This window comes from Leptolyngbya subtilissima AS-A7, assembly GCF_039962255.1.
GTDB lineage: Bacteria > Cyanobacteriota > Cyanobacteriia > Phormidesmidales > Phormidesmidaceae > Nodosilinea.
The window spans coordinates 288358-346028 of the sequence record NZ_JAMPKY010000007.1; the positions used below are offsets into that span (position 1 = coordinate 288358).

The 57671-nt window shown below is 56.8% G+C and carries 43 protein-coding genes and 1 other RNA gene (1 of these 44 running past the window's edge); 28 read left to right on the plus strand and 16 right to left on the minus strand.

The genetic code is table 11. The features are described 5' to 3' along the window. The 6 genes from urtA to NC979_RS16780 form a co-directional block, all read right to left on the minus strand. Positions 1-588, minus strand: partial view of an urea ABC transporter substrate-binding protein gene (gene urtA / locus NC979_RS16755; RefSeq protein WP_190517659.1) — the 5' portion only. The gene continues 717 nt to the left of window position 1, outside the view; only the first 588 of its 1305 coding nucleotides appear in the window; its start codon is at positions 586-588; the stop codon falls past the left edge of the window. Between the two features lie 267 nt (positions 589-855). After that, complete coding sequence (gene ureG / locus NC979_RS16760; protein WP_190517661.1) at positions 856-1479, minus strand: urease accessory protein UreG; 624 nt, start codon at positions 1477-1479, stop codon at positions 856-858. A 134-nt stretch (positions 1480-1613) separates the two neighbouring features. Continuing rightward, positions 1614-2906, minus strand: a complete 1293-nt coding sequence (locus NC979_RS16765) for a glutamyl-tRNA reductase (RefSeq protein WP_190517665.1) — start codon at positions 2904-2906, stop codon at positions 1614-1616. Positions 2907-3291: 385 nt separating this feature from the next. Further along, positions 3292-4329 carry a class II fructose-bisphosphatase gene (gene glpX, locus NC979_RS16770; RefSeq protein WP_073607804.1) on the minus strand — a complete coding sequence of 346 codons (1038 nt, stop codon included), beginning with the start codon at positions 4327-4329 and terminating at the stop codon, positions 3292-3294. Between the two features lie 220 nt (positions 4330-4549). Beyond that, positions 4550-5587 carry an S-layer homology domain-containing protein gene (locus NC979_RS16775; RefSeq protein ID WP_190517667.1) on the minus strand — a complete coding sequence of 346 codons (1038 nt, stop codon included), beginning with the start codon at positions 5585-5587 and terminating at the stop codon, positions 4550-4552. Positions 5588-5617: 30 nt separating this feature from the next. Beyond that, positions 5618-8095: an ATP-dependent Clp protease ATP-binding subunit gene (locus NC979_RS16780; protein WP_190517670.1), complete on the minus strand. Its 2478-nt coding sequence runs from the start codon at positions 8093-8095 to the stop codon at positions 5618-5620. 503 nt (positions 8096-8598) lie between these two features. Here NC979_RS16780 and NC979_RS16785 point away from each other — a divergent pair. From NC979_RS16785 to NC979_RS16815, 7 genes are all read left to right on the plus strand, one after another. Then, entirely contained in the window at positions 8599-9375 is a 777-nt protein-coding gene (locus tag NC979_RS16785) for a hypothetical protein (RefSeq protein ID WP_190517672.1), read from the plus strand. 331 nt (positions 9376-9706) lie between these two features. Continuing rightward, positions 9707-10732, plus strand: a complete 1026-nt coding sequence (locus NC979_RS16790) for a chlorophyll a/b binding light-harvesting protein (RefSeq protein ID WP_190517674.1) — start codon at positions 9707-9709, stop codon at positions 10730-10732. Between the two features lie 102 nt (positions 10733-10834). Continuing rightward, positions 10835-11347 carry a flavodoxin FldA gene (gene fldA / locus NC979_RS16795; protein ID WP_190517677.1) on the plus strand — a complete coding sequence of 171 codons (513 nt, stop codon included), beginning with the start codon at positions 10835-10837 and terminating at the stop codon, positions 11345-11347. 97 nt (positions 11348-11444) lie between these two features. Continuing rightward, entirely contained in the window at positions 11445-12191 is a 747-nt protein-coding gene (locus tag NC979_RS16800; protein WP_190517678.1) for an alpha/beta fold hydrolase, read from the plus strand. 28 nt (positions 12192-12219) lie between these two features. Beyond that, positions 12220-12543 (plus strand): hypothetical protein, encoded by a 324-nt coding sequence (locus NC979_RS16805; protein ID WP_190517681.1) that lies wholly within the window; start codon positions 12220-12222, stop codon positions 12541-12543. A 120-nt stretch (positions 12544-12663) separates the two neighbouring features. Further along, positions 12664-13440 carry a MinD/ParA family ATP-binding protein gene (locus NC979_RS16810; RefSeq protein WP_190517683.1) on the plus strand — a complete coding sequence of 259 codons (777 nt, stop codon included), beginning with the start codon at positions 12664-12666 and terminating at the stop codon, positions 13438-13440. A gap of 5 nt (positions 13441-13445) precedes the next feature. Next, a complete protein-coding gene (locus tag NC979_RS16815; protein ID WP_190517685.1) occupies positions 13446-13775 on the plus strand; it encodes a hypothetical protein in 330 nt (109 codons plus the stop codon). A gap of 78 nt (positions 13776-13853) precedes the next feature. Here the strand turns inward: NC979_RS16815 and NC979_RS16820 are convergent, their stop codons facing one another. Both NC979_RS16820 and NC979_RS16825 read right to left on the minus strand, forming a co-directional pair. Next, positions 13854-15482, minus strand: a complete 1629-nt coding sequence (locus NC979_RS16820; RefSeq protein WP_190517687.1) for a DUF3370 domain-containing protein — start codon at positions 15480-15482, stop codon at positions 13854-13856. 279 nt (positions 15483-15761) lie between these two features. Continuing rightward, positions 15762-18602, minus strand: coding sequence for a zinc-dependent metalloprotease (locus NC979_RS16825; RefSeq protein WP_190517689.1), 2841 nt, complete (start codon positions 18600-18602; stop codon positions 15762-15764). 83 nt (positions 18603-18685) lie between these two features. Between NC979_RS16825 and purN the strand changes: the two genes are divergently transcribed. From purN to NC979_RS16840, 3 genes are all read left to right on the plus strand, one after another. After that, the gene (purN, locus tag NC979_RS16830; RefSeq protein WP_199308752.1) at positions 18686-19333 is read left to right on the plus strand and encodes a phosphoribosylglycinamide formyltransferase; all 648 of its coding nucleotides are present in this window, start codon (positions 18686-18688) and stop codon (positions 19331-19333) included. Between the two features lie 151 nt (positions 19334-19484). Continuing rightward, complete coding sequence (locus tag NC979_RS16835) at positions 19485-20315, plus strand: hypothetical protein (protein ID WP_190517693.1); 831 nt, start codon at positions 19485-19487, stop codon at positions 20313-20315. 62 nt (positions 20316-20377) lie between these two features. Beyond that, positions 20378-21361: a DUF1350 family protein gene (locus tag NC979_RS16840; protein WP_190517696.1), complete on the plus strand. Its 984-nt coding sequence runs from the start codon at positions 20378-20380 to the stop codon at positions 21359-21361. Between the two features lie 23 nt (positions 21362-21384). On the opposite strand, the gene NC979_RS16845 is transcribed toward NC979_RS16840, so the two are convergent. After that, positions 21385-22071, minus strand: coding sequence for a Crp/Fnr family transcriptional regulator (locus tag NC979_RS16845; protein WP_347403914.1), 687 nt, complete (start codon positions 22069-22071; stop codon positions 21385-21387). A 296-nt stretch (positions 22072-22367) separates the two neighbouring features. Then, positions 22368-23780 carry a 3-isopropylmalate dehydratase large subunit gene (gene leuC, locus NC979_RS16850; protein WP_190517698.1) on the minus strand — a complete coding sequence of 471 codons (1413 nt, stop codon included), beginning with the start codon at positions 23778-23780 and terminating at the stop codon, positions 22368-22370. A gap of 289 nt (positions 23781-24069) precedes the next feature. Between leuC and NC979_RS16855 the strand changes: the two genes are divergently transcribed. Further along, complete coding sequence (locus tag NC979_RS16855; protein WP_190517701.1) at positions 24070-24405, plus strand: SMP-30/gluconolactonase/LRE family protein; 336 nt, start codon at positions 24070-24072, stop codon at positions 24403-24405. A gap of 105 nt (positions 24406-24510) precedes the next feature. Here NC979_RS16855 and mnmH read toward each other — a convergent pair whose 3' ends face one another. From mnmH to NC979_RS16870, 3 genes are read right to left on the minus strand one after another with little or no spacing between them, the layout of a single operon-like run. Further along, positions 24511-25584 (minus strand): tRNA 2-selenouridine(34) synthase MnmH, encoded by a 1074-nt coding sequence (gene mnmH, locus NC979_RS16860; RefSeq protein ID WP_190517703.1) that lies wholly within the window; start codon positions 25582-25584, stop codon positions 24511-24513. A 27-nt stretch (positions 25585-25611) separates the two neighbouring features. Continuing rightward, the gene (locus NC979_RS16865; protein ID WP_190517704.1) at positions 25612-26439 is read right to left on the minus strand and encodes a DUF429 domain-containing protein; all 828 of its coding nucleotides are present in this window, start codon (positions 26437-26439) and stop codon (positions 25612-25614) included. Continuing rightward, a complete protein-coding gene (locus NC979_RS16870) occupies positions 26436-26891 on the minus strand; it encodes a cupin domain-containing protein (RefSeq protein ID WP_190517705.1) in 456 nt (151 codons plus the stop codon). The genes NC979_RS16865 and NC979_RS16870 overlap by 4 nt, the downstream gene beginning before the upstream one ends. A 53-nt stretch (positions 26892-26944) precedes the next feature. On the opposite strand from NC979_RS16870, the gene argS reads away from it, so the two are divergent. From argS to NC979_RS16885, 3 genes are all read left to right on the plus strand, one after another. Beyond that, on the plus strand, positions 26945-28702 hold the full coding sequence (gene argS, locus NC979_RS16875; RefSeq protein ID WP_190517708.1) for an arginine--tRNA ligase: 1758 nt from the start codon (positions 26945-26947) through the stop codon (positions 28700-28702). 367 nt (positions 28703-29069) lie between these two features. After that, positions 29070-32363: an MHYT domain-containing protein gene (locus tag NC979_RS16880; RefSeq protein ID WP_190517710.1), complete on the plus strand. Its 3294-nt coding sequence runs from the start codon at positions 29070-29072 to the stop codon at positions 32361-32363. A gap of 9 nt (positions 32364-32372) precedes the next feature. Then, positions 32373-33557: an adenylate/guanylate cyclase domain-containing protein gene (locus tag NC979_RS16885; RefSeq protein WP_190517712.1), complete on the plus strand. Its 1185-nt coding sequence runs from the start codon at positions 32373-32375 to the stop codon at positions 33555-33557. A gap of 202 nt (positions 33558-33759) precedes the next feature. Here the strand turns inward: NC979_RS16885 and pyrG are convergent, their stop codons facing one another. After that, on the minus strand, positions 33760-35406 hold the full coding sequence (gene pyrG / locus NC979_RS16890; RefSeq protein ID WP_190517714.1) for a CTP synthase: 1647 nt from the start codon (positions 35404-35406) through the stop codon (positions 33760-33762). Between the two features lie 97 nt (positions 35407-35503). Then, complete coding sequence (gene hisD / locus NC979_RS16895) at positions 35504-36826, minus strand: histidinol dehydrogenase (protein WP_190517716.1); 1323 nt, start codon at positions 36824-36826, stop codon at positions 35504-35506. A gap of 222 nt (positions 36827-37048) precedes the next feature. On the opposite strand from hisD, the gene rpsT reads away from it, so the two are divergent. From rpsT to NC979_RS16960, 13 genes are all read left to right on the plus strand, one after another. Next, positions 37049-37351, plus strand: a complete 303-nt coding sequence (gene rpsT, locus NC979_RS16900; protein ID WP_190517718.1) for a 30S ribosomal protein S20 — start codon at positions 37049-37051, stop codon at positions 37349-37351. Between the two features lie 51 nt (positions 37352-37402). Then, entirely contained in the window at positions 37403-38245 is an 843-nt protein-coding gene (locus tag NC979_RS16905) for a TatD family hydrolase (protein ID WP_190517721.1), read from the plus strand. A gap of 106 nt (positions 38246-38351) precedes the next feature. Continuing rightward, positions 38352-41660: a DNA-directed RNA polymerase subunit beta gene (gene rpoB / locus NC979_RS16910; RefSeq protein ID WP_073607786.1), complete on the plus strand. Its 3309-nt coding sequence runs from the start codon at positions 38352-38354 to the stop codon at positions 41658-41660. A gap of 101 nt (positions 41661-41761) precedes the next feature. Continuing rightward, positions 41762-43636, plus strand: a complete 1875-nt coding sequence (locus NC979_RS16915; protein WP_190517723.1) for a DNA-directed RNA polymerase subunit gamma — start codon at positions 41762-41764, stop codon at positions 43634-43636. A gap of 55 nt (positions 43637-43691) precedes the next feature. Further along, positions 43692-47681, plus strand: a complete 3990-nt coding sequence (locus tag NC979_RS16920; protein ID WP_190517725.1) for a DNA-directed RNA polymerase subunit beta' — start codon at positions 43692-43694, stop codon at positions 47679-47681. 182 nt (positions 47682-47863) lie between these two features. Beyond that, an RNA gene (gene rnpB, locus NC979_RS16925) (RNase P RNA component class A) lies at positions 47864-48236 on the plus strand. 33 nt (positions 48237-48269) lie between these two features. After that, entirely contained in the window at positions 48270-48998 is a 729-nt protein-coding gene (gene rnc, locus NC979_RS16930) for a ribonuclease III (protein WP_347403915.1), read from the plus strand. Continuing rightward, the gene (locus tag NC979_RS16935; protein ID WP_190517727.1) at positions 48973-50007 is read left to right on the plus strand and encodes a Gfo/Idh/MocA family protein; all 1035 of its coding nucleotides are present in this window, start codon (positions 48973-48975) and stop codon (positions 50005-50007) included. The genes rnc and NC979_RS16935 overlap by 26 nt, the downstream gene beginning before the upstream one ends. A gap of 407 nt (positions 50008-50414) precedes the next feature. Further along, a complete protein-coding gene (locus NC979_RS16940; protein ID WP_190517730.1) occupies positions 50415-50654 on the plus strand; it encodes a hypothetical protein in 240 nt (79 codons plus the stop codon). Positions 50655-50747: 93 nt separating this feature from the next. Beyond that, entirely contained in the window at positions 50748-51389 is a 642-nt protein-coding gene (gene ccmP / locus NC979_RS16945) for a beta-carboxysome protein CcmP (RefSeq protein WP_190517814.1), read from the plus strand. 565 nt (positions 51390-51954) lie between these two features. Then, positions 51955-52716: a fasciclin domain-containing protein gene (locus tag NC979_RS16950; protein WP_190517732.1), complete on the plus strand. Its 762-nt coding sequence runs from the start codon at positions 51955-51957 to the stop codon at positions 52714-52716. A gap of 354 nt (positions 52717-53070) precedes the next feature. Continuing rightward, a complete protein-coding gene (locus NC979_RS16955; protein ID WP_190517735.1) occupies positions 53071-53715 on the plus strand; it encodes a response regulator transcription factor in 645 nt (214 codons plus the stop codon). 122 nt (positions 53716-53837) lie between these two features. Continuing rightward, complete coding sequence (locus NC979_RS16960; protein WP_190517737.1) at positions 53838-55040, plus strand: glutathione S-transferase family protein; 1203 nt, start codon at positions 53838-53840, stop codon at positions 55038-55040. Between the two features lie 91 nt (positions 55041-55131). On the opposite strand, the gene mutL is transcribed toward NC979_RS16960, so the two are convergent. Continuing rightward, positions 55132-56874, minus strand: a complete 1743-nt coding sequence (mutL, locus tag NC979_RS16965) for a DNA mismatch repair endonuclease MutL (protein ID WP_242023952.1) — start codon at positions 56872-56874, stop codon at positions 55132-55134. Positions 56875-57198: 324 nt separating this feature from the next. Between mutL and NC979_RS16970 the strand changes: the two genes are divergently transcribed. Continuing rightward, a complete protein-coding gene (locus tag NC979_RS16970) occupies positions 57199-57576 on the plus strand; it encodes a rhodanese-like domain-containing protein (protein ID WP_190517739.1) in 378 nt (125 codons plus the stop codon). Positions 57577-57671 lie beyond the last annotated feature (95 nt).

Here is a 57671-nt window from a genome sequence, read left to right on the forward strand (position 1 = left end):
AAACACGTAGTCAGAACCCACCAGGAAGAAGTCTTTGCCCTTGTTCTCGAGCAACCAATCTACCGCCGGTTCAATCTGCTGGTTGGGAGCAGCCCCGGTGTAGAAGATATTCTTAGAGCACTCTTGGCCCTCGTACTGCACGGGGTACCACAGCATGTGGTCTTTTGACTCGAATACGGGCAGCACGGCCTTGCGGCTGGCTGAGGTCCAGCAGCCAAACACAACGGCTACCTGGTCGTCATCGATCAGTTTTTCGGCCTTGGAAGCAAAGGTAGGCCAGTCGGAGGCGCCATCTTCTGTGATGGCTTCAATCTGCTTGCCTAAGACACCGCCAGCCTCGTTGATTTCTTTGATAGCGAGCATCTCAGCATCGACCACCGTGGTTTCGCTGATGGCCATGGTGCCGCTGAGGGAGTGCAGAATGCCCACCTTAATGGTTTCGCCATCGGCGGCGGCAGTATCGGTGCTAGCGTCGGTGGCACCGGTATCAGTGGTGGTGCTGCCGCCACAGGCTTTGAGCAGCATAGAGGTGCCCAGGGTCGCAGACCCATACACCAAAAACTTACGTCGATTAAATCGAGTTACCATTCAACCTCGCTCCTGACTCTTTAATGGAAGACTGTCTGATCGAGAAATTACTTAGACCGTCAGAGTGGATATTAGGAGGTGTGATTGGCAGTAAATGTAGCCTAGAGTACCAAAGGCCTCAACTTCTTTGTAACGTTTCTGAGATGTGTGGGTTAGAGTGACCTCTTTCTAAAGACTGATTTTGGGCGATCGCCACAAATGTATCGGCACTAGGACCTCAACCGGGCTTTGCCAAAACTCTGCACTACGCTCTTAAAACAGGTCTAGTTAAGGAACTAACGCTACGGGTTCAGCCGCTGCGTGGTAGCTAATGAAATCGATAATGGTGGCTAGACCCGCCTGGGTTTTGAGGTTGGTGAAACCAAAGGGGCGATCGCCTCGCATCCTGAGAGCATCCCGCTCCATTACCTCTAAGCTTGCACCGACCATTGGAGCCAGGTCGATTTTGTTGATTACCAAAAAGTCAGATTTAGTAATCCCTGGCCCGCCCTTACGAGGAATTTTGTCCCCAGCGGCCACGTCGATAACATAGAGGGTCAAGTCGACCAGCTCGGGGCTGAAGGTGCTGGCCAGGTTGTCGCCGCCGCTTTCCACAAACACCAAATCGAGGGGATCAAAACGAGCCTCGAGATCCTCGATCGCCACCAAGTTCATTGAGGCATCTTCGCGGATGGCGGTGTGGGGGCAGCCGCCGGTCTCGACCCCAACGATGCGATCGGGGCTGAGCGCCTGACTGCGCACTAAGAACTGAGCGTCTTCCTGAGTGTAGATGTCGTTAGTGACTACGGCAATGGAGTAGCAATCGCGCAGCGCCTTGCACAGGCTATCTACCAAGGCCGTCTTGCCCGAGCCCACCGGGCCTGCCACACCAACGCGAAAGGGAGTTGCCATGTATGCTCAAGCCAACATCAGGATGCTCGATATCTTACACCGCCTACTGAACGTTCTTGTGGCAGGCAGAAGAACCCAGGGTTTTTTAAACCCTGGGTTCTAAGTGAACTAAGCTAGAAATCCGTTTAACGACGCTAGCTGTACTTTTCGTTGGAAGTGGTCTCTAGGTCAAACAACACCTGAAGGGTCTGCATTGCCCGCTTGCGAGCCTCAATGTCGCGCTGGGCACGCAGCTGCACCATGGGGTCGTGAAGAATCTTGTTGACGATGCCCCGAGTCAGCGCCTCAATCACTTCCTGGTGCTTTTCGGCGAACTCGCTGCCCAAGCGCGACAGAGCTTTCTCTAGCTCCTGCTCGCGGATGGTCTCGACCTTGCTGCGCAGGCTGCTGATCGTGCCCACGGTGTCGAGGGAACGCCACCAGTCCATAAAGCTCTCCACCTCTTGGTCGAGCAGCACCTGGGCCTCCATAGCCATGCGGCGACGGCTGGCCTGGTTCTGGGCGACCACGGCCTTCAGGTCATCGACGTTAAAAGCGTGAACGTTGTCCAGCTCGTTGGCGTTGGTGTGAACGTTGAGGGGTACCGAGATGTCAAACACCATCAGGGTGCGGTTGTTGACCAGCGGGGCCAGATTGTCGCGATCCAGAATTGGCTCGGTGGCCGAAGTACAGGTAAACACCACATCACAGGCCTCAACCGTCTCCAGCATGGCAGCGAGGGTACCGGTGCGAATGTTGGCATCGGGGAACTGCTTAGCCAGCTCGTTGGCGCGATCGATGGTGCGGTTGAGAATGGTGATGGTGCAGGCGGAGTCTTTAGAAACTAGGTGCTGCACCAGCAGGCGAGCCATTTTACCCGCGCCCAAAATGCTGATGTGGCAGCTGTTCAGGTGGGGCACCTTCATGCGGGCGAGTTCTACAGCGGCAGAGCTGATAGAGACGGCCCCGGTGCCGATGCTGGTCTCGCTGCGCACGCGCTTACCGGCGGTGAGGGATTGCTTCAGCAGGCGATCTAGCACCCGGCCAATGCTCTTGTGCTGCTGAGCCAGCTGGTGAGCATGCTTCACCTGAGCAAGAATTTGCCCTTCGCCCAGCACTAGACTGTCGAGGCCCGCGGCCACCCGCATTAGGTGGTTGACGGCATCTTGGTGCAGCAGGATGAACAGGTGCTGGCGCAGCTCGTGGAGGGGCAGGCCGCTATGCTCGGAGAGAAACTGGGTTACTTCGCGAATGCCCTGCTCGGTTTCCTCGGTCACGATGTGGATTTCGAGACGGTTGCAGGTGCTGAGGATGGAGACTTCGTCGATGTGGGGGCAATGGGTGAGATGGGCGATCGCGTCACCTGTCTGAGCCGTCGGAATGCTAAGTTTTTCGCGAATTTGCACCGGGGCGGTTTTGTGGCTCAGGCCAATTACGGCGATATTCATTCTTCCTCCACGCGTTTAGTAGTCACCTAATTTTATGGTGTTGACAGATCCTTGGGGGGAGCCTGGTCGCCTAGGAATGGCCGCCCGAAGGTTGCTGTATACACAATTGCCAATATGTTTGAAGTTAGAGATAAACAGGGCCCGACTCAAGGAAACTCAACAAAAGTCCATCAAAAACTGTAACAAGGCCCAAAAAAAGAGATGCGAGGATCCCGCATCTCTAGGCTAACGAATTTAACCCGTACTCTAGGGCGTTTTTACGCCCGTCAGTGTTTATTTGCCAAGACTAGATCCCCCCGAGTCAACGCTGTCCAAGACAGCCTCTTTACCTTCCTTATGGAGGGCAAGGGGGATCAAGTCAGGCATTCACTAGGCCTAAGAGCACCTAGTGCAGTTGGAGAGCCTTGGGCTGGTCAACCATGTGGATGGTGTCCACAAAGCGAGCGGTCTTGGACTGGCTAGAGATTACCAACGACTGGGTTCGCATGCCGCCATGGAAGAAGCGCACCCCTTCCATCAGTTCGCCGGGGGTGATGCCGGTAGCAGCAAACAGCACGGTTTCACCTGAGGCCAGCTCGTGAGCATCGTAGACTTTGTCGATGTCGGTGATGCCCATTTCGTTGAGACGGGCAATATTGGCTTCCTTGCTTTCGCCAATCAAGCCGGTTTTGACTACCGCAGGGTCATAGATTAGCTGGCCTTGGAAGTGGCCACCTAGGCAGCGCATAGCCGCAGCGCTAATTACTCCTTCGGGCGCAGCACCGATGCCCATCAGGGCGTGGGTGTTGGTGCCAGAGAAGGCACAGGAGATAGCCGCACCAACGTCGCCGTCAGCAATCAGCTTGACGCGGGCACCGGCATCGCGGATCTCTTTGATCAGGTCGTTGTGACGATCGCGCTTCATGACCACCACTACCAGCTCGTCGATGCCGCGATCGAGGCATTCGCCCAAAATTTTCAGGTTTTCGGTGGCCGACTTGTTGATGTCAACCTTGCCTTTGGCCTGGGCCGGAGCCGCCAGCTTCTTCATGTAGAAGTCAGGAGCAGCGAACAGACCACCTTTCTCAGAAATTGCCAGGACGGCCATGGAACCGTTTTGGCCATAGGCAACCAGGTTGGTGCCTTCGCAGGGGTCAACGGCAATGTCAATTTCGAGCAGTTCGTCGGGGTTGCAAAAATCGGTAGCGTTGGGCTGGGTGCAAATGCCCACCTCTTCACCGATGTAGAGCATCGGAGCATCGTCCCGCTCGCCCTCTCCGATCACAATGCGACCGCGCATGTGAATTTTGTTCATGCGCTCCCGCATGGCTTCGACTGCCACCTGGTCAGCGATATTTTTTTCGCCCTTGCCCATCCACCGGGCCGATGCGATCGCAGCCTGTTCGACAACCTCAATAATCTCAAGACCGAGGGTACTTTCCACGGGATCAATCCTCCAAACTGCCTATATTTAGTGGGTTTCGCGTTCCCCATCTCGATTTCCCAGTCTATCAGACGGTGGGATCAAGGCATAGGAAATTGTGCTGGGCAGAACAGAGAATAAAGGAATCGTGGAGAAGATCAGGATGTGGAGCGATGAGGAAGGGGAGAATGTATTTGTTCTCCTCACCCCCCCTCATCTTTCTTATTCCCTCGCAGTTTCCCTAGGGCACCGCATACTCCGACTCTACCGCCGGTAGCTTGCCCTGCTGCACCAGAGCCTGGTGAATCATTGCGACAACCTCGGCGCGGGTAGCCGCCTGGGCCGGCTTGAGCTGGTCGCGGTTGGGGTGATTCACCACCAGGGCGTTTTCAGCAGCAGCAGCCACCTTGGGTCGGGCCCAGGTGGGCAACGGACTGAGGTCAACAAAAGCTTGCAGCGTCTGATCTGGGGCAGACGAGTCGGTTAGCCCCAGACCAGAGGCGAGGGAGACTAGCACCTCATAGCGCGGCACCGCCTGGTCGGGGCGAAAGTCGCCTTCGGGGTAGCCGTTCATAAAGCCTTGAGAGACGGCGCTGTCAACCGCTGGGGCGGCCCAGTAGTTGCTGGGCACGTCGACAAAAGCGCGCACCGAGCCCTCCCGGGGGACATCGCCAAAGGCCTCATTGAGAAGAGCCGCTAGCTCAGCCCGGGTCAGGGGTTGATCTGGCTGAAAGCTGCTCTCAGGAAAATTGGGCAGGTAGCCACCATCAAACATAGCCTTGATGAAGGGGTAGGCCCAGTAGGTGGTCGGTACGTCAGAAATATCAAGGGGTTGAGTGGAGTCGACAACCTCGGTTGAAGGGTCGCTCGGCGTCTCATTAGGATTAACTGGAAGCACAACACCCGATGGTGATTCCCTAGTCACCACCGAAGAGCGCTGCTCTTCAGGGCCAAACCTTGGTCCCCCAGCGGCAGGATCCTGTTGAGGGCGATCGCCCCGTTCAAAGGTGCGCGGTTCAAAATCTTCCTCCGCCCCCTCCACTTCTGGCTGGGCAAGGGAAGACGGCTCCTCGACACGGCGCGACAGCAGATCCGGGTCGGCCAGTGGCCCCTGGCTGCGGGTCAGGCCCCACCACAGGATGGAGCCTATACCCAAGAAGGCCAGCACTACTGCCAACAGCTCGTCAGGCTCAAGGGTGCGACGCGTTCGGGGAGCAGTGTCGCCAACGCGGCGACTAGCGTCAGACGGGTTGGGCGGGTCGGGGGGGAGATTCACCATGGTTTGGCAGGCTGGCAGCAACGTCCAGGGTTATCCTACCAGAGCCGGCTCGCGCTGGGGGGTAACAACGGGGTTACCGGCTTCGTCAATGTCGAGGCAGGCGCGGTCACCCTCCTCCAAAGCGCCAGACAGAATGGCCTCGGCCAGGGTGTCTTCGACCAGGCGAGCGATCGCCCGACGCATGGGGCGAGCCCCGTAGCGCTGGTCATAGCCCTCGCCCGCTAGCCTAGTGCGGAAGGCGTCGGACAGGGTAACTGTCATCTGGCGATCGGCGATGCGCTTGTTGACCTGCTCGAGCATCAGATCAGCGATCTGGTTGACCTCGTCGCGGGTGAGCTGACGGAAGACGATGATCTCATCGATTCGGTTCAGCATTTCCGGACGGAAGTACTGCTTCATCTCTTCATTGACCAGGTTGCGGATGTTGTTGTACTGGCTGGTAGCCGCATCGGTGGTAGCGAAGTCAAAGCCCAGACCAGCACCGCCCTTCTCAATGACTTGAGAGCCAATGTTTGAGGTCATGATGATCAGGGTGTTCTTAAAGCTCACCACCCGCCCCTTGGCGTCGGTCAGGCGGCCGTCGTCAAGCACCTGCAAGAGCACGTTAAACACCTCGGGGTGAGCCTTTTCAATCTCATCCATCAAAATGACGCTGTAGGGCTGGCGACGCACTGCCTCAGTCAGCTGACCGCCTTCGTCATAGCCCACAAAGCCCGGAGGCGAACCAATTAGCTTTGATACTGTATGGCTCTCCATAAACTCCGACATATCGAGGCGGATCATCGCCTCTTCGGAGCCAAACAGAGCCACGGCTAGAGCCTTAGACAGCTCGGTTTTGCCGACCCCGGTGGGGCCAGAAAATACGAGGCTGGCAATGGGGCGATCGCCGCTAGCCAAGCCCGAACGCGCCCGACGAATCGCTTTAGCGGCAGCGACCACAGCTTCGTTCTGACCAATCACCCGCTCGTGGAGCACGTCTTCGAGGTGCAGCAGGCGCACGGCCTCGGTTTCGGTCATCCGGTTCACCGGAATGCCCGTCCAGGCGGCAACGATGTCGGCAATGTTGTCTTCATCGACATTGGGCAAGGCTGGCACGCTGTCGGCTACCGCTTCACCGTACTCGGGAATATCAGCCTGGAGCTGCTGAATCAGCGCCTGCCGTTGCTCCCGCAGGGTTTTGGCCTTAGGGAATTCTTGCAGCTGAATGGCTTCATCCAGCTCTTTGTTGACCTGGCGCAGCTGCTGCTTGAGTTCCTTAGAAGGATACTTAGGCATGAACCGCAGCTTCACCTGGGAACCCGCCTCATCGAGCAGGTCGATGGCTTTGTCGGGCAGGTGGCGATCGCTGATGTAGCGATCCGACAGTTTGGCGGCAGCCTCTAGCGCCGCATCGGTAAAGTTCACCTGGTGGAACTGCTCGTAGCGGCTGCGCACCCCCTGGAGAATCTCAATGGTCTCGCTCACCGAGGGCGGGCTGACGGTGACGGGCTGAAAGCGGCGCTCTAGAGCGGCGTCGCGCTCAATATGTTTGCGGAACTCATCGATGGTTGTGGCTCCGATGCACTGCATCTCGCCCCGCGCCAGAGCCGGCTTAAGCATGTTGGCGGCATCGAGCCCACCCTCAAGGGAACCAGCCCCAATCAGGGTATGGATTTCGTCAATCACTAGCACCACATCGGGGTCTTCGCGCACTTCCTGCACGAGCTGGGTGAGGCGCTCTTCAAAGTCGCCACGAAAGCGCGTGCCCGACACCAAAGAACCCATGTCGAGGCTGATGACGCGCTTCGTGATCAGCGCCTCAGGAACATCCTGATTGACGATGCGTTGGGCCAAGCCCTCGGCGATCGCCGTTTTGCCTACCCCTGGCTCGCCCACCAAAATAGGATTGTTCTTGGTGCGACGACCCAGAATTTGCACGACGCGCTCGATTTCTTTGGCGCGACCCACCACAGGGTCAATTTTACCGGCGGCGGCCCTGGCCGTCAGGTCGTGGCCAAACTCGGCCAAAATTTTGCCGGTCTTGCGGGAGCTGTCGCGATCGCTCTCGCGACGGCTGCCAGCAGGCGCAGCAGCTACTTCGCCAATATCTTGGATGATGCGAGTGCGCACCTTGGCTGGGTCAACCCCAAGGTTGGTAAGCACTCGATAGGCTACGCTCTCGGTATTTTGGCAAAGGCTGAGCAGCAGGTGCTCAGGCTCAATGTAGGGTGAGTCCATTTTGCGGGCCTCTTGGAAGGCCTGCTCAAACACCTGCTTAACCTTAGGCGTGAAGGGAATTTCGGGCGGTACGCTGCCGCTGCCGCGGCCGATGATGGCCTCAACTTCGGCGCGGGCATCGTTGATGTTGACGCCAAACTCGCCCAGCACTTTAGCCGATAGAGTCGATTCTTCTTTAATCAGGCCCAGCAGCAGTTGCTCGGTACCAACAAAGTTGTGGCGCAGCCGACGGGCCTCTTCCTGGGCCTTCATGATGACGGCGATCGCGGTGTTAGTGAAATGTTCAAACATGGCAGTTAAATCAGTACCAATGGCGTGAGGAGTGACAGAGGGCCGAAATTGACTGAGCAAGAACGGGCTGCAACTGTAGCGATGTTGGGGCCATGGACCCCCAAAGCATGAATATATGGGCCTACTGAGTTATTAATACTTTACGTAGATGCACGCATACTCCGCAGTGAGGAGAACCGTAGGAAACGGGTCGGGTTTAGCATTTGTCCGCCAGCTCGACCTCAAAGGCGAGATGAACTATCAGCATCAAAAATCACAGGCAATAGTTTTTCCTTAGAGATTATTTACATTACTTAACCTTATCTTATAGCCTAGGGACTGGTTCGGCAAATTGCTGGGGTCAACCAGCAAAATAACGGCACCGCTTTAAAGGAACCGCTCTATCATTACAGAGCTATTGCAGGCCGAACTTGTTAGCTGCTAAGTGTTCTAGCGATTTTGATCCCAATGTCAGATCTCGCTTTAATATTGGTACATAAGAACTATACTTCCCTGGGCCGACCGTGACCGTTGCCATAGAACTTGCCAATGCAGAAGACCTTCGAACGGCGCTAGGGCGCTGGCTAGAAGACTATGGCCACAGCGTTCATCGCCAGGTACCCTGCCCCGAGGAGGGGGTCGTAGACCTGCTCACGCCGGCCTACGCTATTTATTGCCCCCCCACCCTCACACCACCTGACCTGTGGGCAACAGTCGACAAAATTCAGATCCACCAGCCGCACTTCCCGGACCAGCGATCGGTGATTGCTGGACTCACCCCCGAGGCTGATTGGGAGTCTGCCCAGGCCATTGCTGAGCAAATTCAGCCCAAGGGCATTGAGATTTGGTTTCTCGATCAGATGCCTCAGTTTGTGGATTACTACAGGCAGCTCAACGCTGAGCCGCTGCCCCAAACCTCAGGGCGATTGACTCGGCGCAACCCCCTAGCTGGCTGCTTAATTTCTATAGGTATGGCGGCAATTTTGAGCGCAAGCTTTTGGCTGGCCTATCGCATTTTGGATCGCCACCAGCTCAAGACGGCCACTAACAGCCAAGAAAATCGCCTGTGGGAACAGCTGCACAGCTCCGTAGAAGTCTGGGATATGGACACGACCCTGATCCATCTAGAGCGCCTAGGTGCCAGCCGCAACCCCTGTGTTTCGGAGTTTGCCGACCGATTTGAAACTAGCCTTAAGCAGCAGGGGGCTGAAGGATTTAGAGACATCAACCCAATCAAGCGAGCCCTTAACCTTCAGGACGGCTGCCGCTTGGAAATCCGAGAATACGACTTTTCTCAATAGCTAGTTTCGATAGTGAGAGAAGGGGGCGATCGCCTCATCTTGTTCTTTGTGAACGGGATAGGGCGATCGCTCTAGCCAATTTTATTGATACCAGCAATCAATAGTTCCTGACCCTCAAGTTACTACAACCTGCTTGCGGGCCTAACTAGCGACAGCAGTATTCCTGCACCGCTCCTAATGCCAAGTCTTAAAACCTACTCGCTTAACAATCGCAACAAAACTTAATCATTTACTATTGAGAACGATTCCGATCTGTGGTCAAATCTTCTTATTGAGTTTTCTTCTCAATAAGCGCTGTGTTGATTTTGACTTTATTAAGGAGTCATTGGCTATGCAAACCTATGGCAATCCCCAAGTGAGCTATGACTGGTGGGCTGGCAATGCCCGCTTTGCAGATCTGTCGGGATTTTTTATCGCTGCCCATGTGGGTCAAGTGGCGCTCATTGCTCTGTGGGCAGGAGCTTTCACCCTATTTGAGTTGTCTTGGTTTGACCCCACTGTTCCCATGGGTGAGCAGGGGCTCATTTTGCTGCCTCACCTGGCTACCCTAGGTCTGGGCATTGGCGACGGTGGCCAAGTTATTGATACCTATTCCTACTTTGCAGTGGGGGCGGTTCACCTAATTTCTTCCGCTGTGTTGGGGGCCGGGGCACTATTTCACACCTTCAAAGCCCCCGCAGACTTAAAGACAGCCAAAGGGCAGCCCCGCAAGTTTCACTTTGAGTGGGATGACCCAGCTCAGCTAGGGCTGGTTTTGGGCCACCACCTACTGTTTTTGGGGGCTGGGGCGCTGCTGCTAGTGGTCAAAGCCACTGCTTGGGGTGGTCTCTACGATGCCACTACTCAGACCGTACGGTTGGTCCAGCCAACCCTCGACCCGTTGGTGATCTATGGCTACCAGACCCATTTCGCCAGCGTGAATAATCTCGAAGACTTAGTGGGCGGTCACCTGTTTGTCGGGGTGCTGCTGATTGCCGGGGGTGTTTGGCACATTCTGGTGCCGCCTCTGAAGTGGGCTAAGCGGGTGCTGCTGTTTTCGGGTGAAGCAATTTTGTCCTACTGTCTGGGCGGCATTGCCCTGGCGGGGTTTGTGGCGGCTTACTTCTGCGCGGTAAACACCTTGGCCTATCCGGTGGAGTTCTATGGCCCGCTCTTGGTTGTCAAACTCGGCATTATGCCCTACTTCGTTGACACTGTGGTGCTACCGCTGAATGCCCACACCTCGCGTTGCTGGTTAGCCAATGCCCACTTCATTTTGGCGTTCATTTTCTTGCAGGGCCATCTGTGGCATGCTCTGCGCGCCATTGGGTTCGACTTTCGCCGGGTAGAAAAGGCCCTGAGCACCGTCGAACCGTAGCGTTGGGTTAACTTCTCCTCTCTTGGGGGGCACTTAGGGCTCCAACATCCTGCCCCCCTTTTCTCATGTTGCTACTTAAGTTAAATCAGGACGATACTTTCTATGACGAAGATTGGTCTCTTTTTTGGCACTCAAACTGGCAATACCGAAATCTTAGCAGAGGCGATTCAGTCGGAGTTTGGCGGCGACAGCGTAGTTACCCTACACGACATTGCTGACGCTAGCCCCGACGATTTTGCTGACTACGACTGCATTATCATCGGCTGCCCCACTTGGAATATTGGCGAACTGCAGTCGGATTGGGAAGGTTTCTACGAAGACCTCGATGCGATCGACTTTAGCGGCAAGCAGGTGGCTTACTTTGGCGCTGGCGACCAGGTGGGCTATGCCGACAACTTTCAGGATGCCATGGGCATTTTGGCCGAGAAAATCAATGCTTTGGGAGCGACTACCGTTGGCCACTGGCCGACTGATGACTACGACTTTAACGATTCCAAGGCCGTTCAAAATGGCAAGTTCGTGGGTCTGGCCATCGATGAAGACAACCAGGCCGAGCTAACGGGCGATCGCATCAAAACCTGGGTCACCCAACTAAAGTCAGCCTTTGGCGTCTAGCCTGCCTTTTCGGCTATAGAGCATCGCTGGCCCACAGCCCAAGGTGCACTTCCTACTCTCTGCCTGCTTGAAACATTGTCCAGAAATTGTGTATCCAATGACTGTACCTACCTGCCCCGATGCCCTGTGGCTCAACGTCAGCCCCAGCTTTGAACGATTTGACCAAAAGCTGCTGGGCTGCCTAACCCGCCATGTTGAAGTTGCCCACTGGGCCTACCGACAAACCCCCGATGAGCCTAGCTCCCTCGATATTGCTGTCACCCTACTGCACGACTACCTCAAAGGTCACAACCGGCCGGTGCACCTAATGGGCCATGGCCTAAGCGGGCTGGTGGGGCTGCTCTACAGCCGCCAAAATCCCCATCGGGTCAAGTCGCTAACGCTGCTCTCGGTAGGCGTTAACCCTGTGGTCGATTGGCAAGCCCACTACTACGCTCAACTCGAACAATTACCCTGCAAGCGGCGGCAGGTGCTCACCCAAATGGTCTTTAGCCTGTTTGGGCACCAATCACGGCCTTTATTACGGGGCTGGATCAACCTGTTAGAGCAGGATTTGCTGCACTCGGTATCGCCCCACTCGCTGCTAAAGCGAGCTAGCCTTTGCCCTGGCAGCGTAGCAGTGCCCCTGCTCGTCTGTGGTGGCGAAGCAGATTCTATCGTTGACCCGACCCAAATTCAGGGATGGCAGCCCTGGCTCAAGGGGAGCGATCGCATAGTTTCATTTCCAGGCCGCCACTTTTTCCATGCCGTGCATCCCCATCCCGTAGCCAGCCAGATTTTGAGCTTTTGGGGAACGACGGAAAACCTGCTAGTCGCACCTCAGAGTCTCAGAACAGTTCCCTAATCTCTGCCGCTGCTTTTAGCGAGGTTCTATGCTTTCTGCCGCCGTTTTACTGGCGATCGTAGTGCCCCTCGGCATCTGGGCGATGGTGCTGGTCTCTGTACTGGCGATTTTGCTTGCTGTTGACGATGGCATGCAACGGCTGCGGCGCTTGCACCAAGTCCCCTGCTTTCACTGCCAGTACTACACCAACAGTCCATACCTGAAATGCCCTGTGTGTCCCTTCGATGCTGGTTCTGAGGCGGCCCTCTGTTGCACCGACTATCAACCAGCGGCTTGTACACCGGCCCCTCTACTCCTTAGAACTCAATCTAAAGCGTCTCCCTCGCGCTTGAAATTTTTCCAAAATAGGTAGGGCTGCTTTCAGCGCGTTAGTCTCGCAGCAATTATTCCAATACTAGGCACAGTTCCATCGCCCCCAGACTGGGCAGTACAGCTAAGTCCTGATTGTTTATCCGGCAAGAGGCAGACGTTTATGGCGCAGGTTATTTCGATTCATTCCTTTCGTGGAGGCACCGGCAAATCGAACCTGACGGCTAACATTGCTACAGCAGTAGCCAGCCAAGGCAAGCGCGTCGCCATTGTCGATACCGATATTCAGTCCCCTGGTATTCACGTCCTCTTTGGCCTTGACGACGAAGACTTTACCCATTCCCTCAATGACTACCTGTGGGATAAGTGCAGCGCCAAGGATGCTGCCTACGATGTAACGGCCCTGGCCACTGCCGACGGTACCCTTGCTGATATCAGTGGTGCAGTTTACCTGATGCCCTCTAGCCTTAAGGCTGGCGAAATCGCCAAGATTTTGCGGGAAGGCTACGACGTGGGGTTACTCAATGATTGCTTCCACGACCTGATCAATCAGCTCAACCTCGACTACCTGTTCATCGATACTCACCCGGGCCTCAACGAAGAAACCCTGCTCTCCATCGCCATTTCTGACCGCATGGTGATTATTTTGCGCCCCGATCGCCAAGACTTCTTGGGCACCGCCGTCACCCTCGAAGTGGCCCAAAAGCTCGACGTGCCCAACATTACCCTATTGGTCAACAAAGCCCCCAATATTTACTCCCGCGAAACCCTAATTTCTAAGGTGCAGGCTCAGTACGGGGTGCCGGTGGGCGGACTGTTCTACGAGAACGATGAAATGTTGCAGTTGGCCAGCGGCGGCATTTTCTGGCTACACCATCCTGATCACGCCTTTAGCCAAGAGGTGCATGCCGTCGCCCGCCAACTTATCGCGGCGGAGTAGTCTCCATGACTAGTCCCGCTGAGAGGGAGGCCCCTAACTCCCAACACCGGCCCGTCGCTGCGGCTGGGCCGAAGACTATGACTGACCTGCTGGCTTTAGCTGAGCCAGAGCGCACTTTATTGAATTGGCTTCTGCGCCAGCGAGGTGCATCCCTGGCCGAAATTATGGCCCATGCCCAATCAGAGCCTGCCGCTATCCAGGCCATGCTAGACAATCTCACGGCTACGGGGTTTTTAATCCTCTACGACGACGCTGCCCCCCCAGTGTTTAAGCCCAATCTGGTTTCACGCAAGCCTCGCGCTATGCCCGAAGAGCTGTGGGAGTCTGTTGAGTAGGCCCAAGCTATGGCAATGCTCTGATCTACCTGCTACCGTTAGCCCCTACAAAAAGTTTGAGAAGAACGCGGCTTAATTTTAGAGATCGCGGCTGAGGGCAGGGGTGACCGGAGCCTCAATGGTCTCGGCCTCCAACACTGCGGGCACACCCTCATTGAGTACCGTGAGCACTTGGGGCGGAGTGGCATCGGGAGGATAGACCAGATCAACCTCAAGATCTTGGCGGGCTTCGGCGGGAATATTCAGCTTTAGCAGAGCTTCAGCCTCCTGTCCCCGGCGCTGGACTAGGTGAACGTAGTGGGTGCGCTCTAAACCCATCTGATTTCTAAACTTGAGCCGCACAGTACCCCGAAAGAATACTCGGTCTTCGGGGGGACGACGAAAGCGCAGCCCTTGGACCAACTCCTCATCGCGCATAGGAGTTTGAAACTTGAGGGTGATGGCTTGCTCGACACCCCGATTGTTGTAGAAGGGGAGTTTGAGGCTGTAGCGCACGCCGTAGTTGCCGTGGGCACGGAAAGCAGTGTCGGGGTAGCGAGCCACCATGGGAGCGCTCTGAATTTGCCCAGTGCCAAAGGTGTTGCGATCGACGGAGCTAATCACGTAGGAGAAGGCATTGCCGGGGGCCGGAATCGTCAACACGTCGGTGTCGGAGGAGTCGGTGAGAGTGGCTTTCCAGCTGGCACCCTTGGCGACCCCGGCCACTCGACCGTAGTAAAACCGCCCAAACCGATAGGTCGAGGGGTCAGAGGGGGGAATATCGCGGGGGCCGGCGAGGTTGCCCTGCTTGAGCACCTGAAGCCAGTCTTGCAGGGTGGGCACGCGCTCGTTACCGTTGGGCATGACGTCGGCGTAACGGGCTAGGCTAGCTACGTGCACGGGGCCGCTGCTAGAGAGATACATCATGGATGTGCGCCCATTGCTGGGAATCGGGCGCGGTGCTATGGGTCGCAGTGGTGCAACAGTGCCATTCTCGCCAGTTTCAGGGTTAATTTGGGCATCAGCGGCAGTCAAAGTGACGGGGCGTATCGGAGGCTTGGGAATAACGCCTCCCTGGGGATAGCTGCCGTTGATCGGTACGGTGAGCGATCGCAGTGGGATAGGGGTGTTCATCAGCAGTTGCACATGGCCAGGTGGCAGCGTGATGCGCTCGGGCCAGTGGGACTGGTTTGCCCCGCGCAACATGTCGGTGGTGGTGCGGCTGCCGGGACCAGCATAGACACTGCCATTCGAGCTGAGTCGGGCATCGGGCAGATTGATGAAGGGAGCCTCCTGGCTGAGGTAGCTGACTCCCTGGTGGATGGTGATGTCAATGGGTTCGTCGCCGGGGTTGTACACCACAACGCCCATGAATAGGGTGCGGCGATCGTCAGCGTTTACCCCACGGGCGATGTGGTGGGCAAAAAGATCAAAGCGGCCGTTAAAGGCGTAGTTGAGATGAGCATCGGGGGATGCCATGCCGTCTTTAGGAAAGGTGGACAGCAGAATGCCATTCTGCTGCACGACTTCGGGGCTATTGCTGTTGAACACAGGGGTTTCGTCCAGGCCGCCGGGGAGGGGGCGCACTTCCTGGTAACGAATAACCTCGGCGTAGCTGCCATCGCGCGGAATGACAACGGTTTTAGCCTCGGGGGCTGGGGTGGTTTCACCCGGCGGTAGTTGAGCAAACAGCGGGGAAAGAGTGAAAGCGACTAACGCACTCAGCATGGATAACCCGTGGAACGACCAAAATACTAGTGAATTCAGTGTGCCCAGGTAAAACAAGCCTGAAGCAGTAGACGACGACCCTGGCAATGGTCAACATTGGTTGGGGTGGAGGGCGGTGTAACCAGCGCTGAAGCTGCCGGAAGCCTAGGCAAATGACGATGATCTATAGGCAACGGTGGCAGTGGCTATATTGACCCGATCCACAATAGCACCTTGGGGGACGGGGTATTTCGCTAGGGTTTGGGGAAAATCACTGAATCTTCACAGATTGGGACGGGCTTATTGGCCCCGCAGGGGGGCGTCTAACACCTTAACGATGCGATCGCCCGCGTCCTCTAGGTAAGCCAGGGTCGCCAGGTCGAGCCGCTGGCCCTGGCGACTGAGGTGACGGGCGATCGCCTCCTGAAGCTGCCGCAGTTGGTAGCGGGCCAGCACTCGGGCTTCTTCAGGGGCACCAAAGGTAGCCTCTTGGGCAACAAAGCCCAAAAAGTCAGTGACGCCTTCGCCAGAGCCATGGTTGCGCAGCACTAGGCTGGTGAGGGCGTTGAGGTGGTGGCGCTGAAGCCCCTGCCGCAGGCTAGAAATGGGCGTTGCCTCAGCGGGTGGATTGAGCACCTCAGTCCAAAGCGTCTGGCTCAGGGTGTCGAATAGCTCGGCCAAAGTAAAAGAATCTGGCCCTGGCTGTTTGAGTTCGCTGTCGCGCAGGCGCAGCAGCCGATCGCCCTCCATCAGATTGCTGAGGGTCAAGGCCTGGGTTGACACGATGCGATCATAGATGGGGTAGTCGAGGCGATCGCTAAACGGATCTTCTCCCCAGTGCAACCAGCGATCGGGAGCCAGGCGGTTGACCAACTCGGGCGACAGGCTGAGGGCGTTGGGGGCAAAGACCTGCTGGCTAAGGGTGGTTAGGGCGCGCCGCTGCTCGGCTGCCGCCACCGGCTCGAACGGGGATTGCCCCCGCGAACTCCAGGGGTCGGTGCGGGTAAAGCGCTGGCCGCCGATGTAGTTGGCCATGGTATCGGCCTGGCTGCCGTAGTAGAAAAACACCAAATCTACCCGCTGGCGAAGCTGACCGTAGCCCTCGCCCGGGTTCACCGAAAACCAGTCGAGGCGATCCCAAATGGCCTTAGCGATCGCCAACTGCCCCTCGGCGTAGCTTAGAGGGTCGTTGCTCATATCCCAGGCGTTGGCTCTGGGGTCGACCATGGTGTAGGCATCTTCGTCGGTGGCGTAAGCCAGAGCGGGGTCTGTCGCGCGATCGGCAATGGACTGAAGCTCGCGCTGGGCGGTCGCTCGGCTGGTGACCGGGCGGTAGCCATACTCAATAGCCCAGCGATCGTAGGGGCCGAGCTGGGTCGGGAAATAGTCGCCTTGGGGCTGACCAACGGGGGCCAGATTGGGGGGTAGGTAGTCCATGACGGAGCTGGTCATGCCCTGGGCTTGAGTAATGGCCGGGTTGTTGAGGTCGGCGGGAGACAGCAGAGTGCTACCCAAAAAGTTGTGCCGCAGCCCCAGCACGTGGCCCACTTCGTGGGCAGTTAGCACTCGCAGATATTGCTCTAGGTAAGCCGCCTTGGCCTCACGGGTCGAAAACGGTGGCGCTAGGGTAGCGATCGCCAGAGGCCCAAAGGTATTGGTCTGGGCTGCTCGCAGGCTAGCGCAATAGTCTAGGGTGTCGGGCTGGGGTGAAACAGTGCGGCCGGCGGCTGGAGCGGTGAGCCGGGTCATCAGGCGATCGCTGAGGGGGTGTCCGCACAGCGCCATTTCGCCCCTGGCGATCGCCCCCCGCTCGGCTAGCGTGTCGTACTCCAGGGCAAGATCGCGCACCACGCTGGCGTCAAGCACAACGTCAGCATCGAGAATTTCGCCGGTTAGGGGGTTGACCCGCGAAGGCCCAAGCCCGCTGGCCCAAGGGTAAAGCGAGTCTGACCAGCGAATTACGTTGTAGCGCACGTCGGCAGGGTCCCAATCAGCGTTGGCGGGCATTTCGCGCACTTCGATCGCCTGGGTAAAGCCCGCCTGCTCGAAGGCGGCATTCCACCACTCGATGCCGTCGCGAATGGCGGCTCGGTATTCTTGGGGGGTGGTGTTTTCAATCCAAAAAACCAGCGGCGTTTTGGGCGGCGAGAGGGCCGCAGTGGGGTCTTGTTTTTCTAACTGCCAGCGCTGAATGTAGCGGACAAAGGGGTCTGAGCTGCCAGGGCGAGTCGGGGCCCGGTAGGCGGAGATGAAATAACCCACCCGCTCGTCGGCCAGCCTCGGCTGAAAGGCGGGGTGAGCAGGAATGGCCGACAGGCTATAGCGCACCCGGAGGTTGAATCCCCTACCATCAGGAATGCTGCTGAGGGCCAGGGCAAAGGGGTCTGCACCACTGCTGCCGCCCGAAAACCCTAGCACCGTCTCCAGCTCAACGTTTTCGGGAAAGGCTTTGACCGGCCCCAGGTAAGAGGCATCGGCGTTGAGGGCGTAGCTGCCCAGCACCCAGGGAAACTGGTTAGCGAGATTGGCAGGGTCACGGGTGATGAGCCAGTCTTTGAGGTCGATGAGCAGTTCGCCCGTTTCACCATTGATGGCTTGAATCGGTAGCGTTGTCAGCACCGAATCGCTGAAAGATTCTCGCAGTAGCTGCTGGGCCTCGGCTTGGGAATTGCGGAAGAGCGCGTTGGGAATCGCCACCTGCAAGCGGTTGTCGGGAATCTGGCGAAACTGAACCATAAAGTCGTTGACCGGCCAGCCGCGAAACAGCCCAGCCTCACCCACCCCTGATTCTAGGGTGGCGATAAACAATAGGTTTTGGTTGAGCTGGGCGGGCTTGAGCCCGAGAAAGGCTCGATTGCGTTGGAGGTCGTGGTAAACCGTAAACAGCCCCTGGGAAACGGTCAGCCCCTTGACTGTCTCCTCAAAGGACTTGAGGCTGGTAGGTTCTAACCCGGCGCTAGGGTCTGACCCAGTGGGGGCGTCGGGAGTCGGCTCGCTGACTTGGGCAAAAAGACTGCCATGGGTCGGTCCAACCGCTGAGGAAACCTGGGGGGTTGCCCCTTGACTCGGGCTGAGGGAGAGGGTCACCGCGATCGCTAGGCTCAAGAGAAAGACCAGTCCTAGTCGTATGCTCTGCTTCACCAACCGCGCTCCTTCGCCCCTAAGCTAGGGGTGTTTTATGTTGTCATATGATGATAGACCTCATTTCCCCGTTTCTTGAGGCCATGCCAGAGACTGCCCCCGCCATGATTTCACCGCCGCTGCCCAACGCCTGGCCCCAGTTTGAGCAACCCCTCAAATTGGGAGTGATGGCCTCAGGCAACGGCAGCAATCTAGAGGCGATCGCCCAGGCCATCAGTCGGGGCGATCTGCATGCTCAAGTTCAGGTCGTGGTGTACAACAACCCCAAGGCTGGGGTGGCCGAGCGAGCGGCCCGCCTTGGACTGCCCACCGTGCTGTTGAACCACCGCCAGTACCCCGGCCGCGAAGCTTTGGACAAAGATATTGTGGAGACGCTCCGTATCCACGGCGCTGACTGGGTAATTATGGCGGGTTGGATGCGCTGCGTGACGTCGGTATTAATTGACGCATTTCCCCAGCGGGTGCTGAACATTCACCCCAGTCTGCTGCCCAGCTTTCCAGGGCTGCATGCGATAGAGCAAGCGCTGGCGGCAGGGGTAAAGGTGGCGGGCTGCACCGTACACCAGGTTGAGCTAGCAGTAGACAGTGGCCCAATCATTATGCAGGCGGTGGTGCCAGTACAGCCGGGCGATACTTCCGCTATGCTCCAGGCCCGTGTTCAGCAGCAAGAGCACCGCATCTACCCAGCGGCGATCGCCCTAGCTGCCCTAAAAGACAAGGGTCGCGACTAACTCCAATACCGCAACCAAAAGTACCCGCTCGGGTGACGGCGACCTTAGGACGTAAATTCCACAATGGGCCTAACCCCGACAGCCAGAGACACCTCCTTCTACCGGGTGCGTAGGCCACTGGGGCAAGCCGTATTTTTGGTGAAATCAAGCTATGGAAATTACTACCTTTGAGCTGCTGGTCAAGCGCATCGCCCCACCCCCGGCCGACCCCACCGTGGCTCGCCGCGTGGTGCAGGGATATTTTCTGACCATTGCCAACTTAGAAGACCGCGACTTTACCTATCAGCTTGAGTTTCACGTCAGCCGCCCCACGCCGGTAGACCCCGATCGCACTCTGGCAGGCAACGCTGTGGTGGCCTTTGATATTGCCGGAGCCAACACCCCGCTGGCCCTGACTGCGGTCAACCCCAGCCCGGTTACCCCCGTCTTCACCACCCGGTTTAGACTGCCGGCGAAGCAGACCGCCTCGGTGCAACTGCTGCCGGACCTGACTCGACCCGGCCTGCTCGATGAGGCCAATCCCGATGTTGAAATTCGCGGCTTTGTGCGCTTGCGCCTGCCTGCTCTGCGCCAGGGGGTGTTTCTAAGACCCCAGAGCAACACCCCCGTCAAGGTACTGCTCAACCCTGAGGTGCGCGGCACCTTCTTGCCCAACGACCTCGCAGCTCGCAGCGGCGACTTTGACCAGATCAACTATCCGCTAGAACTGGCCAGCGGTAAGGGCCTCAATGAAGTAGAGCCCGATCGCGGCTTCTTCCCCATCGATCCCGTCATCGTGGCTGAGGTGGCTGGCGATCGCCCGGTGCTGCCCGACCTGAATCCCCCCATGATTGACCTATCACTGCTCAGCCCCACAGCTCGGGCCGAGGTTTTGGCCGAAACCCTGGCCCAGGTAGACCCCAGCGCCGAAAACCTGAGCACCGTCAGCGACCTGCTCTCCAAGCTGGAAATTCCTATCCGCATGGAGCCGACCAACCGGTAGGTGCCGCCTAATTCTGACGCCTCAGCCCTGGTAGCTCTGCCTGCCTGAGGCTGAGGGACGCTATGGAAAACCGCCGTAACGCTGAGTATTTAATGAAACCTTTTACCTTTCAGCCGGTTTCCTTTAGCTGGGTGGCGCTGCATCCCCAGCCTAAAGGGGTGATTCAGTTTATTGGTGGAGCATTTTTTGGCTCGTTGCCGACCCTATGCTATCGCCACCTGCTGCGCGAGCTGTATGACGCTGGTTACACCGTGGTGGCCATGCCCTTCCGCTTCAGCTTTCGCCACTGGGGCATTGCCCTCAGCCTGTTAGAAGAACAGCGACGGCTGCAAACCTGTCTGCCGCAGCTCGCTGCCGAGGTTGGGTACGACATTGGGGTATATCACCAGAGCGATCGCTACGCCTGGCTGGGCCACAGCTTGGGCTGCAAATACATTGCCCTGCTAGAACTGCTGTGCGGCGTTGAGCTAGACCCGGCAGACACCACCCTTGATGAAGTGATTGGCGGCAGAAATGCTCAGTGGTTGCGCGATCGCCTAGCGGCTTCTCCTAACATTTGGAACCAGCCCACCCAGCTCTTAGCTCCCGATATTAGCGACACCACCAATGCGGTGCCGCTCAAAACGTTGGCGCACCTGTTCGATCGCTTAGGACTGGGGGTGCAGCCCACCCGCCAGCAAACCCTCGCGCTAATCGATCGCAGCCGCCTCTTTAACTTGACGGCCATGGTTTCCTTCACCCACGACACCGTAGCGGGAAGCATACAAGACCCTTGCCCTGCTACCAGTGATGTCCTCTGGCTTTACCAGCATCTACAGGCCAAACAGCTGATTCATGCCGAACTGAGGGGCAAACACCTCGAACCTCTGGGGGTAAAGGTCGGCTCCTGGCTGGTAGACCTCAACCCGCTCGATAAGTTTGCTAAGCCCCTAGTCTGCTGGGCTACCGGAGAAACCGTGCTGAAGTTTTTTCACCAGCTTCAGCATCGCGAAACTGAGTCAGGGACAGTTTTAGAGGAGCTGAAGCCAGCCCTAATTGAACGTTAAGCAGTGAGCGGAATCAGGACTGTTCAGCGCTGAGCCATCGGGTTTAGGAGTTGATTTGCCGGAAAACGAGGGTCGAGCTGGAGCACGATCTGGCGCTGGTCGATGGTTAGCCAGCCTTCGACTTTAAAGTCTTTCAGAAGGCGAGTCACAGTGACACGAGTGGTGCCGATGGCGGTAGCCAACTGGTGGTGGGTCAACCGCATGGGCACCCGAATGCCGCTGGGTTCGACATGGCCAAAGTCTTTGGCCAGCATCAGCAAAAAGTGCTTGAGGCGATCGGCTACCAAGCGCTTGCCCGAGAGCGCTAGCCAGGCTTCGGCCTGCTGCATTCTCAGGGTCAAATTGCGAAACATGCCCGCCATCAGCACTGACGACCCCTCGATTTCAACCATGGGCAGCGACAGCACATCGACATCGGTGAGGGCGGTGGCCCAGTAGGGGTCAACGGTGGTTAGGGGTAGGCCGATGGGCATCGATGGCCCAGCTAGACCCAGCAGCGTTTCGCTGCCGTCGTGCTGAATGGTAAATAGCTGCACAATGCCCCGACAGATGACCAGCACCTCATCGCTGCGCAGGGGAATGGGTCGCCCTGCCGCAAAGGGTACTAGGGCTCGCTCGCGATAGAGCTGCTCCAAGAGCTGAATGAAGGTTTGATGGTTGCGAATGCCAACAGTGGCATCATGGAGAGCAGAGGTTGCGATTGCAGACACGGGGGTACCTAGAGTTCGCCCGGGTAGGTACTAGCAAGGGTACGGGGGTGAGAACGGCCCTTAGGGGCGATCGCAGCCCTGTCCTCAAGACCAAGGTCTCACAACAGTTGGATCCTGGTCAATGCTATCAACCTGCCCAGCCCCATCTTCGGCGGCTTAAATTAAGGAATTCCCCAGACGAGGTTAAGTTCAGGGAAATAGTTCATTAACGTTTGTGATTTACCGCACCAACCAGGACGAATTTGGCTATCTACAATACCTTGTAGCAGCTATATCCTACTGAGGTAAGGCCAGCTCTAGTGGGTGGGCAAGTAGTCGCGCACGTCCGTCACTTGCCCGGCCAGAGCTGCCGCCGCCACCATCGCCGGGCTCATGAGCAAAGTGCGGCCCGAGGCCGACCCCTGGCGTCCTTTAAAGTTGCGGTTAGAGGATGAGGCGCTAATCTGCCGGCCCTGAAGCTTGTCGGGGTTCATGGCCAGACACATCGAGCAGCCCGCCTCGCGCCACTCAAAGCCCGCTGCAGTGAACACCTGGTCTAGCCCTTCGGCCTCGGCCTGCTGCTTTACCCGCTCAGAGCCAGGTACTACAAAGGCTTTTATCCCCTCAGCCACGGTCCGACCCTGGACCACTTTTGCCGCTTCCCTCAGATCGCTGATGCGCCCATTGGTGCAGCTGCCGATGAAGCACACGTCAATGGCGGTGCCCTTCAGGCTTTGGCCGGGGGTGAAATCCATATAGGCAAAGGCGTCTTGGGCCAGCACCTGCTCTTCATCGGGCAGGCTGTCGGGCCAGGGCAAGGTTTCGTTGATGGCAATGCCCTGGCCAGGGGTAATGCCCCAGGTTACGGTGGGGGCAATGTCGGCGGCGGCGAACACGGCCACATCGTCATACTCGGCGTTGGCATCGCTGCGCAGGGTATTCCACCAGGTAACGGCCTCATCCCAAGCTTTACCCTTGGGAGCAAAGTCGCGCCCATTTAGATAGTCATAGGTGATTTGGTCGGGGTTGACGTAGCCGCAGCGCGCGCCCCCTTCGATCGCCATGTTGCAGAGGGTCATGCGCTCTTCCATGGACATGGCTTCGATCGCACTACCGGCAAACTCGTAGGCATAGCCCACGCCACCCTTCACCCCGAGCTTGCGAATGATGTGCAGCACCACGTCTTTGGCGTACACCCCAGGCAGCAGGTCACCGTTGACCTCCACCCGGCGCACCTTGAGCTTGCCGAGGGCCAGAGTTTGAGAGGCCAGCACGTCGCGCACCTGACTGGTGCCAATGCCGAAAGCGATCGCCCCAAAGGCCCCGTGGGTCGAAGTGTGGCTGTCGCCGCAGGCAATAGTCATCCCCGGCTGGGTCAACCCCTGTTCGGGGGCAATCACATGCACAATGCCCTGACTACCCGAGCCAATGTTGTAAAAGCGAATGCCGTGCTCTTGGCAGTTTTGGTCGAGGGCCTGCATCATCGCCTCGGCTAAGGGGTCAGCGAAGGGGCGGGCCTGGCTCTCGGTGGGCACGATGTGGTCGACGGTGGCGACGGTGCGCTCGGGATACATCACCGTGAGCTGGCGCTCGCGCACCATAGCAAAGGCCTGGGGGCTAGTGACCTCATGCACCAGGTGCAGCCCAATAAACAGCTGGGTCTGCCCCGAGGGCAGGGTACCTACGGTATGCAAATCCCAAACTTTGTCGAACAGCGTACCCTTGCTCATGGCAGACCTGTAGGCAAAAACGATGAAACTAACTGGTGGCGAAAGGGGCGGCAAATGCGTTGCCAGTGTTCTATCTTAGCCCAAAGCCTCTGCCCCACAGTTGAGGGAAATATCTCTGGAGGCCAGTTAACGACTGTACCCAACGGCCCTTGCTGCCCTCTTATCGATTCTTTACGATCACCTGGTAAGTTTCAGCGTGTTGTGGGCTATTGCCCTGGGCGAACCATTGAGCGTTTGACCAGAACTACCCACGCCAGGCAAAAAGGTTCGATTTATTAGGAGATATGTCATGGGTTTTCTAGGCAAATTGTTCGGCAGAAAAGAAGAAGAAAAAGCTAAGTCCTCCCCCAAAGTTAACGTCAAGCAGGCTGCCACTACGGCCAAAATCGACGATGCCAAGGTGGGCATCGATGGCCAATTCGACGAGAGCGGTCTAGCAAAGCGAGTGGCCCTGGCGTTTGATGAAGCCGGCCTGTCTGACAATGTGGGCCTGTGGGTGGCTCAAACCGGCTCCACTGTGGTGCTGAAATATAACCCCGATGCTCAGGGTGTGCTAGAGCAAGCCAAGAAAATTGCTATGACTGTGGATGGCGCGACCAACGTCACGGCTCAGCCCAACTCGTAGGGCCATTCTTAGTTAAACCGTCAACCGGTAACGTTCAATAGTTAACGCCAGCACCAGTGCTAAGTCCTTGGTGCTGGCGTTTTTGATATTCAAGACGAAGTTCACCTAGCGCTGGCTCAATGAGACCGGTTGCGAACCCAGTTGAGGTAACTTTTCTGCTAGCAGCCGAGCGCTGGCGGCGGGGGACAAACCACGGATGTCAACCTGGGGAATGACTCGGTGACGGCGCTCTAGATCGTGGCGGTAGGCGCGATCGTAGTAGTCCAGAATGATGGCGCAAGCGGCGCGCAGGTTCCCTGACTGAATGTGCTGTACGGCAGCCTGGGTGCGATCGCCCCCCAACCGCTTTTGAATTCGCTCCGTCGCCGCCACCAAACCCTCAGTGGAGGCTTCGCCATAGATCTCCACCAGCAGGTCAAGGCGTTCATCAAGCGATCGCACTACCTCCACCCCCGGAGCCGCATCCATCTGCACAAACAGCTCGTCGGGGATGCGGCAGGTGCCCACCCGGCGACTTTCAGCCTCCAGCCAAATAGGGCGTTGGTCCTTTGGGGCCAGTCCTTGACTATCGCTTGGGAATCTTGCCCACTGGTCCGCCAATAAATTCTCGTAGTGCTCCACAGAGGGCTGGGGCGGCAGCAGCAGCGCCCCAAAGCTACTGCCTCGATGGTTGGCCAAACCTTCTAGATCTAATACTGGTTCTCCCAATGCCGCCAGTTCCTGAAGAATCAGCGTCTTGCCGCTGCCCGTCATTCCGCCCAAAATCATGATTGGTTTGGGCGTCGCCAAGGTCTCCCGCACCCAGCGCCGGTAAGCCTTGTAGCCACCATCGAGGAGGTGGACGGTAAATCCCGCTAATTCCAAAATCCAGCCCATGCCGCCGCTGCGCATGCCTCCTCGCCAGCAGTGGATTCGCAGGTGGCGATCTGGGGCCAGCGCCTTGGCCGCGCGCACAAACTCACCGCATTTGGGGCCAGCCATGTCAAAACCCAGTTCTACCGCCGACTCTCGCCCCACCTGCTTATAACAGGTGCCTACCTGGGCGCGCTCTGCATCGGTGAATAAGGGAAAGCTAATCGCGCCAGGGATGTGCCCCTGATGAAATTCCCCTGGGCTACGCACGTCGAGAATCGGGCCAGAGCCTTGCAGAAAATCATCGATATCTAAAGGCTTTGGCATGGGTAAACGGACAAGATTTCAGGGTTGCTAAGGTTTTAGTGTAGCGGTTTGAGCATGAGCGTTAACCGGAGCGGGGACGACGATGTAACCCTCGGTGCGATCGCCCAGCACCCAATTCCTTTCCACCCCCCAATACCACCAGTGGGCGGCCACGTAGGCGCAGGTAAGGCTGTCGAGCTGGTCTTCTACCGCTTTTAGGGCAGCTCCAGTGAACAGAATTTCTGGTAAGTCGGATTCCTTTAGGTCGAGGGCAGGCTCTAGGGTGGGCAGCACGGAGAGCTGATACTGCCGCAGTTTCTCTAGCTCAGGGCGGCGCTGGGCTAAGGTGCCCTTCTTGTACTTGAGAATTTTGCTCAGGCCAAACAGGTGCACCGTCGCCGGGTGAGGGAATACCTCTAGCTGAAACCGGCCCGCTGGCTGTGGCGGGCTGAGGGGCTGGTGTTGAAAGCCCAGGGATTCGAGCGCTAGGCCAAAGGCAACTAATTTTGCGGCAAAGGGTCGGCCCAGGTTGGCGGGGTAGCAGCCCGCGTCGTAGCGGCCGAAGTGCACGTGGGCGAGCCGATCGGGCGATCGCATCCCAGTTTCGTTAGGAATTAAAGTGGGGGCATCCACCGCAACGACAGCGTTGGTCGATCCCTCAGTCCAGTGAGAGATCCAAGCCAAAATTTCGTCTACGGTCTGAAGGCGATCGAGCGCTACCAGCCGCAAGTTACCGTTGTCTACATGCAGACAGCAGAGCCCAGTAGGCCCACTTTGCCAGCCTAGATCAACCCCAAGGAAGCGATGGTAGGGAGGGCAATTCTGGGACGAATTCTCCTTTGAAGTTGGGTCTCCAACACTAGAAGAGCAAATCATTCCGCCAAATCCACATAGTCGCGCTGGTCACCTCGTCGGTACAGGCGGGTGTTCACTTTGGGATAATCGCAAATGTCAAACTCTAGCCGCATGCCCCCAACCAGGTACACTAGGTCTTCCGTAAAAGGATTGCTTAGGCCGTGGGCTAGCCCACCAGCGGCAAAACCCATAAAATCGCCGGGGCCAACCTCCATGGTCTCGTCACCGATTTCCGCCAGCCCTCGCCCCGAGAGAATGTAGATAAATTCCTCTTCGGCCTGGTGGACATGGTACTGGGTTGAGTCGTGACCGGGTTCGACCCGCACCAGGTGAACGCCGATGTGCTCAAACCCGACGGCATCGCCCAGCGACCGGCCATGGCGGATTGCTCTAGGATTGAGGGGATGGACAAAGGTGGATTCGGGCAGGGCAGCGATCGCATCGGCGGTCAGTAACGGGTGAGAACGGTGCATAGGCCAATCAAAATTTAGGGACTATTTGGAGCGCAACGGGGTTAGAACACACCATGAAGTCTACACTTGCACAACTTACCGCCCGGTTTGACCAAGCTTTGGTCATCGCCTTTGGTGCAGATCTGACTGGCACCGACCCGATGCTTGTGCCCACCAGCAACCCTAAGTTTGGCGATTATCAGGCCAATTTGGCCATGTCGCTGGCCAAGCCACTGAAGCTGAAGCCCCGCGACATTGCTACGCAGATCGTCGAGAAACTAGATGTCAGCGACCTCTGCGAACCGCCCGAAATCGCTGGCCCCGGCTTTATCAACCTGCGCTTCAAAACCGCCTATTTAGAAGATCAATTGCGGGCGATGCAGGCCGACCCGCGCCTGGGGGTAGAGCCGGCGAAGCCTCCCCAGAAGGTGATTGTCGATTTCTCTAGCCCCAACATTGCTAAAGAAATGCACGTAGGGCACCTGCGATCGACCATCATCGGCGACTCTATTGCCCGGGTGCAGGAGTTCATGGGCAACGACGTGCTGCGGCTCAACCACGTGGGCGACTGGGGCACCCAGTTTGGCATGCTGATCACCCATCTCAAGGAAGCCTGTCCTGAAGCCCTAGAAGCAGGTTCCGTCGTCGATATTGGCGACTTAGTGACCTTCTACAAGCAGGCTAAACAACGCTTCGATGAGGATGACGACTTCAAAACCCGCTCTCGCGAAGCCGTAGTAGGGTTACAGGCGGGAGATGCGATCGCCACCAAAGCCTGGCAGGCCCTCTGCGACCAGTCTCGCCACGAGTTTCAAAAACTCTACGATCGCCTCGATATCCAAATCCAAGAGCGGGGCGAATCCTTCTACAATCCTTTACTGACCGATGTCGTCCAAGATTTGACCGCCCAAGGACTCCTGGTTGAAGATCAGGGAGCCAAGGTGGTGTTTGTCGATGGTTTTACCAACAAAGACGGCGACCCACTGCCGCTGATCATTCAAAAAACCGACGGCGGCTACAACTATGCCACCACTGACCTAGCCGCCATCCGCTACCGCACCCAGCAGGACGGGGCTGAGCGGGTTCTCTACGTGGTGGATGCCGGCCAGGGCAACCACTTCGCCCAGGTGTTTCAGGTTGCCGCCAAGGCGGGGTGGATTCCCGACGGCGTTGAGCTGACCCACGTGCCCTTTGGAGTGGTGCAGGGCGAAGACGGCAAGAAATTTAAAACCCGAGCGGGCGACACGGTCAAACTCAAGGATCTGCTGGACGAAGCCGTCAGCCGCGCCCGCGCCGATCTAGAGTCTCGCATTCAAACCGAAGAGCGGCAGGAAACGGAGGAATTTATTCAAGACGTGGCCGAGGCGGTGGGCCTTGGTGCCGTTAAATACGCCGATCTGAGCCAGAACCGCACTAGCAACTACATCTTTAGCTTTGACAAAATGCTGGCCCTCCAGGGCAACACTGCCCCCTACATGCTCTACGCCTATGTACGGGTGCAAGGCATTAGCCGCAAGGGCGATATCGACTTCGACCACCTACCCGTTGAGGCCCGCGTTCACTTAGAGGACGACAGCGAGTTTGCCTTAGCTCGCCACCTGCTCCAGCTCGATGAGGTGCTAGGAGAGGTGGCGCAGGATTTATACCCCAACCGCCTCTGCCAATACCTATTCGAGCTGAGCCAAAAGTTTAACCAGTTCTACGATCGCTGCTCAGTGCTCCAGGCCGCAGAACCCCAGCGCACCTCTCGCCTGCTGCTCTGCGATCTAACGGCCAAAACCTTGAAATTGGGCCTGTCTCTGCTGGGCATTCGGGTTCTAGAGCGCATGTAGTTCAAAGCTGGTAGCAGTGCATCTTTCCAAAGAGAGGGGACAAACATTTCAAAAAGTGTTTTCCTCAGAATAGGGGCGCATAGTGAAAAAAACGGCGCATTTATCCTGATACACCCTAGATTGAAACGAATAATCTAATTCTCTATAAACTAGCCGTTGTTTTTCTCTAGAAAAGGCATTACAACCCTTAGATAGGGGAGTTTTAGTGCATTTATCTATTTAGCTAAGGCTCGAATTATCGAAATTTTCTAATCCCGAAAAGATTGTAATCTTCGACACAAACAACTGGTGAAAGCACGGTGGGTTCGGGAAAGCTAGAGGTGCATCTGGGCAATTCTATGTTTAGTCTTCGGTTGAAACTACCACGATGGCCTATACGGTTGTTGGTCATTACAACGCTGGTCTAGTCTGCTTGTCTTTTGGGATTGCGATTCTGGCCTCGTACACCACGTTGAGTTTAGGGCAGCAAATTTTAGCTGCAACAGGATGGCGACAGTGGCCTTGGCTGACAGGTGGTGCTCTAGCGATGGGCACCGGCATTTGGGCTACCCACTTTGTGGCCATGCTGGCCTTGGAGCTACCGCTGCCAGTCAACTACGATCTACTCACTACCGGACTCTCGTTGGTATATGCAGTGCTAGCGGCAGGAATGGCCCTCTGGTTGGTCAGCCGCGCGGGCTTTAGCTGGTTGAGTCTGAGCGCGGCGGGCGTTGTGATGGGGCTGGCGATCGCCTGGATGCATTACACCGGCATGGCCGCCATGGCTATGCCCGCCCGCATTAGCTATCGTTGGCCTTTGGTGGGGCTTTCGGTTGCCATTGCCATAATCGCTTCGACGGTTGCCTTGGGCTTTAGCCTCTGGTCTCGCCGCCACCCTAAGCAGGGCGATCGCTGGCCCGCCCACCTGGCAGTGCTATCTCTAGGCTCGGGGATTGGCGGACTGCACTACACAGGCATGGCGGGAACGGTGTTTTTGGCTAGCCCCAACCGCCTAGAAGCGGCTGGAGTTTGGCCGAATTTAGAAGGACGTTGGCTGGCGTTGGCGGTCGGGTTTGGGGCCGGGCTAATTTTGCTGGGCATCCTCGTCACCCTAAGAGTTAACCAGCGCCTCACTCGACAGCGCCTGCAAAAAGAGGCGTTATCCAACAGCGAACACCGCTTTCGCACCCTGATTCGCGAGATGGGGGTAGGGGCACTGCTGCTCAATCCCAAGGCCGAAATCTTGATCAGCAACCGGGCGGCTCAGCAGTTTTTGCTGCTGCCCGAAGCCAACGGTGTTCCTTTAGTGTTCGGTCAAGCGGGAATAATTTGCCGTGAAGATGGCACCCCCTTTGCACCCGCCGAGTTGCCGGTGCAGCAGGCCATTGCCCAGAAGACCCCAATCGGAGACGTGATTATGGGGGTAAGGGCCGCGATCGCCGACCTACCGCGCTGGCTGCTGGTCAATGTTGACCCTCAGCTCAACGAGGCCGGCGACATCGAACGGGTGGTCTGCACCTGTAGCGACGTCACCATTCAAAAGCAGGCTGAAGACGCCGTGCGGGCGGTGGCCGATCGTGAAAAGGCGGTCATGCGCGTTGTGCAGCGCATGCGCCAAACCCTCGATTTGGAAACTATTTTTGCCACCACCACCCAAGAGCTTCAGCAGGCGATCGGCTGCGATCGCTCCTGGATATACCGTTTCAACGACGACTGGAGCGGTTCTGTCGTGGCCGAAGTCCTCACTGACCCCACGGCTCCCTCAACTATGACCGACTCGGTGCCGGGTCAGTCACTCATTGATCAGGATGACTGTGGTGCCCGCAAGTTGCAAAATAGCGGCTTTGACGAGGGCTACCTGCTGTTAGAGGACACTTACCTACAGGAAACCCAAGCCGAAACTTACCGCCAAGACCGCACCTACCACCGCGTAAACGATATCTACAGCGAAGGGTTTCACAGCTGCTACCTAGAGTTTTTAGAGCGTTGGCAGATTCGGGCCTACGTCATCGTGCCGATTTTCGCCGGCAGCCAGCTTTGGGGGCTGCTAGGTGTCTATGCCCATCACCAGGTCCGCAACTGGACCCGCCACGAGGTGAAAATGGTGCTTCAGGTAGGGGCTCAGTTAGGTACCGCTGTACAGCAGGCCAACCTGCTGCGCAAAACCCAGCAGCAGGCCCAGGCATTAGAAATTGCCAAGCGCGCCGCCGATGCCGCTAGCCAGGCCAAGGGTGATTTCCTGGCCAGCATGAGCCACGAGCTGCGCACGCCCCTCAACGCTATTTTGGGCTTCACCCAAATCTTGCATGACGACAACAGCCTCAACGACGACCACCGCGACTTGATTGCCATTGTCAATCGCAGTGGCAATCATCTGCTGGGGTTAATCAACAATGTGCTGTCTCTGGCAAAAATTGAGGCTAACAAAATCAGCCTCGATGAAACGGCGTTCGATCTGCACTATCTCCTCCAGTCCGTAGACGACATGCTGCAGCTCAAGGCCGAGGCCAAAGGCATTCGCTTGGAAGTAATCCAACCGCCGCCGCTGGCCCATCGGCTGTGGGCTGATGAAGGCAAACTACGGCAAATTCTCATCAACTTAATCAACAACGCTATTAAATTTACGGCTCTGGGCTGCGTCACCGTGCGATCGCGGCTGCGGGGCAGCGCCTTAATGCTCGATAGCGGCGGCAGTAAAACCCACTGGCTTGAAATCACGGTGCAGGACACCGGAGTGGGCATCGACTCCGACGAGCTTGCCTATCTGTTTCAGCCCTTTGAGCAAACTCAATCGGGGCGGCGCTCCGCCGAGGGTACAGGGCTGGGCCTATCCCTCAGCAACAACTTTGCCCAGCTCATGGGCGGCACCATTACCGTAACCAGTTTGCCCGGCAAAGGCTCGACTTTTACCCTCAGCATTCCCGTCGGGGCTATTACTACTACCCTGCTCGAACCCGTCGAGACAGAACGGTCAATTGTGCACCTAGCCCCCGAACAGCCCCGCTACCGCATTCTGGTTGCCGACGATGTAGCCGAAAGCCGCCTACTCATGCGCCATTGGTTAGAGGGGGTTGGGTTCGAGGTCCGCGAAGCCAGCCAAGGGGAAGAAGCAATTGATTTATGGACAAACTGGCAGCCCCATCTGATTTGTCTCGACATGCGTATGCCTGTACTTGACGGCTATGGTGTAGCCCGCCAGGTGCGCCAGCTGCCCGGTGGCAGTGCTACAGTAATTGTCGCCGTTACCGCTAGCGTGTTCGAAGAGCAGCAGTCAGACTGCATCGCGGCGGGCTGTAATGCTGTGTTGCCCAAGCCTCTCCAGCGCGATCAACTGTTAGAACAGGTTGGTTGTAGCCTTGGCCTCATCTACCAGTACGCCGAGGTCGCGCAGACCGACGCCAAAACAGCTGTAGTTGGCCCCCTCAGTGTTGATGGACAGAGTTCAGGCAGAGATCAGCGCCCCCTTACCCAAGCCGACTTCAGTTCGCTGGCTCCCGACTGGCTAGCTCAAATTCATCAGGCGGCTCAGGCTGCTAACGATCGACAGGTTCGCCAGCTGATCGCTCAACTTCCCGCCGAGCAGAAGGTTCTGGCTCAGCGGCTAGACCGCCTGGTTAACGATTTTCGCCTTGACGTCATTATCGACCTGACGGCTGTTCCCACCGCACCGGTTTCCCTGTAGCTTCAACCTATGATTACCGCCGAACCCCACGTCAACAAGGATGTAGACATTCTGTTGGTAGACGATATCCCTGACAATCTGCGGGTGTTGTCAGCCATTCTTGAGATTGAAGGCTACCGCTGTCGCAAGGCCATCAGTGGGGCTTTAGCTCTCAACGCCATTGCCCTGGCTCCTCCCGATCTCATTTTGCTCGACATCACCATGCCCATCATGGATGGCTTTGCTGTGTGTCATCAGCTCAAAGCGGACCCAGCTACCCAGAGCATTCCGGTGATTTTTCTCACGGCTCGCGATGCGGAAGCCGAAAAAGAAAAGGCCTTTCAACTGGGGGCGGCGGATTATATCGTCAAGCCTTTTATGGCCTACGAGGTGTTGCTGCGGGTCAAGCATCAGCTAGCCCTGCGTCGCCAGCAGCTGCAGTTAGAGGCTCAAAATCAGCAGCTCCAGGCCGAAATCAAAGAGCGTCAGCTGGCCGAAGCTGAACTGCGTCGCCAGCGCCAACGCTCTGAAGAACTATTGACCAATGTGCTGCCCTTTCAAATTGCCCAGCGCTTGAAAGAACGGGAACAGGCGATCGCCGACCACTTCGACGGAGTTACTATTCTGTTCGCGGACATCGTGGACTTTAGCACTGTGGCGGCCAAACTCACCCCTTGCGAGCTGGTGCATCTGCTCAATCGCATGTTTTCTCGGTTTGATGAGCTGGCCGCTACCTATAAGCTCGAAAAAATCAAAACCATTGGCGATGCCTACATGGTGGCGGCGGGGGTACCCACATCGCGCCCTGATCATGCCCAGGCGATCGCCTGCATGGCCCTCGAAATGCAGTCGACCATCCGCGACTTTTGCCGTCCCGACGGCCGTCCCTTTGAGCTGCGCATCGGCATCAACTCGGGCAGCGTGGTGGCCGGAGTCATTGGCATTCGCAAATTCATCTACGACCTTTGGGGCGACACCGTCAATATTGCCAGTTTTATGGAAACCACCGGCGAAGCGGGCAAAATTCAGGTGTCGGAGCTAACCTATAGCTATCTCAAAGACCACTTTACCCTAGAGCCCCGGGGCCCAATTTGCTTAAAGAGTGGCGATAGTATGACTACCTACTGGCTGGCTGGACAAGGTCAGAACAGCTCCTGCTGCCTCCCGGATGTCGCCATAGAATATCCAACCAGCCCAGCCCTCTGCTGCGGTTAGGGACTGCCCCGCTCCCACGCTCTCGGTGTTCCCAACCGCCCAGCGACAACTTCGCATCAGAACGGCTACAGACACCTGGCTATTCCGCTATGCAAGCGCCCTGAATTGAAAACCGTGACGATCACCTTGAGGGCATTCACACAAAACCGTGCCAATGCCCACTGGCGAAAGCGAAGGGCTGATTGCGCTAGCTGAGAACGGTTTAGCCGTCCACAGTCGCCCCAACTTCCAACGGTACTGGTATGTGTGACATTGTGGTTTCTAGGGCAGCATTGACCAACCCTAAAAACAGCGGGTGAGGGGCGCTGGGGCGCGACTGAAACTCGGGGTGAAACTGGCTAGCAATAAAGAACGGATGATTAGGCAGCTCAATAATTTCCACTAGACGACCGTCAGGGGAGGTGCCGCTGACCTGATACCCTGATTCCAGGAATAGGTTACGGTAGGCGTTGTTAAACTCGTAGCGGTGGCGATGGCGTTCGTAGATCACCTCTTCGCCATAGAGGCGGCTAGCCAAAGTGTCAGGGGCAAGACGGCAGGGGTATAGCCCTAGGCGCATGGTGCCACCCAAGTCAACCACGTCCTGTTGCTCAGGTAGCAGACTAATCACCGGGTTAGGAGTCTCAGGGGAAAATTCTGAGCTATCGGCACCTTCTAGGTGAGCAACATTGCAGGCCCACTCCACCACTGAGCACTGCATACCCAGGCACAGCCCCAAAAAGGGAATATTCCGCTCTCGAGCATAGCGAATGGCCTGCACCTTGCCGTCAATACCTCGAGATCCAAATCCCCCTGGCACCAAAATGCCGTTGACGCCGCTCAAATGAGCATCTGGGCCGTTGACCTCGATATCTTCGGAGTTGATCCAGCGCACGTTGAGGGCAGCCCGATGGGCGATCGCTGCGTGGCGCAGGGCTTCCACCACCGACAAATAAGCATCGTTGAGGCTGACGTACTTGCCAACAATGGCAATATCAACTGGACGACTGGAACTGTAAAGCCCTTCTACTAAGGTTTCCCACTGACCTAGGTGGGGCTGACGCTGATCGAGGGCAAGAATCTTGATAGCCTGATGGGCCAACCCTTCGTGCTCTAGCTTGAGGGGCACCTCATAAATGCTGCTGGCATCTTGGCAGGTAATGACCGCTTCGGCGGGCACGTCACAGAACTCAGCAATTTTCTCCTTCATCGGCTGAGGCAGGGCGCACTCGCAGCGGCACACCAAGATATCTGGCTGGATGCCAATAGAGCGCAGCTCCTTCACCGAGTGCTGGGTGGGCTTAGTCTTGAGCTCTCCTGCCGAGGCAATGTAAGGCACCAGGGTAACGTGCATGTAAAGCACATCTTGACGGCCCACGTCTTTGCGAAACTGGCGAATTGCCTCTAGAAAGGGCAGGGACTCAATGTCGCCCACAGTGCCGCCAATCTCAGTGATCACCACATCGGGGTTGGTGTTGCGAGCCACCCGATGAATCCGCTCCTTAATTTCGTTGGTGATGTGGGGAATCACCTGCACCGTGCCCCCCTGGTAATCGCCCCGCCGCTCTCGGTTGATCACCGCCTGGTAGATCGATCCTGTGGTGACGCTGTTCAGTCTCGACATGGCAGTGTCGGTAAAGCGTTCGTAGTGGCCTAGGTCGAGATCGGTTTCAGCCCCATCTTCGGTAACGAATACCTCCCCATGCTGAAAGGGGCTCATGGTGCCGGGGTCAACATTGATGTAGGGATCGAGCTTCAGAATGGAAACGGAATAGTCTCGCGACTTGAGCAACCGCCCCAGGCTGGATGCCACAATGCCTTTGCCGATGCTCGACACCACGCCGCCGGTTACAAATACAAACTTCGTCATAGCAGCTCAACCCAGACCCCAGAAGCGTGAACCCGTTAATTGTGCCACAGGCAACAGGCACCCCGCCCATCTTTAATCATTGGGATCGGGTGCGTTATTAGAGGATAGGGGCACCGTCGCTGCTGTCAGGCCGAACTCGCCGCTGCACTGAGTCGCCATGGGAGGGTAGGCCTTCAGTTTCAGTCAGCACAGCGATCGCCTCGGCCACTCCCCGCAGCGCCTCCGGCGAATACTGCATCAGGCTAGAGTGCTTCATGAAAGTTTCAGTAGACAGGGGTGAAGCATAGCGGGCGGCCCCAGAAGTGGGCAGGGTGTGGTTAGGCCCGGCTAGGTAGTCGCCCACCGCTTCCGGGGTCGAGTGCCCTAAAAAGATTGCTCCAGCGTGGCGAACCTGCTCCAGCAAATCCCAGGGTTCGGCGACTTCTAACTGGAGGTGTTCGGGCGCAAAGCCATTGGAAAGGTCGGCGGCTAGCTCTAGACTATCGACAACGACGGCTAAGCCATAGTTTGCGATCGCCTTCTCCGTCAGCGTCTGGCGCGGATGGCCTAGGAGCTGCCGATCTACCTCAGCTGCCACCTGCTCCGCTAGAGAAGCACTGGTGGTAATCAAAATCGCAGCGGCGATCGGGTCATGTTCAGCCTGAGCCAGCAGATCAGCTGCCACGTGGGCTGGGTTGGCGGTATGGTCAGCAATCACCAACACTTCCGAAGGTCCTGCCAACGAGTCGATGCCCACCGTCCCAAACACCAGCTTTTTAGCCAGCGTCACATAAATATTGCCCGGACCGGTGATCACATCTACCGCCGGAATCGTCTCGGTACCGTAAGCTAGGGCCGCGATCGCCTGGGCTCCTCCAACCCGATAAATCTCTGTGATCCCAGCCTCCTGAGCCGCAACCAACACGGCAGGATTGACCGTGCCGGTTTTGCCAGGTGGAGTCACCATCACGATTCTAGGTACCCCAGCCACCCGAGCCGGAACGGCGTTCATAATTACGGTGCTTGGGTAGGAAGCGCGCCCACCAGGGACATAGAGCCCAGCTCGGTCGACAGGGGTATAGCGCTTACCGAGTACCACTCCATTGTCCTCAAACCGCACCCAGCTTTGGGGCACCCGCTGACGATGAAACGACTCTACATTCTTACAGGCCAAACGAATCGCATCCAGCAGGCCCTTACTAACCTGTTGGTAAGCAGCATCCAGCTCCGCTCCCGAAAAGCGCAAACCCTCGGCTGCCAGGGTAACGCCGTCAAAATCTGCTGTGTACTGCAACAGCGCCTGGTCTCCCTGGCGCCGAACCGCGTGCAAAATTTCTCGAACTGTTGCTTCCTTGTGAACGACCTGGTCGTCGTGGGTGCGGGCACAGATGCGTTGCAGCTCTGTTCTTGCCTCAGTTAGCTGATGAGTGATGCGGAGCATTACAGCTAGGAATCCCGATAAGCCAGCAAGGTGCATTGGCTAGGTTGCCCCTCAAAGGGAGGTTGAGTATCCCTGAAAGGCAGTCAACGCCAGCGTTCTAACATCCTAGTCGATCTAAAGACTAATTTGGCAGGAAACCAATGCATTCAATTACGCCAATACTCCTCTTAGGTGCTAACATGTTTTATCCAGTCAATTAATCTTGTTAAGCTAGGGCGAACTGTGGCAAACATTAAGTCTGCACTGAAACGAATTGAAGTTGCCGAGCGCAATCGGCTCCATAACCGGTCCTATAAATCGGCGGTTAAAACCCTAACCAAAAACTACCTCGCTGCGGTCGAGGCTCATCAGGCTGACCCTAGCCCCGACTCTCTCAAGCAGGTCGAATCTACTATGGCCGCCGCCTACAGCAAGATCGACAAAGCCGTTAAGCGTGGTGTGCTTCACCCCAACACTGGGGCTCGTAAGAAGTCGCGTATAGCCCGGGCAATCAAGGCTCAGGAGGCGGCAGGGGCTGCGTCTTAGGCACCTTTGGGTTGACCTGCGCTCCCTGCCGTTTTTGTCGCTGCATTCCCTATGCCTCTGGTTGATACCCACGTACATCTCAACTTTGAATCGTTCGCTGGGGATCTCGACGAACTAGCCCAGGCCTGGCGACAGGCCGGGGTTTTGGCTTTGGTACATTCTTGCGTAGAGCCAGGAGACTTTCCGGCAATGCAGCGCATCGCCGATCGTATTCCGGAGCTGTTCCTGGCTGTGGGGCTCCATCCCCTCGATATGGATAAGTGGAGTAGTGCTACGGCAGATCAGATTGCTCAGCTAGCGATTTCTGACAGTCGCGTTGTCGCTATCGGCGAGACCGGCCTCGATTTTTTCAAAGCCGATGATGAAGCCGTACAGCGCGAAGCCTTCTGGCAACAGTTGACCGTTGCCCATCGCCAAAATCTACCGGTTATCGTTCACTGTCGAGATGCGGCCTCGGCTACTGCTGAAGTGATTCGAGAGTTTCAGCTCACTGTTGGTTCTGTCACTGGTGTAATGCATTGCTGGGCGGGCACTCCAGAAGAAACTCAAACGTTTCTAGATCTGGGCTTCTACATCAGTTTTAGCGGCATCGTTACTTTTAAGAATGCCCATCAGGTCAAGGCTTCAGCTCAGATGGTGCCCAGCGATCGACTGCTGGTCGAAACCGACTGTCCTTTTCTGACCCCTGAGCCTCGCCGCAAGGAGCGACGCAACCAGCCAGCCTTTGTATATCATGTGGCGACCCACCTAGCCGCGCTGCGCCAGGTTGAATTTGAGGCTTTAGCCCAGATCACTACTCATAACGCTGTGACGTTGTTTAACTTACCCAAGTCCCTTGTATTTTCTTCCGCTGATGCCGATACACTTCGTCTTCCGACCCCAACGGCCGGTTAGACCGTTAGCTTAATTAAGCAAGGCAATTCGTTCGCTGTTGCCTTCTGTTCCAGACGCGTCGTTGATCTTGGCCACCTGCACCTGGCCAACCTGCACTAGGAGACCCATGACTGAAACCACCGTTTACCAAGCTCCCCCTAACTTTGTTCTGCCTGACCTGGTAGAAATTCAGCGGTCTAGTTTTCGCTGGTTCCTAGAAGAAGGATTGATCGAAGAGCTGGAAAGCTTTTCTCCTATTACCGACTATACCGGCAAACTTGAGCTGCATTTCCTCGGCAAGCAGTACAAGCTAAAAAGCCCTAAATATGACGTTGATGAAGCCAAGCGGCGGGATGCTACCTACGCCGTGCAGATGTACGTGCCTACCCGGCTAATCAACAAAGAAACCGGGGAAATTAAGGAACAGGAAGTCTTCATCGGCGACTTGCCTCTGATGACCGATCGCGGCACCTTCATTATCAACGGTGCAGAGCGAGTCATTGTTAACCAGATCGTGCGTAGTCCTGGGGTTTACTACAAGGCCGAGACCGACAAAAACGGTCGCCGCACCTACAACGCCAACCTAATCCCCAACCGGGGTGCCTGGCTCAAGTTTGAGACCGACAAAAATGACTTAGTCTGGGTTCGCATCGACAAAACCCGCAAACTATCGGCTCAGGTGCTGCTTAAGGCGTTAGGGCTAACCGACAACGAGATCTTCGACTCTCTGCGTCACCCCGACTACTTCCAAAAAACCATTGAGAAAGAGGGCCAGTTCAGCGAAGAAGAGGCTCTGCTAGAGCTTTACCGCAAGTTGCGTCCCGGGGAACCTCCCACTGTGGCTGGCGGCGAGCAATTGCTGCACTCGCGCTTCTCTGACCCCAAGCGCTATGACTTGGGACGGGTGGGTCGCTATAAGCTCAACCGCAAGCTGCGCCTCAATGTGCCCGATGCCACTCGGGTGCTGACTCCCACCGATATTCTGTCGGCGATCGACTACCTCATCAACCTCGAATTTGATATCGGTTCCATCGACGACATCGACCACCTCGGCAACCGCCGGGTGCGTTCCGTGGGTGAGTTGCTGCAAAACCAGGTACGGGTAGGTCTTAACCGCCTAGAGCGCATCATTCGGGAACGCATGACCGTTTCTGACTCGGACTCGCTCACCCCAGCATCTCTGGTTAACCCCAAGCCCCTAGTAGCCGCTATCAAGGAGTTCTTTGGCTCCAGCCAGCTCTCCCAGTTCATGGACCAAACCAACCCCCTGGCGGAGTTGACCCACAAGCGACGCATCAGCGCCCTCGGTCCTGGTGGTCTTACCCGCGAGCGTGCCGGTTTTGCCGTGCGGGATATTCACCCCTCCCACTACGGACGCATTTGCCCCATTGAGACTCCGGAAGGCCCCAACGCTGGCCTGATCGGCTCCCTGGCGACCCACGCCCGGGTGAACGAATTCGGCTTTATTGAAACCCCCTTCTTCAAAGCTGAGAACGGTCGGGTCTTTAAAGATGTCGAGCCCATCTACATGACCGCCGATGAGGAAGACGATCTGCGGGTTGCCCCTGGTGACATTGCCACCGACGAAAACGGATACATCATTGGCAGCACGATCCCGGTGCGCTATCGCCAAGATTTCACCACCACTGACTCCACTGAGGTGGACTATGTCGCGGTGTCGCCCGTACAAATTATCTCTGTGGCCACCTCGCTGATTCCTTTCCTGGAGCACGACGACGCCAACCGGGCGTTGATGGGCTCGAACATGCAGCGTCAGGCGGTGCCTCTGCTCCAGCCAGAGCGCCCCTTAGTGGGTACTGGGCTAGAAGCTCAGGCGGCTCGCGACTCGGGAATGGTAATCATCAGCCGTACCGATGGGGAAATTGTCTACCTGGATGCCGATCTGATCAAGGTTCGCGATCCTGAGGGCAACGTCCACGAGTACGAGCTGCAAAAGTATCAGCGCTCCAACCAGGACACCTGTCTGAACCAGCGCCCCATCGTATTTCCTGGGGAAAAGGTGCAGTCGGGCCAGGTGCTCGCCGATGGCTCTGCTACCGAGGGCGGTGAACTGGCGCTAGGGCAAAACGTCTTAGTCGCCTATATGCCTTGGGAAGGCTACAACTACGAGGACGCTATCTTACTCAGCGAGCGTCTGGTGTATGACGACGTCTACACCTCCATTCACGTGGAGAAGTTTGAGATCGAGGCTCGTCAGACCAAGCTTGGCCCCGAGGAAATTACCCGAGAAATTCCCAACGTTGGCGAAGATGCCCTGCGTCAGCTTGACGAAACCGGGATCATTCGTATCGGGGCATGGGTAGAGTCAGGCGATATTCTGGTGGGCAAGGTTACGCCTAAGGGCGAGTCTGACCAACCCCCAGAAGAAAAGCTGCTGCGGGCCATCTTTGGGGAAAAAGCCCGAGATGTGCGCGATAACTCCCTACGAGTGCCTAACGGCGAGAAAGGTCGGGTCGTCGATGTGCGGGTGTTTACCCGAGAGCAGGGCGATGAGCTACCCCCCGGCGCCAACATGGTGGTGCGGGTCTATGTGGCCCAAAAGCGTAAGATTCAGGTGGGCGACAAGATGGCTGGTCGCCATGGTAACAAGGGAATTATTTCCCGTATTTTGCCCATTGAAGATATGCCCTACCTGCCCGATGGCACTCCCATCGACATTGCCCTCAACCCACTTGGGGTACCTTCCCGCATGAACGTGGGGCAGGTGTTTGAGTGCTTACTGGGTTGGGCTGCCGACAACCTTGATTGTCGCTTCAAGGTGATTCCCTTCGACGAGATGTACGGAGAGGAGGCCTCTCGAAACTCTACTCACGGCAAGCTGATGGAGGCCCGAGAAACCAGCGGCAAAGACTGGATCTTCAACCCTGACGACCCCGGCAAAATTGTGCTGCGGGACGGTCGTACCGGTGAAGCTTTTGACAAAGCTATTACCGTTGGTAGAGCTTACATGCTGAAGCTGGTGCACCTAGTCGACGACAAGATCCACGCCCGTTCTACTGGCCCTTACTCTCTGGTGACTCAGCAGCCTCTGGGTGGTAAGGCCCAGCAGGGTGGTCAGCGTTTTGGAGAAATGGAAGTTTGGGCTCTGGAAGCTTTTGGAGCAGCCTATACCCTCCAAGAGTTGCTGACGGTCAAGTCGGACGATATGCAGGGGCGCAATGAGGCGTTGAATGCGATCGTCAAGGGCAAGTCGATTCCTCGACCGGGTACTCCTGAGTCCTTTAAGGTGCTGATGCGAGAGCTGCAGTCCCTCTGTTTGGACATTGCGGTGCACAAGGTAGAAACTCGGGAAGACGGCACCAGCCGCGACACCGAAGTGGACCTCATGGCCGACGTTAACAGTCGCCGTACTCCGTCTCGCCCCACCTACGAGTCCATTGCCCGGGATGAAGAGCTAGAGGAAGTAGAAGACTAGCCTATCCCTGATTCGACCCCGGAATTGTATCTGACCCAGTTCCGGGGGTCGGCTTAAACCTGCATTGCTCAGACCGCGCGCTTACAAGGAAAATACCCAGCATGGCCAAGCTAGAACAACGGTTTGACTACGTCAAAATTGGATTAGCCTCCCCGGAACGCATTCGTCAGTGGGGGGAACGCACTCTGCCCAACGGGCAAATTGTGGGGGAAGTAACCAAGCCTGAAACCATTAACTACCGTACTCTCAAGCCCGAAATGGACGGGCTGTTCTGTGAGCGCATCTTTGGCCCCGCCAAGGATTGGGAATGCCACTGTGGTAAGTACAAGCGTGTGCGCCATCGCGGCATTGTGTGTGAGCGCTGCGGTGTAGAGGTAACTGAATCGCGGGTGCGGCGTCACCGCATGGGTTATATCAAGCTGGCTGCTCCAGTGGCCCACGTGTGGTACTTAAAAGGCATTCCCAGCTATATCGCCATTCTGCTCGATATGCCGCTGCGGGACGTGGAGCAGATTGTCTATTTCAACGCCTACGTGGTGCTAGATGCAGGTAATGCCGAGAATCTCAGCTATAAGCAGCTGCTGACGGAAGACCAGTGGATTGAAATTGAAGACCAGCTCTACGACGAAGAGACTGAGCTGGCTGGGGTAGAGGTCGGCATTGGTGCTGAAGCTCTCCAGCGGCTGCTAGAGGATTTGGAGCTAGAAGCCACGGCGGAAAAGCTGCGGGAAGACATCGCTAACTCCAAAGGCCAGAAGCGGGCCAAGTTGATCAAGCGCCTGCGGGTGATCGACAACTTCATCGCCACGGGCTCTAAAACCGAGTGGATGGTGCTGGACGTGATTCCGGTAATCCCGCCCGACCTAAGGCCCATGGTGCAGCTGGACGGCGGCCGTTTTGCGACCTCTGACCTGAACGATCTCTATCGTCGGGTGATCAACCGCAACAACCGACTGGCTCGCCTTCAGGAGATTCTGGCTCCTGAAATCATCGTCCGTAACGAAAAGCGGATGTTGCAAGAGGCGGTAGATGCGCTGATCGATAACGGTCGCCGGGGTCGCACCGTAGTGGGGGCCAATAACCGTCCGCTGAAGTCGCTCTCCGACATTATTGAAGGTAAACAGGGGCGCTTCCGGCAAAACTTGTTGGGTAAGCGGGTTGATTACTCTGGCCGTTCTGTCATTGTGGTGGGGCCTAAGCTGCAGATTCACCAGTGCGGTTTGCCTCGGGAGATGGCGATCGAACTGTTTCAGCCCTTTGTGATCCACCGGTTGATTCGCCAGGGGCTGGTCAACAACATCAAGGCGGCAAAGAAGCTGATTCAGCACAACGACCCCAGCGTCTGGGACGTGCTGGAAGAGGTGATTGAGAGCCACCCAGTCATGCTAAACCGGGCACCGACCCTACACCGTTTGGGGATTCAAGCCTTTGAACCCATCCTGGTAGAAGGGCGCGCGATTCAGCTGCACCCGCTGGTGTGTCCGGCCTTTAACGCTGACTTTGACGGTGACCAGATGGCCGTGCACGTACCGCTGTCTCTTGAGGCGCAGTCGGAGGCGCGTCTGCTGATGCTGGCTTCGAACAACGTGTTGTCGCCTGCTACTGGCCAGCCGATTATTACCCCGTCCCAGGACATGGTGTTGGGCTGCTATTACCTAACGGCGGAGAACCCCGACGCCGTCAAAGGCGAGGGCCACTACTTTGGCAGTATGGAAGACGCCATCATGGCCTTCGAGCAGGGCGTGGTCGATCTTCACTCTAAGGTTTGGCTGCGGTTTGACGGCGAAGTGGAGTCTGACCAGCCTAAGAACACGTCTCCAGAGCGGATGGAATCTGAGGATGGCAGCATCACCGAAATTTACCCCGATCGCCGGGTGCGGCTAGACAGCGAAGGCAAGCTGATCTCCCAGTACATCAAGACCACGGCGGGCCGCATTATCTACAACAAGGCGGTGCTCGACGCGATCGCAGGCTAGGGACCACACCACAACACCGACACAGCACGAACATCACTACACAAGGGCGAAACCTATGGCTGAGCAAGGGGCACCTCAAACCTCTCTGACCTTTCGGAACCGGATTATCGATAAGAAGCAGCTCAAAAAGCTGATCTCCTGGTCGTTTACCCACTACGGCACCGCCCGCACGTCTCAGATGGCCGATCGCATCAAAGACTTGGGCTTTAAGTACGCCACCCGGGCTGGGGTTTCCATCAGCGTGGAAGATCTCCAGGTACCCCAGGAGAAAAAGGGCATGCTAGCCGCTGCCGAAGAGGACATTCGCATTACCGAAGAGCGGTATACGCGGGGCGAAATCACTGAAGTAGAGCGTCTCACTAAGGTAATCGACACCTGGAACGACACCAGCGAAGAGCTGAAAGACCAGGTGGTGAAGAACTTTAAGGAAAACAATCCTCTCAACTCGGTGTACATGATGGCCTTCTCGGGAGCCCGAGGAAACATCTCCCAAGTGCGCCAGTTGGTGGGCATGCGGGGTCTGATGGCGAACCCTCAAGGGGAAATCATCGACCTGCCCATTAAGACCAACTTTCGCGAGGGGCTGACCGTTACCGAGTACGTGATCTCCTCCTACGGGGCCCGTAAGGGTCTGGTGGATACGGCGCTGCGAACCGCTGACTCAGGCTATCTCACCCGCCGTCTGGTGGACGTTTCTCAGGATGTGATCATTCGGGAGCACGACTGCGGTACGACCCGCGGCATTCCCCTGCGCAGCATGACTGACGGTGAGCGGGTGCTGATTCCTTTGGAGAACCGTCTGCTGGGCCGGGTGGTTGCCGAAGATGTGCCGCATCCCAAAACCGGCGAGGTGCTGTTGGAGAAAGACCATCCTGTGTCTCCAGAGACGGCAGAAATGCTAGCTGAGGCTGGAGTCGAAGGTGTGGTGGTGCGATCGCCCCTCACCTGCGAAGCCACCCGCTCTGTGTGCCGCCTCTGCTACGGCTGGAGCCTAGCCCACTCTGAAATGGTTGACCTCGGCGAAGCAGTTGGCATCATTGCCGCCCAGTCCATCGGTGAGCCTGGTACCCAGATGACCATGCGTACCTTCCACACCGGCGGTACCTTTACCGGCGAAGTGGCTCCCCGCATCCGGGCCAGCAAGGATGGCACCGTAAAACTGCCTAAAAACCTGAAGACTCGTGCCTTCCGCACTCGCTACGGCGAAGATGCGTTGATGATTGAGTCAAACGCTGACGTGGTGATTGAGGGCAGCGGTAAGAATAAATCTGAATCGCTGCCCCAGGGCACAATTCTGTTTGTCGATGACGGTGAAACCGTACAAAAGGATCAGCTTTTGGCTGAGCTGCCCTCGGCGGGGCGCACGCGCAAGGTGACCGAGAAGGCTACCAAAGACGTGACCTCTGACCTAGCTGGGGAAGTGAAATTCGCCGGCCTAGTGCAGGAAGAAAAGACCGACCGTCAGGGCAACACCACTCGCTTAGCCCAGCGGGGCGGTTTGCTATGGGTGCTAGCCGGTGACGTCTACAACCTGCCCCCTAGTGCAGAGCCGGTGGTGCGCAACGGCGACTACGTCAACGCCGATGACACCCTAGCCGAAACCAAACTCACCACTGAACGGGGTGGTTTGGTCCGTTTGCCCGAAGCCGACGACGAAAAAGGCACTCGCGAGGTTGAAATCATCACCGCCTCCGTCATGCTTGACCAAGCCCATGTACGCAAGGAACAGGGTCAGGGTCGGGAGCACTACTTCATTGAGACCGCCCATGGGCAGCGGTTTTCTCTGATTGCCACGCCGGGGGCCAAGGTCACCAGTGGTCAGGTGATTGCTGAACTCGAAGACGATCGCTTCCACACCCAAACCGGCGGCATCGTCAAGTTTGCCGGGGTCGATGTAGCTAAAAAAGGTAAGGGAAAGCAGGGCTACGAAGTCGTGCAGGGCGGTACGCTGCTGTGGATTCCTGAGGAGGCCCACGAGGTCAACAAAGACATTTCTCTGCTGATGGTAGAAGACGGCCAGTACCTGGAAGCGGGCACCGAGGTCGTTAAAGATATCTTCTGCCAAAACAGCGGTGTGGTCGAAGTTACTCAAAAGAACGACATTCTGCGCGAGATCTTGGTCAAACCCGGCGACATTCACATGGTGGATGCCCCCGAGGATGTGATGGATCGCGATGGCACTCTAGTTAACGCTGGGGAAGAGGTGATGCCAGGTCTGGTGGCTGATGCCCTGCGCTACATCGAGTATGTCGAAACCCCTGACGGCCCCGCCCTGCTGCTGCGCCCGGTGGAAGAGTACGTGGTGCCCAACGAGCCCGCTGTACCTAGCCAGGACAGCGCCGCCGATGCCGCCGGTTCAATCAAACTGCGCGCCATCCAGCGGATTCCTTTTAAGGATGGAGAGCGGGTGAAGTCGGTGGTTGGTGTTGAGCTGTTGCGCACTCAGCTGGTGCTCGACATCGAAGACGAATCACCCCACGTCGTGGCCGATATTGAGCTGGTCCCCGACGACAGCGATGCTGACCTGATGCGCCTGCAAATGGTGGTGCTCGAAACCCAAGTGATTCGCCGTGATGTAGTGGCTGACCAAACCCAGGGCAGCACCGTCACTCGTCTGCTGGTGGAAGATGGTCAGCAGATTGAGCCGGGCGCGGTCGTGGCCCGCACCGAGATTCGCTGTAAAGAGGCGGGTGAGGTGCGCGGTATTCGCGAAGGGCAAGAGGCTGTTCGCCGCGTGCTAGTTGTGCGGGAGTCCGATCGTATGAAGGTCGATCTCCAGGGCAAACAACCAACGGTGAAGGTGGGCGATCTAGTGGTGGCCGATACTGAATTGGCTCCTGGTCTAACCCATGAAGAGTCGGGTCAAGTCACCGCCATCGACGATGGCCAAATTGCTCTACGGCTGGCTCGTCCCTACCGGGTATCTACCGGTGCCGTACTACACATTGAAGACGGTGACCTGGTACAGCGGGGTGACAATCTCGTGTTGCTGGTGTTTGAGCGGGCTAAAACCGGCGACATCATCCAGGGTCTACCCCGGATTGAGGAACTGCTGGAGGCCCGCAAACCTAAGGAGGCCTGTGTGCTGTCTGAGCGCCCCGGCAATGCCCAGGTTGTCTATAGCGATGACGAGACTGTAGAGGTCAAAATCATCGAAGACGATGGTGTGGTGACGGAATACCCCATTAGTCCGGGCCAAAACGTGATTGTCTCTGACGGCCAGCGGGTAAGCACCGCTGAGCACCTCACCGACGGCCCCGCCAACCCCCACCAGATTCTGGAGGTGTTCTTCAAGTACAACCTCAGCCTAGGCATGGGCATCCACGATGCGGCACTCGGAGCTTTGCAGGAAGTGCAGTCGTTCTTGGTAAACGAGGTGCAGTCGGTGTACCAGTCCCAGGGCATCGACATTTCTGACAAGCACACCGAGGTGATTGTGCGGCAGATGTCGTCGAAGTGCCGAATTGACGACGGCGGTGATACTACCATGCTGCCTGGTGAGCTAGTGGAAATCTATCAGGTGGAGCAGGTCAATGAGGCTATGGCGATCACGGGCGGTGCTCCGGCGGAATACACGCCGGTGCTGCTAGGGATCACGAAAGCTTCGCTGAACACTGATAGCTTCATCTCCGCCGCTAGCTTCCAAGAAACCACCCGGGTGCTAACGGAAGCGGCGATCGAAGGCAAATCGGACTGGTTGCGCGGCTTGAAGGAGAACGTCATCATCGGTCGTTTGATTCCGGCAGGAACGGGCTATAACGCCTATGAGGAGTCTCCGGCTCCGGAACTTGACCCGGCCTATGAGTCGGCCATTTTGGACGACGACATGGTGCTCCAAGACGTGGTGCTAGATGATTTCACCGCCCGCAGCTATGACCTTGAGGGCAACCTCAGCATGCTTAATGACGATGAGATGATCGGCGGTATGTCGTTGGAAGATGGCACTCCGCGCGGCAACGGTGACTTTCCCGGACTGGGGAATGGCATTGGCATCGATGGTATCGACGATGATCTCTTGATCGACGACCAAACCGAAGCCCTCTAAACGATTTACCTCAAACACCCCAGCTAACTTAGGTTAGCTGGGGTGTTTTTTATTGGTTCGGTCGTAGGTAAATGGCGGTGACGTCAGGACAGCGCGATCGCCCCTGTCTACTGCCATTTTTCTCAGTCGCTGCTGTTTTCTACGTAGCGTTTCTACCTTGGGGCTTAAACTGTTTACAAGAGGGAGGTAGCGCAGGTGGTTGCGGATTGGCGATCGCCAATCTGAGGAAAGTCCGGGCTCCCGAAAGACCAGACTTGCTGGGTAACGCCCAGTGCGGGCAACCGTGAGGAGAGTGCCACAGAAACATACCGCCGATGGCTTCGGAATTTTCGAGGCACAGGTAAGGGTGCAAGGGTGCGGTAAGAGCGCACCAGCAGCATCGAGAGGTGCTGGCTCGGTAAACCCCGGTCGGGTGCAAGGTCGAGGGGCAAGGTTGGTCTTTTTCCAGCCCCGCTGTTACGTACCGCAAGAGGCGTTTGGCAACAAGCGTCCCAGATAGATAACTGCCCCCCTGGCAACAGGGGAACAGAACCCGGCTTATGTCTACCTCCTTCCCTCAATCTTCTCCCTACTGATGATTTGTTGACTGTGACCGATCTCCCCCCATCTCGGCAGCGCCAGCTGGAGCAGTGGGTGCAAAAGTTTGCCCTACCCACCGCTAATGCTACTAACTGGGTGCGCCTCAACCAGGCTTTGACCCACAAATCGGTAGACGCGGCCAATAACTATGAACAGCTTGAGCTGCTGGGAGATGCGGTGCTGCGATTAGCGGCGACGGAGTGTTTGCAAGAAAATTTTCCCAACGCTTCGGTGGGCGAATTGTCGGCAGTGCGCTCAGTGCTGATTAGCGATCGCACCCTCGCCCAGCTGGCCCAAGAGCTAGATCTAGCTCCCTACCTTACTATTGCCTCTGGAATGAAGGTCGGCCCCACTCACCTAGCCGATGCCTTAGAGGCAGTGGTGGCCGTGCTCTATTTAGAAACCCGTGCTTTAGGGCCAGTGCACACCTGGCTAGACGACTCGCTGCTCCGGCTGACGGCTGCCGTGCGCCAAGACCCAGCCCGACAAAACTACAAAGTAGCCCTGCAAGAACTCACCCAGGCTCACAGCAAAACCCTTCCCCAGTACCGCACCGTAGAACAGCAGCCGGTGGATGGCGACCCCCAACGCTATGCATCCACCGTATGGTTTCGGGAAACCTGTTGGGGAAGCGGTCACGGCCCCACCAAAAAACAGGCTGAACAGGCCGCCGCCGCTGCCGCCTACGATCGCCTTCGCCAAACCCTCACCCATGAGTCCTCATCCTCAGCCACTTAACCTCGCTATTTTTGGTCTGGGCCGCTGGGGCAACCACCTGTTGCGTAACTTTTTGGCCCTACCCACAGCGCGAGTGGTGGCAATAGTTGATCCTGACCGGCAGCGGTTAGAAGAGTTGCGCGATCGCTTTGCCCTAGCCGACACCGTGGCCTGCTACGACGACTGGCCCCAGGCCATGGCCCACCCAGGTTTAGAGGCCGTAGTGATTGCCACCCCGGCCAGCACCCACTACCCCATGATTCAGGCGGCACTCAAAGCCGGCCTACATGTGCTGAGCGAAAAGCCCCTCACCTTAGACAGCAACCGCAGTGCTACTCTTTGCCAGCTAGCCACTACCCAACAGCGGCAGCTCATGGTCGATCACACCTATCTGTTTCACCCAGCGGTGCAGCGGGGTCGTGAGCTGTGCCAGCAAATTGGCCCCCTTCGCTACGGCTATGCTACCCGCACCAATCTGGGGCCAGTGCGCTCCGATGCTGATGTGTTTTGGGATCTGGCCATCCACGACATTTCCATTTTGAATTATTGGCTGGGGCAGAGCCCCTTGGCCGTCGCCGCTTGGGGGCCAGTGTGGCTGCAAACCGAGACGGAGGCCAAGCTAAGAGATGCGGGCTGGCTCCGGCTAACGTATCCCAACCCGATTGGGTCTACCCCACTAGAGGTCATGGTTCATGTGAGCTGGGCCAACTCCGACCGGCAGCGGCGGCTAGCTCTGGTGGGCGATCGCGGCACTCTAGTCTTCGATGAGAGCCCCCAAGCCCACCCTTTGACCCTATATTCTGGGCACTTTCAGCCCCAGGAGCCCCCGTTTGTCCCCAGTAGTCTCAAGGCCGAGACTGTGGCGATCGCTCCCCTAGAGCCGCTGCAACAGATGTGCGCCCACTTTCTAGACTGCGTTGCCAACAATAGGCCCTCACCAATATCGGCGGGACCTATGGCCACTGAACTGGTGAGGCTTATGGAAGCGATCGCGATCGCCGCCGAAACAGGCCAGCAAGTAGATATCTAAATCAAAGTTTACGGACTTAGCTCCTGCTCCCTCCTGCGGAACTATTTCATTTGACTGAATTGTGGTGGTTTCTTGCGCAGACTGGGCAAGCTACCCCCGTGGGCCGATGCCTGCTCTCGTTGTAGTTTGAGAAATTTGTTTTAGTTGCTTCACTACATCGCAGCTTCATGAACTCAGAATAAGTTTGCTTTGCCAATTCAATTTAGCGGGCTATACCTGAAACAGCTCATCGCCTTCTTGTCAGGGCAAGGGTTTAAGTTCCTGGCCGTCAGCCGTCAAAACCCCTCACATACACAAGACCTATGTACTATTCATACTGGCTCACAGCAGCATCCGTTCTAGGCCTTTGCGTTCTTCCAGGTCAAGCTCTAGCAGCCCCCCAAGACCTAGAAACAACCCCTCAAACCATGGCTGACGCCCTTGCTGTCGAACAGCGTGACCAAGACAGCCTCAACCGCGTAGCTAATCAATTGGATCAGCGCGTAGGTCGCCAAGAAAGCAGTGGTATCACTGATCTAGCTGAGTCTTTAAATTTACCCATACTCAATGACCTAGTAGATGAATCTGGAGAGGTAACCTTACCCCTAGGTCTCACTGTTTACGATGCCATGGGTACGACCTCCGTCGGCTTTGGCTCTAAGTTTTAGTTTGCGCCCAGGGCAGCTTATGCCTAGGGCAAGACCCTGACTTGTCGCCCCAGCCCGGTATACTACCAAGGAAAGAAATTGGAACACCGGGCCTTGGGCGTCGATCTTCGTAGCTACGTTTATATTGACAATCTTCAACCCCAGCATGCGGCCTACATGGGTACCGTTTCGCTGGGGTTTTTGCCGCTGCCCGGGGACGCCTCACTGTGGATAGAAATCTCCCCTGGCATTGAAATCAACCGCATCCTGGATATCGGCCTCAAAGCCGCCGTGGTCCGGCCTGGCACCCTTATCGTAGAACGTCTCTACGGTCTGCTTGAAATCCACGCTAGCAACCAGGGCGAAGTGCATGCCGCTGGTGGGGCTATGCTCGATGCCCTAGGGCTCACCTACCGAGAGCGGCTCAAACCCCGAATTATCTCCAGTCAGGTAATTCGCAACCTTGACCCTCACCATGTTCAGCTAATCAACCGCAGCCGCCGTGGCAACATGATTGTGGCTGGTCAAACCCTCTATGTGTTTGAAGTAGAACCTGCGGCCTACGCCTCTTTGGCCGCCAACGAGGCCGAAAAAGCAGCGCTGATCAACATTCTCCAGATTAGCTCAGTAGGTAGCTTTGGTCGCCTTTACCTTGGCGGCGAAGAACGCGATATTCTAGCTGCCCAGAGAGCTGTTATAGCCGCTATGGAAGCTGTGCCTGGGCGAGTCCAGAGCAGTAGTCAGCGTCACGAGTAAGTTTTCTCTAAGCTCAATGGGGCTAACCCCTGCTGACATAAGTGGAAATGGTTGGTCTGTTGTTTAAGTCGCCACCCCTTTAGGTAGGTCAACCTCTCGACGCGTCTTCGGGATTTGCCCAGCAGTTTGCCTCAACTCAAACCTACTCCATTGACCGGCAGCCCCTTGCTTCGCCTCCCTGACGATATAGGTCTATAGGAGAAAGGGTGCGATCGCGATCGCTCCATCCTCACACTTTACTTAGTTGCCGCCATTCACCAAATTTTTGAAATCAGGAAAAAGTCAGCAGACATTGTTCTGCCCTGTTAGCCTCAGTTCTGCGTGCAGCCTACGTTTCAATGTATAAATTAGCAATCTTACTGCTGTTTTCTTAGCTATCCCAAACAGGCGCTATTGGTCAGCGTGAGGGGAAATGACATCTTTTTTGTTTTTTTGGGGAACGAAACAACTCTGTCGGAGGAGGGATAGTTGCCTCCTGGTACCGTGTTACAACTCTTCAGGTCTGGTTAAGCTATGTAACGCTGTTAGCCAGACATTTGTAACACTTGTTAGGACGTAACTTTGTATGACTCCGAACACTCTTCGCATCGCCCTAGGCCTAATGCTTTTTGGTGCCGCTCCTGCTGCTATCACTGCGTTTCCTCAGCAGGCTATCTCTGACACCTACAAGCCCCAAGCTGAGCAGCCTGCCGCTGTGGAAGAACCCACTGACGCTGCGCAGCCGGGCGCTATGGAAGAAGCCGCTGATGCCGAGAAGCCCAGCGCCGTGGAAGAGCCTACCGACGCTGAGCAGCCCAGCGCCATGGAAGAGCCTACTGACGCTGAGCAGCCTGCCGCTGCGGAAGAGCCCACTGATGCTGAGCAGCCTACTGCTGCGGAAGAACCCACCGATGCTGAGCAGCCTACTGCTAGCACCGAGCAATCAATTGCTGAAATTGCCGCTGGCAACGAAGACTTTGAGATTCTGACCGCTGCGATTGAGGCCGCCGGTCTAACTGAGGCCCTGAGCAGCAACGATTTGTCTATTACTGTGTTTGCCCCCACTGACGAAGCTTTTGAAGCCTTACCTGAGGGGACTTTGGAGGAGCTCCTGCTGCCTGAAAATCGCGACCAGCTAGCGCAGCTGCTGACCTATCACGTGGTAGACGGCGAAGTTCGCTCCACGGATTTGACTTCTGGCGAAGTGGATACTTTGACCGGTGCCCCTGTAACAGTGACGGTGGGTGAAGAGTCTGTCACCGTCAACGAAGCCAACGTGGTAACGGCTGATATTGAAGCCAGCAATGGCGTCATCCACGTCATTGACACGGTGCTGCTGCCGATGTAGTTGACGCGCTACTTTGACGCGTGAAATGCTGCGGCAATAACCATTGTTTGCCGCATTGCAACACAGAGGCTTAATCAACGGAAGCAGTCGCCCTTACGTAAGGGCGACTGCTTGCCGTTGAAGGCAATTGCTGAGTTTTACAGCAGCCCTGTGTGGCAGCAGTGGCCCTTGAAGGGCGATCGCACGCTGATATCAGTTTGTTGAAGTATCATCAGCAATAAGCGCTACCCCTTTAACCATGGTTGAAGAGGTAGAGTTCAGAGCTCCCGGTACTGCGTTATTCAATGTAGGTGCACCGGGCTTTTGGGGGCATACTTGTTTTAACGATGAGCTAATCGCAGTGACTGTCAAAGCATGAAGGATTCAACCCCAGGCGATCAGAAGCAGCTTCTGCTAATTGATGATGACCCAAACCTGATCTTGTTAGTCAAGGACTATCTTGAGTTCCGTGGCTATGAGGTGAAGACGGCGGGCAACGGTCGAGAAGCCCTGGATATGCTGGAAAACACCACCCCAGACATGATCATCTGCGACGTGATGATGCCCGAGATGGATGGCCACGCCTTTGTGCGCCACGTGCGAGAAAATCCATCCACCGAGTGGATTCCAATTTTGTTTCTCTCCGCCAAAGGCCAAAGCCAAGATCGCGTGAAGGGGCTCAACACCGGGGCCGACGTCTACATGGTCAAGCCCTTCGAGCCTGAGGAGCTAGTCGCGCAGGTAGAGTCTTCTCTCAAACAGGCCTCTCGGCTGATCAAGCAGCAAATCAAGGGTGGTGGCAGCCCGGCGATTCAAGTTCCCTTTGATGTGGAGTTGACACCCACCGAACTGCGGGTGGTGCAGTTTGTAGCCCGAGGCATGGCCAACCGCGAGATTGCTAACGAGCTTCAGGTCAGCCAGCGCACCATTGAGAGCCACGTCAGCAACATGCTGGGCAAAACCGGCCTCAACAACCGCACAGAGCTAGCCCGTTGGGCCATAGAGAACAATAAGGCCTAGAAAAGGGTTCAAGGTACAGGGTGTGAGGTTGAAGGAATTGCCTCGACCTTAAACCATGAACCCTAAACCCTCCTTTGAACCTGGCACAATCAGGGTAGTGACCTAATCGCATGCCCTGATTTATGACAACTGCTCCCCTCAGCTGGTCGGCCCTGGAAGAAATGGCCGATTTTTCTGTTGATTATGTCAATGGCCCTACCAATGCCCAGTCTCGGCTACGCCTGTTTGGCCAGCCTGAGTCGGCGGTGCGGGTCACCCTCTACCGCGACAACCACGCCTGGTGCCCCTACTGCCAAAAAGTATGGCTGTGGCTGGAAGAGAAGCAGGTGCCCTACCGCATCGAAAAAGTCACCATGTTTTGCTACGGCGAAAAGGAAACCTGGTACAAGCGCAAGGTACCTTCGGGAATGCTGCCTGCTCTGGAGTTAGACGGGCGGATGGTTACCGAAAGCGATGACATTTTGCTAGCGCTGGAGCAGGCTTTTGGGCCGTTGCAGTGGGGGATGAAAGACCCAGCGGTGGTGCCCCTGCGGCAGCTAGAGCGATTACTGTTTCGGGCTTGGTGCATGTGGCTGTGTCAACCAGCGCGATCGCCGGCAGCAGACCAGCGCGCGGGCGAGCAGTTTGTTGGAGTAGTGCAACGGGTAGAGCAGGCGCTGTCTACCCATCCCGGCCCCTTCTTTTTGCCAGAGTTTAGCACTGGCGACGTAGTGTTTGTGCCCTACGTGGAGCGCATGAACGCCAGCCTCTACTACTACAAAGGCTACTCACTGCGCGAGGAGAACCCTCGCCTTAAGGATTGGTTTGATGGGTTGGAGAGCCGCTCAACTTATCGCGGTACCCAGAGCGACTTTCACACTCACGTGCACGATCTGCCGCCGCAGATGGGGGGCTGCTACGAGAATGACTCGCCTCAGACCCGGCGCAACCAGGCCCAGGTCGATCTCGGCCCCTGGTTTGGCTTGCCCGATGTGGCCTACCCAGAGCCAGAAACCTCCCGTGTTGAGGCCCTAACTCGCGTAGTGAAGCATCGAGACAACGTGATTAAGGTGAATCCTGCCGCGAATGATGTGATTGATCTGGCCCTGCGCTGTGCGTTGACTTATCTGATGACGGGAGAACCCTGCGAGCCTCCTGCTGGGGCTGAGCTGGGGCTGCGGTACCTGCGCGATCGCATCAACGTCCCCCGAGACATGTCTATCTATGCCGCCAAGCGCCTGCGGGAAGCTCTAGAAGCCACCGCTGCCCTAGTGGGGGAAGCTCAGCCCGACCCGCTACCGACTCGCCACCGCCGTGACCAAGACCCAGTGAATTTTGCTGCCTAGGTGAGGAGTATTGGCCAAAGCACCTAGTCCCTTCTGGGCAACCATCAAGCCCTGATATGCAATGCAAAAGGGACTGGGTGCCTGACTCCGGCTAGATGCCGTGACTTTTGCCGATTACCCAATGGCGGCGGAAGAAGCGGGCTAGGCTAGTCTCGCTTAGCGTTAGGCAAATGGGCCGGCCGTGGGGGCAGGTGCGGGGGTTGCGGGTTTGCTGCCAGTCGTCGAGCAGGGTTTGTAGGGTGGCGAGATCGAGTGGCGTGCCGTTGCGAATGGCGGTGCGGCAGGCGATCGCCACTTGAGCCGTATCTAGATTGCCGCCGAGGCTAAGTTCGAGCAGGGCATCGGGCAGGTCATCGCGATCGCGCAAGGGAGCTGGCGCAGCTCGTATAGCCCAGCGATTTGGGCCAAACTCCTCGGGGCTCAGGCCCAGCCTTTGAAGCTGTTCTAGCTGCTTTTCAGTTAGCCCTTCCAGCACGACGGGTGTGGCTAACGGTACCAGTTGCCACTGGGCTTGCAGGCGCTCGTAGAGAACGCGCTCGTGGGCAATGTGCTGTTCGATTAGGCAAAGGCCGTCGGTCTGTTCGGCCAAAATGTAGCGGTTGTGAACCTGGGCGATCGCCCGCAAACTTCCCGGACGCTCGCGATAGGGCAACTCATCGGATAATTCTGCAACGCCGTAGGTGCTACTCGGCTCTGCCGTCTTGAGCAGTTGGGTAACGCGCTGCTGGTTCGCATCAATCAGGGTTTCGGTATGCTGCCCTAAAAGCGTAGCCACGTGGCTTTGGCAGAGGGCAGTCCAGTCTTCGAGCCGGTGCAGGTAAAGGGTCGATTTGTCGGGGCGGCGGTTCCAGTCGATGTCGCTGGGGGGAACGGTGAGGTGCACAAAAGCCAGGGGATAGCGGTGGCGGAGCAGGGTGTGGCGAAAAGCATTCACAATAGCTTGCTCTAGCTCGGGAACCGTTACAACCCGCCCATTGACCGCGACCTTAACCCAGTCGGGGCGGGGGCGATGGCAGCGATCGGGCAGACCAATCAGACCATAGATACCAGCCTTAAAAGCAAGCTGATCTAAGGGACTACCCTCGTCCTCGGCCCAGGGGGCAGCCTGCCAGCCGTCTTGCAAATCGCTTTCGCTGACGGCCCGGAGCAGTTGAGGAACGAGGCCCCTAGCGGTAGGGCTGGGGGTGAAGGCCAGCCAGGGACGATCGCTCAGCTGCACCGTCCAAGTCACCGTTGGATGAGCTAAGGCACAGTGGCGAATGATGTTTTGCACCTGGCTAAGCTGGCGAGCCATGGTTGGCAATCGCTCCCGACGAGCGGGCCAGGCCCCAAAAAGATCGGTAACTGTCACCACAGTGCCTTGGGCGAGGGCGGCTGGGACTGTCCCTAGTGGTTCTCCTTGGGCTGAATAGGTGACGCGCCAGCCCGACTCTGCACCGGGGGCACGACTGCAAATCTCTAACTGAGCGACCTGAGCCAGGCTGTGCAAAGCTTCGCCGCGAAACCCTAGACTGTTGACCTGCCACAGATCAGCCTGGGTGCGAATCTTGCTAGTGCTGTGGGGGATGGCGGCCTGGTGCAAATTCTCCAGCGCCATAGCAGTGCCGTTGTCGGCCACCTGCACCCGGCCCTGGTCGGGCCAGAGGGCAAGGGTAATATGTGTGGCCTGAGCATCGAGAGCGTTTTCAATCAGCTCGCGCACGACCGCCGCCAAAGAGTCGATGACTTCTCCAGCTGCGATACTGTGAATGACATCTCCAGGCAACAGCTGGATGCGGCGGGGCACTAGATTAGAAACGCTGTCGGCAGGGATAGGGAGGGGGCTCCGAGGCAACTGATCCTATGCTACTGCGCAGGTTAAGCACTGGAACAAAAGATCTAGTGCCGGTCTTAACCCAGGGCCAAATTGCGATTGCTTAACGCTGGTGGGCAGTGCCTGTACTGCAGTATATCAAGGCTTTTGGCAATTTTTGGAGGCTGGTATCAGCACCATTTCACTCAGGGCTCGAAAGCTAACTCAAGGAAGTCCATTGAAAATTTCAATTGATATGGGTCAAGGAATAGGCTACTTTGTCTACTATTTTCAATAAAAGTTTGCGCACTCTATTAAGGTTTGTTACATTGCAGGGGAACGCCTTCTCCCAGGATCCTCCTCACCATGAAACGCTTTTTTGGCTTGCTGCCTAAGCCTTCGCCTCTGCGGCCCAAGTCTCGTGTCTATGATCTTAAGGAGCGGCTGGATTGGGGCGAACCGGCGCTCACCATCATTGATGTCCGCGATCGCGCCGACTTTAACGAGAGCCATATTACCGGCGCAATTTCAATGCCCGCCGACTCGCTGCTAGCCACAGCTGCTAGCTGCTTCGAGGTCAGTCGCGATCTCTATATTTATAGCAACACCGATGATGAAGCCGCCGCTGTGGCCGAGCAGCTGCGGGAGGCAGGCTTCTCTAAAGTCGCCATTGTGCGAGGCGGGGTTGCTGCATGGAAGGCGGCGGGCTTTCCGATCGAGATGGTGACGGTGGAAGTGGCCTAAACTCACATAAACTGGCGAAGTTAAAGCTGTGCATAGATATGGATCAGGCGGGGGCAGTTAACTCGATCAGCGATTTGTTGACGCCGAACAGGTCG

Bases quoted from the DNA above. Each gene is read 5' to 3' on its own strand.
- NC979_RS16820 (WP_190517687.1), bottom strand. From the start codon at position 15,482: ATGCTGAGTGCGTTAGTCGCTTTCACTCTTTCCCCGCTGTTTGCTCAA.
- NC979_RS16790 (WP_190517674.1), top strand. From the start codon at position 9,707: ATGCAAACCTATGGCAATCCCCAAGTGAGCTATGACTGGTGGGCTGGC.
- NC979_RS16800 (WP_190517678.1), top strand. From the start codon at position 11,445: ATGACTGTACCTACCTGCCCCGATGCCCTGTGGCTCAACGTCAGCCCC.
- leuC (WP_190517698.1), bottom strand. From the start codon at position 23,780: ATGAGCAAGGGTACGCTGTTCGACAAAGTTTGGGATTTGCATACCGTA.
- NC979_RS16835 (WP_190517693.1), top strand. From the start codon at position 19,485: ATGGAAATTACTACCTTTGAGCTGCTGGTCAAGCGCATCGCCCCACCC.
- ureG (WP_190517661.1), bottom strand. From the start codon at position 1,479: ATGGCAACTCCCTTTCGCGTTGGTGTGGCAGGCCCGGTGGGCTCGGGC.
- mnmH (WP_190517703.1), bottom strand. From the start codon at position 25,584: ATGCCAAAGCCTTTAGATATCGATGATTTTCTGCAAGGCTCTGGCCCG.
- NC979_RS16915 (WP_190517723.1), top strand. From the start codon at position 41,762: ATGGCCAAGCTAGAACAACGGTTTGACTACGTCAAAATTGGATTAGCC.
- NC979_RS16840 (WP_190517696.1), top strand. From the start codon at position 20,378: ATGGAAAACCGCCGTAACGCTGAGTATTTAATGAAACCTTTTACCTTT.
- NC979_RS16950 (WP_190517732.1), top strand. From the start codon at position 51,955: ATGACTCCGAACACTCTTCGCATCGCCCTAGGCCTAATGCTTTTTGGT.
- NC979_RS16970 (WP_190517739.1), top strand. From the start codon at position 57,199: ATGAAACGCTTTTTTGGCTTGCTGCCTAAGCCTTCGCCTCTGCGGCCC.
- fldA (WP_190517677.1), top strand. From the start codon at position 10,835: ATGACGAAGATTGGTCTCTTTTTTGGCACTCAAACTGGCAATACCGAA.
- NC979_RS16780 (WP_190517670.1), bottom strand. From the start codon at position 8,095: ATGTTTGAACATTTCACTAACACCGCGATCGCCGTCATCATGAAGGCC.
- NC979_RS16885 (WP_190517712.1), top strand. From the start codon at position 32,373: ATGATTACCGCCGAACCCCACGTCAACAAGGATGTAGACATTCTGTTG.
- NC979_RS16880 (WP_190517710.1), top strand. From the start codon at position 29,070: ATGGCCTATACGGTTGTTGGTCATTACAACGCTGGTCTAGTCTGCTTG.
- NC979_RS16955 (WP_190517735.1), top strand. From the start codon at position 53,071: ATGAAGGATTCAACCCCAGGCGATCAGAAGCAGCTTCTGCTAATTGAT.
- NC979_RS16765 (WP_190517665.1), bottom strand. From the start codon at position 2,906: ATGAATATCGCCGTAATTGGCCTGAGCCACAAAACCGCCCCGGTGCAA.
- NC979_RS16940 (WP_190517730.1), top strand. From the start codon at position 50,415: ATGGCTGACGCCCTTGCTGTCGAACAGCGTGACCAAGACAGCCTCAAC.
- NC979_RS16935 (WP_190517727.1), top strand. From the start codon at position 48,973: ATGAGTCCTCATCCTCAGCCACTTAACCTCGCTATTTTTGGTCTGGGC.
- NC979_RS16810 (WP_190517683.1), top strand. From the start codon at position 12,664: ATGGCGCAGGTTATTTCGATTCATTCCTTTCGTGGAGGCACCGGCAAA.
- hisD (WP_190517716.1), bottom strand. From the start codon at position 36,826: ATGCTCCGCATCACTCATCAGCTAACTGAGGCAAGAACAGAGCTGCAA.
- purN (WP_199308752.1), top strand. From the start codon at position 18,686: ATGCCAGAGACTGCCCCCGCCATGATTTCACCGCCGCTGCCCAACGCC.
- NC979_RS16960 (WP_190517737.1), top strand. From the start codon at position 53,838: ATGACAACTGCTCCCCTCAGCTGGTCGGCCCTGGAAGAAATGGCCGAT.
- NC979_RS16775 (WP_190517667.1), bottom strand. From the start codon at position 5,587: ATGGTGAATCTCCCCCCCGACCCGCCCAACCCGTCTGACGCTAGTCGC.
- NC979_RS16905 (WP_190517721.1), top strand. From the start codon at position 37,403: ATGCCTCTGGTTGATACCCACGTACATCTCAACTTTGAATCGTTCGCT.
- NC979_RS16870 (WP_190517705.1), bottom strand. From the start codon at position 26,891: ATGCACCGTTCTCACCCGTTACTGACCGCCGATGCGATCGCTGCCCTG.
- rpoB (WP_073607786.1), top strand. From the start codon at position 38,352: ATGACTGAAACCACCGTTTACCAAGCTCCCCCTAACTTTGTTCTGCCT.
- NC979_RS16855 (WP_190517701.1), top strand. From the start codon at position 24,070: ATGGGTTTTCTAGGCAAATTGTTCGGCAGAAAAGAAGAAGAAAAAGCT.
- NC979_RS16815 (WP_190517685.1), top strand. From the start codon at position 13,446: ATGACTAGTCCCGCTGAGAGGGAGGCCCCTAACTCCCAACACCGGCCC.
- argS (WP_190517708.1), top strand. From the start codon at position 26,945: ATGAAGTCTACACTTGCACAACTTACCGCCCGGTTTGACCAAGCTTTG.
- NC979_RS16920 (WP_190517725.1), top strand. From the start codon at position 43,692: ATGGCTGAGCAAGGGGCACCTCAAACCTCTCTGACCTTTCGGAACCGG.
- NC979_RS16865 (WP_190517704.1), bottom strand. From the start codon at position 26,439: ATGATTTGCTCTTCTAGTGTTGGAGACCCAACTTCAAAGGAGAATTCG.
- NC979_RS16805 (WP_190517681.1), top strand. From the start codon at position 12,220: ATGCTTTCTGCCGCCGTTTTACTGGCGATCGTAGTGCCCCTCGGCATC.
- pyrG (WP_190517714.1), bottom strand. From the start codon at position 35,406: ATGACGAAGTTTGTATTTGTAACCGGCGGCGTGGTGTCGAGCATCGGC.